A 57,347-nucleotide genomic window follows, 5' to 3' on the forward strand; every position below is an offset into this window, starting at 1 on the left:
ATTTTACAATTATGTAAAAATTCTGATAGTATACCCCCCTATAGTATCTGGAGGGCGTATGCCACATTCACCTGAAGATAAGAAACGCATTCTCACCCGTGTACGCCGTATACGCGGCCAGGTTGATGCGCTTGAGCGCGCGCTGGAGTCCGGTGAGCCGTGTCTGGCAATCCTGCAACAAATTGCCGCCGTGCGCGGTGCATCCAATGGCCTGATGGGCGAAATGGTTGAGATCCACCTGAAAGATGAACTGGTCAGCGGGGATACAACCCCAGACCAGCGTGCTGTGCGCATGGCTGAAATCGGCCATCTTCTGCGCGCTTATCTAAAATAACACCATCACCTCGCAATAATGGGAAGAGACAAATGAAATCACGTGCAGCAGTTGCATTCGGCCCCGGTCAGCCGTTAAAAATTGTCGAGATCGACGTCGCACCGCCAAAGAAAGGTGAAGTGCTGGTTAAAATTACCCACACAGGCGTGTGCCATACTGACGCTTTTACGCTCTCTGGCGACGATCCGGAAGGTGTGTTTCCGGCGGTACTCGGCCATGAAGGCGGGGGTATCGTGGTTGAAGTGGGTGAGGGCGTCACCAGTCTGAAACCGGGTGACCATGTCATCCCGCTGTACACGGCAGAATGTGGTGAGTGTAAGTTCTGTAAGTCTGGCAAAACTAACTTGTGTCAGGCCGTACGTGCTACCCAGGGCAAAGGCCTGATGCCGGATGGCACTACGCGTTTCTCATATAATGGCGAACCTATCTATCACTATATGGGTACCAGTACTTTCAGTGAATACACCGTTTGCGCAGAGATCTCGCTGGCGAAGGTTAACCCGCAAGCGCCGCTGGATAAAGTGTGTCTGCTGGGCTGTGGCGTAACCACCGGGATCGGGGCAGTACATAACACGGCGAAAGTGAAAGAAGGCGATACTGTGGCCATATTTGGCCTGGGCGGCATTGGTCTGGCGGTGATCCAGGGGGCAGTACAGGCGAAAGCTGGGCGTATTCTGGCGGTTGATACTAACCCGGAAAAATTCAAGCTGGCGGGTGAAATGGGCGCGACCGACTTCATCAACCCGAATGATTACGATAAACCGATTCAGGATGTGATTGTTGAGCTTACCGACGGTGGTGTGGACTTCAGCTTTGAATGCATTGGTAACGTCAATGTGATGCGTGCGGCGCTGGAATGCTGTCATAAAGGATGGGGTGAAAGCATCATCATTGGTGTGGCCGGTGCGGGACAGGAAATAAAAACCCGTCCGTTCCAACTGGTAACCGGACGCGTGTGGCGCGGGTCGGCATTTGGTGGTGTGAAAGGGCGTACGCAGCTGCCTGGAATGGTTGAAGATGCGATGAGCGGGAAAATCCAGTTGGACCCGTTTATTACCCATCGCTTACCGCTGGAGCAGATCAACGAAGCGTTTGATTTAATGCATCAGGGTAAGTCCATTCGTACCGTTATCCACTTTGGCGATAACTGATTCATTGGCCAGCGGAATTTACCGCTGGCACTTTCCTGAATTTCTTTGAATGATGTTGTGAAAGTGTGACGAATCTTGCGCTTTTCACGGTAAGCAAACTTTATGAATTGCCGATGACTATCTAATGGGCGTGTTTTCACGCATAAACCCTACAAGAGAGTCGACGGTCATGGACAATACAATATCGATGCAAGCCCAGAATAAACTGGGCTTTCTGCATCAAATCAGACTGGTTCCGCTGTTTTCCTCCATTCTCGGTGGCATCCTTCTGCTGTTTGCTTTGAGTTCCGGGCTGGCAAGCTATTTTCTTATGCAGGCCGATCGCGATCAGCGCGATGTGACCGATGAGATTCAGGTCAGGATGGGGTTATCTAACAGTTCTAATCATCTACGCACAGCCCGTATCAATATGATCCACGCCGGCGCAGCGAGTCGCATTGCCGAAATGGACGATATGAAGGCCAATATTGCAGAAGCGGAAAAACGCATTAAGCAATCTCAGGATGGTTTCACTGCCTATATGTCTCGCGTGGTGAAAACGTCGGAGGACGAAGCCTTAGACGCTGAACTGAGCGCCAGTTTCAAAGCATACATCGACGGTCTGCAGCCGATGCTGAAATATGCCAGAAACGGCATGTTTGAAGCGATTATCAACCATGAAAATGAGCACGCCAGGCCGCTGGATACGGCTTACAACAAGGTGCTGCTGAAGGCCATAGAAATTCGTACTGCAAGAGCCAACCAGCTCAGCGAGCAGGCCCACCATCGTACCCAAATCGGCATGGCCTTTATGCTGAGTGCATTTATTCTGGCACTGGTGCTAACCGTGATGACGTTTGTTGTCTTGCGTCGTACCGTGATTCATCCACTGTTGCGCGCGGCCCAGCGTATTGAGCAAATTTCTGTGGGCGATCTGACCATGCGGGATGAACCAACTGGGCGCAGTGAGATTGGTCGTCTGAGTCGCCATCTTCAGACGATGCAACATTCACTGGAGAAAACCGTAGGCACGGTACGTCAGGGGGCGGAAGAAATCTATCGCGGCACCAGTGAAATCTCGGCGGGTAATACGGATCTGTCATCACGTACCGAAGAACAGGCCGCGGCGATTGAACAAACGGCGGCCAGTATGGAAGAACTGACTGCTACGGTGAAACAAAACGCGGACAACGCACACCATGCCAGTAAACTGGCGGAAGATGCCTCCGGCAAAGCCAGTCGCGGTGGGCAGATGGTCTCTGGCGTGGTGAAAACCATGGGGAATATCTCGACCAGCTCGAAAAAAATCTCTGAAATTACCGCTGTCATCAACAGCATTGCCTTTCAGACCAATATTCTGGCGCTGAATGCGGCGGTGGAAGCGGCGCGAGCAGGAGAGCAAGGGCGTGGATTTGCCGTCGTCGCCAGCGAAGTTCGCACGTTGGCAAGCCGCAGCGCCCAGGCAGCGAAAGAGATTGAAGGATTGATCAGTGAGTCAGTGCGGTTGATTGACCAGGGGTCCGGTGAGGTTGTGGCTGCGGGTAATACCATGACGGATATTGTCGATGCGGTAAAACGTGTCACCGATATTATGCTGGAAATTGCAGCGGCCTCTGATGAACAGAGCCGGGGTATCGTGCAGGTAAGCCAGGCGATTTCAGAGATGGATAAAGTGACGCAGCAGAACGCCTCACTGGTCGAAGAAGCCTCGGCTGCAGCGGCCTCCCTGGAAGAACAGGCTGCGCGTTTAACTGAAGCCGTCGGCACGTTTCGTCTGCAGGGCGCAAGTGCGATAAAACGCGTTGCAGCCGTTGTTAATCCAGCACCTTCATCACCACGGTCAAGTGCGATAAATACGGAGAATTGGGAAACTTTCTGATAGGTCAGCAATCCGGTAATTCGGTACTCTGAATTACCGGGTGCCCCGCTTACTTATAGGTTGCGCTAATGATGCCAGATGCGGTGAACGCACCGGGGGTGTAGTCATCACAGGTGCCATTATTGCTGGCTGAGGTACAGGTGAGTAGCCCCGCCATCGGGATATCTTTCGCCGTCACGATGCTGCCAAAATTGATGGTGACAGAAGAGCTGGCGTCATTTGCCGACAAATATTTCCGAGGTGAACCATCCTCGTAAGAAACCGCCACACCCCGCCCCCCCGCCGCAGAGTTGCCGGTAGTGGTATTGGCCAGAATTGATAGCCCGGAATTATCATAAATAGCTTTGGTAGACTTCAGCTTTAGAGTCACACCTGAGGTATTGACACAGCCGGTATTACTTAACGTGAAACTTTTTCTCGGTTTGTCATTTCCCACATCGCCAAAGTCAATCGTTGAGGGGGATACCGATAAGTTACAGGTTGGCGTCTTGAATTTCACAGTGAAAGAGCTGCTACTCACGTTGATATTAAGCAGAGGGTTACCAGAGTCACCAGCACGAATCGTTCCTGACAACCCACCTGATGTGGGTGTCGCATCACCCACAGCCGTCACTATACCTCTCTGCCATATTTCAACATATATGTTCATGAGCATATACTCTTTAAGGTTCATATTTACATCCATCATTCGAGTCGCGGATGTAGAAGAGGGTAAATATACGCCGTCACTCCCCCCTGGCACATAGACGGTATAGTAAATGCCGGGAATCGTCGTAGGCCAAAACCCTCTGTTATAGGTATAAGTTGTGCCCTGTAGTGGTGCTCCATGGGTTGTCCAGGAATCAGACTGGGTCCCAGCATTACTAGATACCCAACCCCACCAGTCGGAACCATCATTACCTGAACTACAAGTTACCTTAGCGCTAACCCCCGTATTAATATCAGCCAGTTTTACATAAATGTCACTGTTGGGTGCAAAAACGGTATTATCTATATTAATGGCACCTACATTTATACTTATGTTGTAATTTTTATCCAGTGGACATTCCAGTGCCCAGGCAGGAAATGCGATAATTGCTTGTGCTAAAAAAAACAGTGGCAAAACGCTACGAACAATCATTTTATTCATATAAGCTAATCTGTCGTTCATTATTATTTATAACTCACGCTAATTTGTACCTGGCTTAATACACCGCCTGGTGTAACTGGTTTTGCGGCATTAACTCTTTGATATCGAGCTTTAAAGGTATAATCGGTATCGGTAGTGGTAGAACCAATATAGTTGGTGAAGTTGACGGCCGAGGTGTTGTCACTATTGAGGACATTAATATTTGCGCTGCTAAAAACCACCACCCCGACATTGTCTGCCGCCGTTGACGCCGTTACCTGCCCCGTAGGGCCGATATATTCATTAGGGAATATCTGGTTGCCGTTGAGTTGTGCTTTTTGCGGCTTAAAGCTCAGCACTAGCGTTTTGGCGACGGAACCGGAGTCGCAGCGTGCGCTTATCTTCAGGGACTTTGTAGCCACATTGCCCACCGTAGTGGCGGATAGATTCGCCCACGCGCCACCGCTGGCGAAAGCGCTTGCCTCCAGATCGCCTAAATCAACATCGGATGCACTGATATTACAGCTACCGCTAACCACCTCCGCGCTTATCGTGAGTACATTGGTGTTGGTCGTGACCGCTGCCCATAACGGCGTGGATATCAATAATAAGACTCCGGGTATATATTTCACGGTGGCTCCTACTGATAGGTCGTGGTGAATGTTAATGTCGCACTGTACATCCCCGAAGTCGTAGGGGTGCCAGGATAAGATGTTGGGCGTAGAAATAGGGATAACGGCAACTTGCCGTTGCTGCGCTCTGTGCTGCTCCAGATTATTTTTTCAGTATTGTTTACGCCGAGCGGCAACGGCGTATTGAGATTACTGGTACGATACAGCACGCCTGCAACGCCCACACGTCCACCTTTCATTTCTGTCGGATATCCACTCCATGAAGAACTGGCCTTTGGTAAGGTTTGCATCCAGTTCAACGTCTGCGCGGTTTTCGTTCCGGACTTCGTGATATAGCAATCACTGTATTCCAGAGAAAAATCTTTCCGAATATTGCTACCCTGTGCTTCTATTTCGGCCCATGTTAATACGCCAAAGTCGATGGTCTGGTTCACTGCTTTACTACTTCCGACCACAATATTAATGGTACAGGTTGTGGCGAGTAAGTTGGCCTTGAAATTCACCGTCACATCCACATCCGCGGCGAAAAGCGATGAGCTACATAACAATAAAGAGATAAGCATTCCACGGCGCATAAACTATTTCCCAGCTTCTGGCATCTGACACACTAAGGTATCCAGACGGATTGATTTACCTATCATTGCGGGTGCATCGGGGATTTGATAGGTTACATCGCAATAACTTGCCGCATCGCTTCCCCAAATAACCTTCAAACTGCCTCGTTGTTCGATACCGCGCAAAAAGGCGCGGCCTGCCTGACCCATTGCGCCAACGGATTCACCCTGTTCGTTAAGAATATTGGCCCCCAGAGGAATAAAGCTGTTATCGCTGCGCTTCAGAGTGACAAATACCGATTGCCCTTGCTGGGTGGCGAAGGTGACTTTCACCACGGCGCCATCACGCGGAACCACGGCAGCCGAGGTGTTTTTCACTTCAACGTCCGCCTTGATGGTGCTGAGATCCAGTCCGACGGTATTCTCAGCGTAAGGGGTCAGGCTGGTAGCGACGGCATATCCTGCGCTGTCAATCTCGCCATAACCATTGCTGGTGGTAGCGCCATCTGCGCCTTTCGCTTCAATAAGGGCGATGGCGCTTTGTGTGTTGACATTGCCCGGTAAGAGCGTCAATCCACCGCTGTGTAACAGCACACCGCCGTTATTGTTTAAGGAATACTGCTGGTTATGTTTTTTATCGACCGTAGCGGAAACGCTGGTTGCCCCATGCGCGCCGTTATAGGTGGAATACCCACTTATGGAATAGGTATCCTCTCCCTGGCTGGCCTGGTTAGCGGTGGTACTGAGGCTGTAGTTCCATCTATTATTGCTACTGTTGCCGCTGGCTGTACTGGTGAAACCGTTGTTGCCGCCAAAGTCGGTATTGGCGCTGAGGTTCAGACTGGAGAAGGCAGGTTGATCGTTCTGAGCATTACTGCCAAAAGGAATACTCAACCCAACGTACAGGCTGTCATCTTCATCGCCCCATTCGTTATAACTGCGCTGCAGCGAGATATTCCACGAGATGGAGCGGAAAGTATTGCTGTAGCCCAGCGAATATTGAGACGTTTTGTCTGAGTCACCCCAATAACTCGTCCAGGTACCGCTGAGATAAAATGCGCCGTAATCTTCGCCGTTAAGGGTAATGGGCTGATTGATGTTAGCCTGAAACTCATTTTTAGAATGGCTGTAGTTGCTGCGATACGCATCGTTAGGGTTAGTATCGTGATCGTCGCTATAGCTATCGATACTCTTTTGCAAAGAGATGGTGTCATTAAGTGAGAGATAGTCTTTGGTACTGTAACGATAGGCGCTAAAGCTGAAATTGGTTTGCGTTGCCTCCAGAACGTTACTGTAACTTAAACGATAGCTCTGCCCTTGCAGGACACCAATATCGTCAAGTGACGCACGAGAATGGGTAACATCGACTGCGATGGCGCCAAGACGGGTATTCATAGCAAGACCCAGCATCCCAGCCAGGTAGTCTTCTTCCATTGACTGTATGCCGCCATATAGCGTGAAAATATCGCTCAATCCATAATTACCGTTGGTGGTGAGCACCCACGGGGAATCATCGTCGCCGTCATCATCTAATGTCCCGGCGGCAAAATCCCAGTCGACTTCACCTTTAGTCATTAATTGCGCGACCGAAGCATACGGCACGGTAAACATGCGTTTTGAGCCATCAGCCTCTTCTACGGTAACGTCGAGGTCAGCGCCGTTGATGGCTAAATAATAATCCTTCAGGGCAAAAGGACCTGGGGGAACGGTGGTTTCATAGATGATGCGCGACTGCTGTCGTACGGTAATTTTAGCATTACTGTTAGCTATGCCGTTGATGACCGGGACGTATCGGCCATCATGGGGATCCATTCGTTTGTCGTTATAAAGGTGTACGCCTTTAATGCCGATACTATCCAGCACTTCGCTACGAGAGGTCACCTGGCCCAGTTCCATTTGCGCACGGATGGACGGTAAATCGCGTGCCAGATAGAGGTCGTAGTTGTCCCAGGTTGCGCTCTCGTCTTTTGTCCAGTTCAGCGCGCCGCTGGAGCGTAACCGCCATGCTCCCAGATTGAGACCGTAGCCAAGCCCCAGATAGCCACTGTCAGAGGTACTGCCCTCATTTTCACTGTGATAGCCGCTGAAACTCCAGTTCAGTATTGCTGCAGGTATACCGGCATCCCAACGTGCAGGATTAACATAACCCGCCGGGTGGCTGACGAGAAACAGCTGTGGAATGGTGAGCATCAGGATCTGCGAGTTGGGATCGTAACTCACGCTGGATGAGGGGTAATAGTCTGCCAGCATGTAGCATTGTGATTCACCTTCGTCTGCATTTTCCGTGGGGAGTTTGCTTACATCGACGTTCGCTTCGTCGAGCACTTCACGCGTCAGACAGGGAGACGCGTTCGGGGTGTGACTATCAATAAACTGGATCTTTGCAGTCTGCTGTTGCTCACCGTTAATCCATATAGAGACTGTATAAATACCCGGTTTCACCGGGTTGCCGCGCGCATATTGCGATACGTCGATTGTCGATTTTTTACCTGCGTTGCTGAAGATAAAGTCATCGTTGAATTCAATGTAGTTATCGTCAGCAAATCCTGTCTGACAAATAACTAACAATATCCATACAGAGGTAGCCATGCGGCGTTTTGACATCGACATTAGGGCAATCCTTGCGCGAATTTTACTATTTCCCTGTTGCGTCAACGTTACCACCGTAATCATTGACAGCAGTCCATGACACGGATTCAAAACGCGGGGTAGTGAGTGATTTCACTTCATAGCTTGCGCTGGAAAAGGGGGCGACCATATCGGGTTCAATGCTGTATTTTTTACCCCCAGAGATAATCTTCGCACCGACCAGCGAGACAAAGTAAGGGGAGTCATTTTTCGCCGTCGCCCAGATTTGTTTGCCCTTGTTTGCCAGACTCCATTTCAGATGTTGAATGGCCTCGTCAGGTGAACCGGGGAGGGTGGCCGGGCGGTAAAACACTTTGATACGCGTTTTAAGCGCAATTTGCAGTTGGTTTGATTTGGCTGCATCTTTGTTTTTTCCAGGGATTTCAAGCGCGTTAAACCAGTAAACACTTTCACGGTCGGAGGGCAAAGGCTGGCCATCCCAGTTTAAGCGTACGGTTAGTCCTTGTTTGGGGTCGACGCGGCTTACCGGCGGAGAAGCGATAAAAGGGATATCTAAGGTTTGTGGATCACCATCTTCATGGCCATCATCTAACCATGACTGTATTAATAGCGGTTGCTGGCCCTGGTTAACCATTTTAACTAATGCTTCTTTGGCATTAGAAAGATAAATAACACGAGTTGCATTAATTACCAGACTGGCGGTAGCCGAATAACTGAATGAAATGGCTGATGAAAACATAATCATCATGAATGCTTTTTTTGAAATCATATTATTCGTTTCTAATGTTAATGACTGCAACCCCAAATTGGTAAGGCTGCAGTAGGGTTGTTAAGTTTTTAAAAATTATTAAGGGTAGGTTGTTGTAAAGGTGGTGTTTGCTTTAACTTGTCCAACTTGTGGGGTGCCGGAGCCTGAATAGATATAGCCAACGGAATAGTCAAATACTGCCCCGTTATCGGCATCATAATCGGCTTCAGACTGCGGCGTTGCAGAGTTGAAATCGATGATAGTATTCGTATTGGTGTCTTCTACCTGGAAGCCAGCATCTTTATCACCCGCAGCAACAGTGTTTAACAACGCGTTGGTTGTGCTATTAAAATTGCCTGTTGTTGAGAATTGCCCTTTTACTTTACCGCCAGTCGGTGCCGTTGCGCAGTTTTTAACGGTAATCTGGAAGTTGGTTTTCATCACTGAATTCGTGACGGCTGCTTGCATTACTTGAACAGTGACATCACGAAGCTGAACTTCTTTTGATGCGGAAACGCCATCAATGCTAACATCACAGGTTGATGCTGTAATGTTCCCCACAAAATCGATGTTTGCTGCGTCAGAACCAGCCGCCTGTACCTGAAAAGTTACACCTGCGACCAGAGCCGCTGCTACACTTAAATAAGTAAAAGATTTCATGTTATTTTCCTTAATAACAGGTTAAATGAAGTAAGGATTATATGACTCTGGTTTATAGTTGAACAGTAGATGAGGAAGGGTGGTTATTTTTTTGAGAATTTATTTGGGGAGAGTTAGTAACAGATTAGCGTATGTATGCCGTACAATATATTAAATTAATATTTCCTATTTCTTTATGAATTTTAAAAGGAAATTTTCAGAACTGCGGATTATGCTGGGGGATGTCATCAGATATTTTTCGCTGAAAACACCACCTAAAGTAAGCATTGCTTAATTTACTTGTAAGAAAATGTGCGGCGTATTGGATGTGTTTCGCAAATGTTTTACTGCACTTTTACGTAGGCAGGACTTGTCGGTAACGACAGGTCTGCCTAAATAATCAAAATGGTACGGTTTTGCGTATTGCGGCAATAAGGATCTGCGCAGCAGAGGAAAGTTGAACGTCTACACGGGTAAGAATGCCAATAGGTTCACCCGCCCCGTGGGTGGGAATCGGCAATGATACCAGCGTTGCCTGGCGTAAATCTTCCCGCACTGCGCCTGAAGGCACAAACCAAACATAGTCGTAATCCACCGTCAGTTGCCGGGAAAGCGATGCTGACAGCGTTTCGATACATCCAGAGGGCATTTTACAGCCCTGGCTTTGCAGCAAGGCTTCCGCGTGCTGTCGTGGGGCGGTCCCTTTGGGGGACACCACGACAGGCCATTCCATTACCCGACTCAGTGTGATGGTCTCTTGCAACAGCGGGTGATTAGGTCGCACAACCAGCTTGAGCGATTCGAGAAATAACAGTTCGTAGTTCAGACCAACCATCAATTCCGGATCGGCCATACGGCCAATACCGAGGTCGATCTCCCCGGATTTTAAGCCAGCCAGAATCATGGGATTACTCATGGTGGCAACCTGCAACGTTGTTTCCATTTGCTGCTTGTGATACTGACCAATTACTGCAGGCAGAATACCCAATGCAGCTGTTGGCAAGGCACCAATACGAACAACATCAGTCTGCGACTCTTCACGATGATTTAATGCCTGGCCGGCAGTGTTGAGTGCATCAAGCACTCTTACCGCATGGGTAAGAAACTGTTCGCCGGGCAAGGTTAACTGTGCACCAAGACGACCGCGTTCAAAGAGTCGGGTTCCGGTCAGTTGCTCCAGTTCGTTCAGCGTTTTGGAGAGGGCTGGTTGACTCAGGTTAAGGGTTTCGGCCGCGCGCCCCAACGTTCCCTGTTGAGCAACGGCGACAAAAGTATGAAGATGGCGCAAGCGAATGCGCTGATTGAACAGAACATTTTTTTCCATAAGCGATGTTAAAAACAGAGCCGTATCGGTGACAAGTGAAGTTGTTTGTTTTTGATAACTTGATAGCAAAATATTATTAACATTTAACGCCTTTTACTTACAACTGATTTATTTTGCTTATGTTTTGTACAGCGTGACCGCGTGGTGTGATCATGGAAGGGAATGTAGCCAGTCGTTATACTCTGACAATTGTTCGCTTTTTCATCATTCATCATCACAGGGCACTGACCAATGATCCATGTAATAGGGCACCTTAACCCCGATAGCGATGCCATTTGCACCGCGGCAATGACAGCTCGCTGGCTTACGTTACGAGGCCAGCAGGCGACGGCATGGCGTGCGGGGGAACCTAACCGTGAAACGCAATTTATCTTTGCGCATGCAGGATTGGACATGCCCGAACGACTCACGTTTCCGCTGACCGATCTGGATGTTTGGGTGGTAGATTTCACCGAACCGACACAAGGACCAGAATCGCTGTCTGAGAGCAATGTCGTCGGTATCATCGACCATCATCGACTCGGCGGATTAGTGACACGTCTTCCTCCGGAGGTTTGGGTTAAGCCTGTTGGCAGCAGTGCGACGCTGTTGTGGCAACTGATGACGGATGACGAGCGCAGCCAGGTGTCGTCTGCGGAGGCTGTTTTGCTACTGGGGGCCATTTTAAGTGACACTGTCACGCTTCATTCGCCTACTACCACGCCGGATGACAGCCAGGCGGTGGGGGCTCTGGCCCAAAAAACGGGTGTGGATCTGGACGCTTTCAGCCGTGATCTTCTGTCGGCCAAAACCAGCGTCGAAGGCATGAGTGCCCGTGAACTGCTGCATAAAGACATTAAAACGTTCACCATTCATGGGCATAAAGTCTGCGTGGCGCAACTTGAGCTGTATGCACTGCGCCAGGTTGACGGTGTGCTGGACGATCTCCGCGAGGAGATGACCCGTTATGCTGAGGAAAATCAAGCTGCTCTGGTGGTACTGATGCTGACGGACATCAATCTTGGCGATACCAGTCTGTGGTTCGCTGGCTCTGAGTTGTCAGAGTTACCGCAACCCTGCAAGGTCGAAGGCATGCTCAGTCGTAAAAAACAGATGCTGCCATGGCTGGAAAGCCATTTAAAAGCACGTCAGTAAGTTTCGGTTTACTGTCCTGGTGGGAGGGGGAATTTATGCGGGATCACAGTTTGTAAATTCTTCCCACCGGACTCAGCGGTGTTTTCTACACTCCAGGTAATATTCACTGGAGGCATGACATTATGGCGAACACCATCACGGCAGATGAGATTCGGGAACAATTTTCGCAGGCAATGTCAGCAATGTACCAGCAGGAAGTCCCGCAGTACGGCACGTTGCTGGAACTTGTCGCTGATGTGAATCTGGCGGTACTGGAAAATAATCCGACACTGCATGAAAAACTGGCCAATGCGGATGAACTGGCACGGCTCAATGTTGAACGCCATGGGGCTATCCGGGTCGGTACGGCGCAAGAGTTGTCTACACTGCGGCGGATGTTTGCCATTATGGGCATGTATCCGGTCAGCTATTATGATCTCTCCCAGGCGGGCGTCCCCGTCCATTCCACGGCGTTTCGCCCCATCGACGATGCCTCGCTTTCGCGCAACCCGTTTCGGGTATTTACGTCACTATTACGCCTCGAATTAATCGAGAACGTGGTGTTGCGCCAGCAGGCAGCGGACATCCTCGCAAAGCGTGATATTTTCACGCGTCGTTGTCACGAATTGCTGGATGAGTTTGATGCACAGGGCAGTTTCACACCCGCACAAGCCCAGGAGTTTGTGCATGAAGCACTGGAAACGTTCCGTTGGCATCAACACGCCACCGTAGATGAGCAAACGTATCATGCCTTGCATAACGAACATCGACTGATTGCCGATGTGGTCTGTTTTCCCGGTTGCCATATCAACCACCTGACGCCTCGTACGCTGGATATCGATCGGGTACAGTCGATGATGCCGGAGTGCGGTATTACACCGAAAATTCTCATTGAAGGCCCTCCACGGCGCGAGGTGCCCATCTTGCTGCGCCAGACCAGCTTTAAGGCGCTGGAAGAGCCGGTGTTGTTTGCCGGCGAAATGCGTGGAACACACACAGCGCGTTTTGGTGAAATCGAGCAACGTGGTGTGGCGCTGACGCCAAAGGGCCGGGCGTTGTACGACGAACTGTTGAGCAAAGCGGGGACGGGGAAAGATAACCTGACGCACCAACTGCATCTTCAGGACGTGTTTAAGGCGTTCCCGGACAGCGAGTTTCTGCTGCGCCAACAGGGACTGGCCTGGTTCCGTTATCGCCTGACGCCGTCGGGCGAAGCGCATCGCCAGGCTATTCGCCCGGATGACGATCCACAACCGCTCATTGAGCGGGGCTGGCTGGTTGCTCAGCCTATCACCTACGAAGATTTCTTGCCGGTGAGCGCTGCAGGGATTTTCCAGTCTAATCTGGGTAATGAAACACAGGCTCGCAGCCACGGTAATTCCAGCCGCGATGCCTTTGAACAGGCGCTGGGCTGCGCGGTATATGATGAGTTTGCGTTGTATCAGGAGGCAGAAGAGCGCAGTAAACGGCGGTGTGGTTTACTTTAACTGAATTTACACGGGATTCGGTCTGTTCTCATCGACATAAAATATTTTCGATTTTGTACAGATAATCGGCGACCAACAATTGGATTATTAATGAATTTTGTCTAGAGTGAGCGGTCAGAAATGTGCACTCTCTTGCCGCAGATTTTGACCGGCGCGGGACCATTTACACGACCAGAAGGACTCACTTTCAGGCATGAATCGCAGACGATTTATTAAAGGTTCAATGGCAGTGGCCGCCGTGTGCGGAACCAGTGGTATTGCATCACTCTTTTCCCGCGCCGCCTATGCGGCAGAGTCTGACATTGCAGACGGAAAAACCGTACGTTTTGATTTTTCCGTTCTGCAGTCGATGGCCCATGATTTAGCACAGAAGCCGTGGGGCGGTGCGCCGCGCGCATTGCCGGATACGCTGGCGAAACTGACGCCGCAGGCTTACAACAGTATTCAGTACGACGCAGAACAGTCACTGTGGAACAACGTTGAAAATCGTCAGCTTGACGCGCAGTTCTTCCATGTGGGAATGGGCTTCCGTCGCCGCGTACGCATGTTCTCGGTTGATGACAGTACGCATATGGCGCGTGAGATCCATTTCCGTCCGGAGCTTTTCAAGTACAACGATGCCGGTGTGGATACCAAACAACTGGAAGGGCAAACTGACCTCGGTTTTGCCGGTTTCCGCGTGTTCAAAGCGCCTGAACTGGCTCGTCGTGATGTAGTGTCCTTCCTGGGAGCCAGCTATTTTCGCGCCGTAGATGACACCTATCAGTACGGTTTGTCGGCGCGCGGTCTGGCGGTTGATACGTATACCGACAGCAAAGAAGAGTTTCCTGACTTCACCGCATTCTGGTTCGAAACGGTTAAACCAGGCGCCACTTCATTTACTGTTTATGCACTGCTCGATAGCCCAAGCGTGACCGGCGCGTTTAAGTTTGTGATCCACTGTGAGAAAACGCAGGTGATCATGGATGTGCAGAATCATGTCTATGCGCGTAAAGACATCAAGCAACTCGGCATTGCGCCGATGACCAGCATGTTCAGCTGTGGTAACAATGAACGCCGGATGTGTGACACCATTCACCCGCAAATTCATGACTCCGACCGTCTGGCTATGTGGCGAGGCAATGGTGAGTGGATCTGCCGTCCGCTGAATAACCCGCAAAAACTGCAGTTCAATGCCTACACCGATAACAACCCGCGAGGGTTCGGCTTACTGCAGCTCGATCGTGACTTCTCTCATTACCAGGACATCATGGGTTGGTACAACAAGCGGCCAAGCCTGTGGGTTGAACCACGAAACCAGTGGGGTAAGGGGACCATTGGTTTAATGGAGATCCCGACTACCGGTGAAACGTTGGATAACGTCGTCTGCTTCTGGCAGCCGGATAAAGCAATCAAAGCCGGTGACGATCTGGAATTCAAATATCGCCTGTACTGGAGCGCACAACCACCGGTACGTTCGCCGCTGGCCCGTGTGATGGCAACCCGCACCGGTATGGGTGGCTTCCCGGAAGGATGGGCTCCGGGCGAACATTATCCAGAAAAATGGGCACGTCGTTTTGCCGTTGATTTCGTGGGGGGGGACCTGAAAGCGGCAGCGCCGAAGGGAATTGAACCGGTCATTACGCTCTCCAGCGGCGAAGCGAAGCAGATTGAAATTCTCTACGTGGAGCCTATCGACGGCTACCGAATCCAGTTTGACTGGTATCCAACGTCTGATTCAACCGACCCGGTCGATATGCGCATGTTCCTGCGCTGCCAGGGCGATGCTATCAGTGAAACCTGGCTGTATCAGTACTTCCCGCCTGCACCGGATAAACGTCAGTACGTTGACGACCGTGAAATGCGTTAATTGCTCTTCTGATGGCTCTCCTTCCGGGGAGCCATTGCTGAAACCTCTACCGTAACAATCTGTACACTATTTACTCGATCCTGTTCGCATTTTTCCCTGACCTAACCGGGTAAGCTGATCATGTGTATTTCTTATACACATTCTTTACCACTAACAGGGAGAAAGTATGTTTCCAGAATACAGAGACCTTATTTCCCGACTGAAATCCGAGAATCCTCGTTTTCTGTCCTTATTCGAAAAACACAACAGCCTTGATCATGAGATTTCCAGACTGGAAGGTTCGGATGGTCGGGGATACAGTTTGGACATTGTTCGTCTTAAGAAACAGAAACTCCACCTGAAGGAAGATTTGCTCAAAATTTTGCAAAGAGAGAGTGTCAGTGAGAGCTAAATAGTACTGTGCTCACTGTGTACAAGGGCTTCCAGCGAGAAAAGGAAGCCCTTCCTGTTTCAGGCGTTAATCGACCATCACGCGTTTGTTTGTCGCCCCCCAGAGGATCGACATTTCAGTGAACAGCGCGCCGCTAATTTCTTCGACTTCTTCTGCGCTCACCTGCGCATTTCCCTGTTTTCCGAATAACACCACTTCATCGCCGGATGCAACCTGCGGTAGATCGGTCACATCAACAATCACGGTATTCATGGATGTTTTACCCAGCACAGGAACCCGCTGGCCGTGGATCAGTACGTGCCCCACGTTACTGAACACACGACGATATCCATCAGCATAACCCGTCGGAATATTGGCAAGAACGGAATTACGTTTAAGGGTATAGGTTCTGTCATACCCGACGGTATTTCCTTTGGGGTAATGGTTTACCGACGCGATTGCGGATTTAAACGTCATGACGCGTTTGTATTCGGTGCTGGCAATGGTATCGCCATAAAAAATACCGCCAACACGCACCATGTCGAGCCAGGATTCAGGAACGGTCAGGGTGGCGAACGTATTCGCGACATGCAGGGTGACATCTTCGCGCTTAAGCCCGGTAATATTGAGTACCTGGGCCGATTGCGTATTGAAACGGGCCAGATCGCGTTTCACCACCGCCGCATCTTCTTCCGGGAAATGCGACATGATGCCAACAATTTTCAGACCGGGTAACGCGGAAATAGCGCGGGCCTCTTCCAGACCTGACGCGGTGCTGACTTCCAGACCGTTTCGTGACATACCGCCAGAGTTCAGAGCGAGATGGATACGAATCGTTTTCCCTTTCTCCAGGGCAATTGCACTCAGTCGTTTAGCCATATCCAGATTACCAATCAGCTCTTCGGTATCAAAATCCGCCGCCTGGCGCATCTCTTTTTCCGTCGCGTTGCGAACGCGCATTAGCTGCGATGTATAACCTGACTGACGAACGGTGCTAATTTCCTCGTTGCTGGCGATGCCAATACACTGCACACCGTTTTGCATCATCACCGGCGTAACCAGTGAGAGATCGTGTCCATACGCATCGCCTTTAAGAATGGCGCACATCCGGGTTTTGTCTCCCAACAGTTGCTGAACTTTATGAATGTTATATTCCAGCGCGCTACGGGAAATTTCCAGCGTGGTATTATCCACAACCTGCTGTTTGTTTACGGCAAAGGGGACAGGACCCGCTTGCGTGGTGGGGACGGGTTGGTGACAGGCGGTAATCAGTAAAAGCGGAATAAGTGCTAAACGACCCAAAGGTGCTGCCATGCTTGCTCCTTAGCAATAGAATGAAAGTGTTGTTGTCATCATTACGGCCTATCCATGCATGGGATAACCGGACATCCAGAGTAACGACTTCCGCGCCAGAGATTGTTTCTAAGTGATTGCTGTTACAGCATAAAAATATGACATCCCTGGCGATAAACAGATTAATATCGGCTACTGCCAGTCAGAAATCCCCCGTTTACAATCGCAAAGGAGATAAACATGTCAGAAGTTATTACCGTCAGTGACACGCTGGAACTGCGGGCAGTGGAAGAACAACACGTCACGCCTTTGCATCAGTTGGTGCTCAAAAATAAAGTTTGGCTCCAGCGGTCGCTGAACTGGCCGCAGTTTGTCGAATCTGAGGACGATACGCGTAAGAATGTGCAGGGGAATATGATGTTGCACCAGCGTGGCTACGCCAAAATGTTCCTTATCTTCAAACAAGGTGAAGTGGTTGGTGTTATCTCGTTTAACCAAATAGAACCGTTGAACAAAGCGGCTTATATCGGCTACTGGTTGGATGAAGGTCATCAGGGACAGGGCATGATGTCCCGGTCGCTACAGGCATTGATTCATCATTATGCCCAGCGTGGCGAGATCCGTCGGTTCATTATTAAATGCCGCGTGGATAACCTGGAAAGCAACCAGGTGGCGCTGCGCAACGGTTTTCAGCTGGAAGGATGTTTAAAGCAGGCGGAGTTTCTCAATGATGGCTATCACGATGTGAATCTCTATGCCCGTATCATTGATAGCGTTTCAGAATAAACCGGCGAGGGGGGTGCGCGTAATACGCTGTTCGCCGTTGATAACTTTTGGCCCGCGCAGATGGATTGCATCGCCATCAAAGGCTTCAACGTGGGCCTGACCGGTTATCTCAATATGATGCTCGATCAGCACTTCCCCCAGAATACAGGCGTGACCTTCAATCAGGATGTGACCATCCAGCAAGAGTGGCCCGCCGCGTAATTTTGCATGCCCCCCGACCAGCACATGGTGTTTCAGGATACAGTTACCTTCAACCACGGCATGCTCAGCCACTTGTGAGCTATAGCGCAGGGTCGGTATCGCATCCTCATCGGTGCCAGCGATGATGCGGGCGTTACCGTATACCTTCGCACAATCGCAGATCCAAACGTTATTTTCCTCATTACCCTCGATGCGAGCACAATCAAAAACTTCGGCGCGGTGTTCAATAAAGGCGTAGTCAATGGTCGCATCGCCATAGATCTGCACCTGATGCACAATGCGTGAGTGGTTTACGGTTGCGCGATCATATATTTGTAGGGGTTGGTCACTTTCACGGGTTAACCCTTTGGCGGCGATGACTTCGGAGCCTCCCAGAACACGTGCATCACCCGACAGAATACACTCGCCACGTACAACAGAGTCCTGAATGGTGACGTTGTCACGTATTTGTGCGCCATGGCTAATTTCAGCCCGATCTATCCATACGGCACCGCCAATCTGTGCGCCTTCTCTGACCACGCTGGCCTGCGTAATACGGGCATTTCCTGAAATGGTTGCCCCCGCAAATGCCATCGCATTCTCATCGTAAATCCAGCAATTACCGCACTGCGCCAGTACGGCTTCATCATCAATCCAGCCTCCAGGCGTGCCAGCCGGAACATCATTAAAATCAATCAGTGCAATTATCTGGCGTAGTAATACGCTTCTTTTGTTGCCATTATCCTGATAACTGAAGGAGCGAGGCTCGTCGCTCAGACGGTATTTGGTCATAGCTCATTTCCGTGTTGCGCACCTTAGTTAAACGTAGCAAAGTTTTCCGTACTGGCTAAATCGCCATAATTTCCATAAAATGCATTTCAAATATACTTTAAAAAATAAACAAAATGAGTAATAACAAGCATAGTGATCGGGTCCTTAATCTTCCGGCCGGTTATTTTGGCATGGTACTGGGCACCATAGGCATGGGATTCGCCTGGCGATATGCCAGTCAGGTATGGTCGGTGAGCCACTGGATTGGCGATGGGTTAGTCATCCTGGCGATGGTTATTTGGGGTCTGTTAACGTTGGCTTTTCTGACCCGTTTAGTCCGTTTTCCCCAGAGTGTGCTGGCAGAAATTCGCCATCCGGTGATGAGCAGTTTTGTCAGCCTTTTTCCGGCAACAACCATGCTGGTCGCGATTGGTTTTGTTCCCTGGTACCGCCCGTTAGCCGTCGGGTTATTTAGCATTGGCGTGGTGATACAGCTATCGTACGCGGCCTGGCAAACGGCAGGCCTGTGGCGAGGTTCGCATCCCGAGGAGGCAACCACGCCGGGGTTGTATCTGCCAACCGTCGCCAATAACTTTATCAGCGCGATGGCCTGCGGTGCGCTCGGCTATAACGATGCCGGACTGGTATTTTTAGGGGCAGGGGTTTTCTCCTGGCTTAGCCTTGAACCGGTGATCCTGCAGCGTTTACGCAGTTCTGGTGAGTTGCCCGCGGTATTACGTACGTCGCTGGGTATTCAACTGGCACCCGCGTTAGTGGCCTGTAGCGCATGGCTTAGCGTCAACGGCGGAGAGGGCGATACGCTGGCGAAAATGCTGTTCGGCTATGGCCTGCTGCAGCTGCTGTTTATGCTTCGGCTGATGCCGTGGTATCTGTCCCAGCCGTTTAATGCGTCTTTCTGGAGCTTCTCGTTCGGCGTGTCGGCGCTGGCAACCACAGGGCTACATTTGGGACATGCCAGTGAATCGGGATTTTTCCATACGCTGTCGATTCCACTGTTTATTTTTACCAATTTTATCATTGCGTTATTACTGGTACGTACGTTTGCATTGCTGATGCAGGGGAAACTGCTCATCCGCACGGAGCGTGCTGCATTACTGAAATCTGAGGATAAATAATGACCCTTTGCGACGAAAACTACTTTACTGAAAAATACGATCTCACCCGGACCCATTCCGAGGTTGTTGAAGCGGCCAACATTGTCCCGCCAGGTAAAACACTGGATCTGGGCTGTGGCAATGGCCGTAACAGTCTGTATCTGGCGGCAAACGGCTATGACGTCACTGCGTGGGATAAAAATCCCATGAGCATCGCTAATCTTGAGCGCATCAAAGCGGCTGAAGGGTTGACCAATTTGCAGACGAACGTCGCAGATCTGAATGCACTCAGCTTTGATGGCGAATATGACTTTATTCTGTCTACCGTGGTGCTGATGTTCCTGGAAGCGAAAACGATCCCAGGGCTTATCGAAAATATGCAACGTTGCACGAAACCGGGTGGATATAATTTAATCGTAGCGGCAATGGATACCGATGATTTCCCGTGCACCGTCGGTTTCCCGTTTGCATTTAAAGCAGGTGAATTACGTCACTATTACAGTGGATGGGATCTGCTGAAATACAATGAAGACGTGGGTGAACTTCATCGTACAGATGAAAATGGCAACCGCATTAAACTGCGCTTTGCCACCATGCTGGCGCGTAAAACTGCCTGAACATCCCGTCTGGCTTAACTCTTTCTGCGTTCAGCATTTTTTTGTGCTGAGCGCAGAGAAAAAATTGTGCGGTCGTTACCATTTTTAGTACATCCAAAATGAAACTGTTTTGCTATCCTTTTTATGCATCATTGCGAAAACTAAAGGGATCGTTTCATGCGTACTCAAACTTTATTTAAAGTTGCAGTGCTTACTGGTCTGTTGGCATTATCGGGCTGTGCGTCAAAAGTGACGCAGCCGGATAAATATTCTGGGTTTTTAAAAAATTATTCTGACCTGAAGGAAACAAAATCAGCAACGGGACAACCGGTACTTCGTTGGGTTGACCCGAACTATAATGAATCCAAATATGACAGTATCGTGTATAACCCGATAACGTATTACCCGGTTCCTAAACCTACTACGCAGGTAGGACAGAAGGTTCTTGACCAACTGTTGAACTACACCAACACGCAGATGAAAACGGCCATCAGCAAGCGCAAACCTCTGGTGGCAACACCAGGGCCACGCAGTCTGATTTTCCGCGGGGCAATCACCGGTGTTGCGACCAGCAAAGAAGGTCTGCAATTCTATGAAGTGATCCCGGTTGCGCTGCTCGTTGCAGGAACACAAATGGCGACGGGTCACCGTACCATGGATACCCACCTTTATTTTGAGGGTGAGCTGATCGATCCGGCAACCAATAAACCTGTGATTAAAGTTGTGCGTCAGGGTGAAGGTAAAGACCTGAACAACGAAAGCACGCCAATGGCGTTCGAAACGTTGAAGAAAGTTGTTGATGACATGGCGACAGATGCCTCCATGTTTGATGTGAACAAAAAATAATAATGAAGAACGCACCATCTGCGGATGGTGCGTTTTTTTATGCCACTCGCCGACGGTACAACAGTTTTCCCATCAAGGCTTCCGGGCGTGCAAACATCACCAGATTTCCCAGCAAAATCAGCACTAAACCGGCAATCGCGTTAGCCTGCCAGACATACCCTTCATACAGCGTTGACAGCGTGAGCGCCACCAGAGGGAAAAGCAACGTACTGTAAGCGGCCTTACTCGGACCGATGCGTCCTACCAGTGTGAAATAAGCGCCAAAGGCAATTACAGAGCCAAAAATAGCCAGATACAACAGTGCGCTAAGGTAGCTAAACGTCCACTCCGGTGTGAAGTCATCACCGCGAACCAGTGCAATGGTGGCAATCAGCAAGGTACCGTACAGCATGGCCCAGCTGTTGGTGGTCATCACCTCCAGTCCTTTTTTCTGATGACGCAGGCTTATCATATTGCCCAGGGAAAAACCAAACGTTCCCAGAGCGCTTAAACCAATACCCAGCAGAAGCGAGTGATTCAGGCCGCTATTGACCAAATCCTGCCAGAACAGGGTGATGATACCCGTCAACCCCAGCGCCGCGGCGAAATAAAAGCGTAGCGGTGGTTTTTGACCAAAAAATACAAAACTATTCACCGCATTAAACAGCACGGCCATCGAGAAAATTACTGATTCCAGACCGGTGTTAATCCAGGCCGCTGCCGTGTAAAAACACCAGAAATTGAAGCAAAAAACACAGCCGCCCTGTAACAGACAAAACAGATGGTCGCGCCCGGAGAGCTTACGCAATTTGCCGCTGAACAGCAGGAGAAGGATCATCACCGAGCTGGCGACCGCAAAGCGCCAAAAGATAGAGACCGGAGCAGCAACGGGCCCTTGCTGCAGGTAAATGGCAATCCATGTCGTTCCCCATATCACGACCACCAGGCAGTACAACAATGCGTTCATACATCTCTCTCATTTTTGTATTTAAGCGCACAGAGTGGCATGACTGGCTGGGGTTGGCTTTCATCTGATTGCGGTCGACTTGCAAAATCTTGCGCTTTTTTCTCGCAAACATGAAAAGGAGGCTGTTAACAACATGTCGCTGATATAGACTGAAAGCCTGCTAACTTATTCTGAATGTGATGGTATGTCTCAGCCCTATGGCGCCTTTGAAAACTTACGCAAACATAATGCCGTGCTGCATGAATCGGTTGCGTTACATTCAGGTATCCAACTGGCGGCGTGGTCAAACAAACGCGACACCATTACCCAATATTGCGATCACCACACACTCAGCTTATATGTCGCGGATGGCTACGAGAGCTATCACAAGACGGCTGGGGGCTGGAAAAACGGCGGCGGCCCGGATCGCTTCTGCCTGATGCCGAAAGACAGCGAATCCAGTTGGGACATTCGTGACGATCTCTCCTTTGTACATCTTTATTGTACCGACGCGCATCTACGGGAAGTGGGTGAGAAAGTGTGGGACAAAAGCCCTTATAGCTTCACGCTGGACGAACACACGTTCGGCAGCGATCCGGGGATCACGGCGGTTTATCGCCAGTTTTTACTGGGTAATGACTGGCAGCAACCGGCTAATCACCTGACGCTCAGTGCGGCATCTTCGCTGTTACTGACGCACCTGATTCAGCATTACAGCAATGTTCAATGGCGGCCGCCGGTGGTAACTGGTGGGCTTGCGCCAGCGACATTGCGCAACGTGCTGGCCTATATTGACGCACATCTGGCCTACCCAATGACCCTCAGCGATTTGGCTGGCGAAGCGGCACTGAGCGATTTCCACTTTGCCAGAATGTTTCGCCAGTCGATGAATATGGCCCCGCATCAGTATGTTATGCAGCGTCGTATGGCGCTGGCGCAGCAACTGGTCTGTTATTCTTCACGTAGTTTGTCAGATATCGCAATGGCTTGCGGATTCAGTTCAGCAAGCCATTTTAGCAACCGGTTTAAGCAGGTGACGGGCAAGACGCCAACGCAATTACGTGCGTCGCGATAACCTCAGCACGGCATAACATATCCCTCCGGCGATTAATCCCCAGAACGCAGAACCGATCCCCAATAAAGTCAAACCACTGGCAGTAACCAGAAAGGTGACGATGGCAGCATCTCGCTCAGCTTCATGAAGCAATGCCTGATACAGACTACCGCTAATCGTACCGAGCAAGGCCAGCCCAGCCAGCATCTGGATCCAGCTTGCCGGCAAAGCGGCCATCAATCCGGTTACCGACCCACCAAACACCCCGGCCAGAAGGTAGAACATTCCGGCAGCGGCAGCGGCTAACCAGCGTCGCCGGGCATCCGGATGCGCATCCGGACTCTGGCAAATTGCAGCGGTGATGGCGGCAATACAGATGGAGTAGACGCCAAAGGGAGAAAACAGTAACGCCAGCAGCCCCGTGAAAATAATCAGCGGTGAAACGGGCAAGGAATAACCTGACGCTTTCATGGTGGCAATACCCGGGGCATTTTGTGACGCCATGGTGACCAGGAAGAACGGCACTGCGATGCTGATACTGTATGCAAGAGAAAAGTGAGGGGCGATGAATTCAGGCATCACCGGAGATAAATCAATGTCATTAGTGACAATGTCACCTTTTAGCAGTGCGATGGCAATACCCACCAGCATGGCAGCAATGACGGCGTATCTGGGGGCGACAACTTTTAGCACCAGCCACGCCAGCAGCATGCTGCCGCACAGGAGAAGTTCATTATTAAGGCTATTGAATGCCTGCAAACCAAAACGCAGTAGGATCCCGGCCAGCATTGCCGATGCCAGTGAGTGTGGGATTATCTGCATCAGACGTGCAAACAACCCCGTCACACCACACAGGACTATCAACGCGTTAGCAACAATAAAAACGCCGATAGCATCCTGAATGGTCACGCCTTGCAGACCCGTAACCAGCAGCGCAGCACCAGGCGTAGACCAGGCGGTCAGGATGGGAGCACGATACCACACTGACAATGCCAGCGTACTCGCGCCCATCGCGATTCCCAGTGCGGTCATCCAGCCAGCAATCTGCCCGGTTGTTGCGCCTGCGGCTATCGCCGCTTGCCAGATGATGGCTGCTGAGCTTGCATAGCCGACCAGCACGGCAACAAAACCAGATAAAACGGTGGGCAAAGGGATTGATAATGTGCGCATAGCGACTCCGCGTGCGTTATAACGGTCATTCACTGTAGCACTGTGCGTTATAGCGTACAAGTGATAAGCTGATGAACAGAAACAGGAGATAGAGGAAGGTGACAATGGACAATTTAACCCACTATCTGGCTACCACGCTCCGGACATTACGTCACCAGCGGGAATGGAGTCTGTCGCGTCTGGCAGAAGAAACGGGTGTATCTAAGGCCATGTTGGGACAGATAGAACGCAATGAATCCAGTCCAACAGTGGCGACGCTATGGAAAATTGCCACCGGACTGAACGTGCCGTTTTCGACGTTTATTTCACCACCAGAGTCAGCAGGCACAGCGACGTTTGATCCCCAACAGCAGGCAATGATAGTGACACCGCTGTTTCCATGGGACCCACAACTCTGCTTTGACCATTTTTCAATATTGCTGGCACCGGGGGCGTTGAGCGAATCTACCCCGCATGAAACCGGTGTGATTGAGCACGTAGTGGTGATTAGTGGCCTGCTGGATATGTGCATTGATGGGCAGTGGCGAACCATCAAATCAGGTGAGGGTGTCCGTTTTGCGGGGGATACTGCACATAGTTATCGTAACAGTGGCGAACAGACGGTTCACTTTCATTCCCTGATCCATTACCCACGCGGTTAATCGGGAAAACTATTCCGAAATGCCGCGCTTCTGACTACAATAGCCGCCATTTTTACCGCTTGTGGATGGTAACAACTGTATGCGCCAGCAACCTCATCACCTTGAATTGTTAAGCCCGGCTCGTGATACCGCCATTGCGCGCGAAGCCATTTTGCACGGCGCGGATGCCGTATACATTGGCGGCCCCGGTTTTGGTGCGCGTCACAACGCCAGTAACAGCCTGAAAGACATCGCTGAACTGGTGCCATTCGCTCATCGATATGGGGCGAAAATCTTTGTGACGTTAAACACGATTTTGCATGATGATGAGCTGGAACCTGCTCAGCGGTTAATTACCGATTTGTATCAGACGGGTGTTGATGCGCTGATTGTGCAGGATATGGGGATTATGGAACTGGATATCCCGCCGATTGAACTGCATGCCAGTACCCAGTGTGATATTCGCAGCGTTGAGAAGGCGAAGTTTCTTTCTGACGTCGGATTCACGCAGATTGTACTGGCGCGCGAACTGAGTCTTGAGCAGATTCATGCGATTCATCAGGCGACGGACGCGACGATCGAGTTTTTCATCCACGGTGCGTTATGCGTTGCTTATTCAGGCCAGTGTTATATCTCTCATGCGCAAACCGGGCGCAGCGCTAACCGCGGCGACTGTTCACAAGCCTGCCGACTACCGTATACCCTGAAAGACGATCAGGGCCGGGTGGTGTCGTATGAAAAACACCTGCTGTCGATGAAAGATAATGATCAGACCGCCAACCTCGGTGCATTGATTGATGCCGGAGTACGTTCCTTCAAAATTGAAGGGCGCTACAAAGACATGAGCTATGTGAAGAACATCACTGCACATTATCGGCAGATGCTGGATGCCATCATCGAAGAACGCGGCGATCTGGCACGTTCATCCGCAGGTCGCACTGAGCATTTCTTCACACCATCTACAGAGAAAACGTTCCACCGCGGCAGCACTGACTATTTTGTCAATGCCCGTAAAGGCGACATCGGCGCATTCGACTCACCTAAATTCATTGGCTTGCCAGTGGGTGAGGTACTGAAGGTGGCGAAGGATTATCTTGATGTCGAGGTGACGGAGCCACTGGCAAACGGGGATGGCCTGAACGTATTGATTAAGCGTGATGTGGTTGGATTCCGTGCCAATACTGTAGAAAAAACGGGGAATAACCGTTATCGGGTATGGCCGAATGAAATGCCATCGGACCTGCACAAAGTGCGGCCGCACCATCCGCTCAATCGCAATCTCGATCATAACTGGCAGCAAGCGTTAACCAAGACATCCAGCGAACGCCGTGTCGCGGTTGATATTGAATTAGGTGGCTGGCAGGAACAGTTGATCCTGACGTTGACCAGTGAAGACGGCGTGAGTATCACCCATACGCTGGATGGCCAGTTTGAAGAAGCGAACCATGCCGAAAAAGCGTTGAGTAATTTGCAGGATGGTCTGGCAAAACTTGGACAGACGCTGTACTACGCCCGTGATATTCAGGTGAATCTGCCGGGGGCGCTGTTTGTTCCGAATGGTCAACTCAACCAACTTCGCCGCGAAGCCATCGACATGCTGGATACCGCGCGTCTGGAAAACTACCAGCGTGGCAGTCGTAAGCCCGTTGCCCAGCCGGCACCGGTCTATCCGCAGACGCATTTGAGTTTTCTGGCAAACGTCTATAACCATAAAGCGCGTGAGTTTTACCACCGTTATGGTGTCCAGTTGATTGATGCAGCATATGAAGCGCATGAAGAAAAGGGCGATGTTCCGGTGATGATTACCAAGCATTGCCTGCGTTTTGCATTCAATCTGTGTCCGAAACAGGCAAAAGGGAATATCAAAAGCTGGAAAGCCACACCGATGCAATTGGTAAATGGTGATGAAGTGTTGACGCTGAAATTTGATTGCCGACCGTGCGAAATGCACGTTATCGGCAAGATGAAACACCACATTCTGAAAATGCCGTTGCCGGGCAGCGTAGTGGCTTCTGTCAGCCCTGATGAGCTGATGAAAACACTGCCGAAGCGGAAAGGCTAACTCAGGTGTGTATCTGGCTTGCGTGATTTTTGCCAGTGATGGTGTTCGCGTAGATCGGCGGCGGATTCTTCCGCCGTCACTCTTAGCTCATCGCTGTCTGCCGTGTGGCGTAACAAATGATCGGCATCCTGTACCTGAAGATATTCATGTCCCTGATGAGTAGCGAAAAGCTGGCCGGAGAAAAGCGCGCTGGCCAGCAATAACACCGTTAACCCTTTCTTAAACATCATGCACCCTCTGGCACGTTAGCTGTGGACGTAGCGATAATTTCGCCGGGTGACTATTCAATAATTTAATTGCCGTAAAGGCAATCGTCCGTTGCATAAAATCGAGAGTTATTGCGCGTTTGTTTAATAAGTGAGGGCGGTGAGTTCGCCGGGAAGTGCAGGCGCCGCCCGGCTTTTATTCATGTTTATCAGGATTTAAAGCCTGCCGCGGTCATCAGCAGGCGAAAGAACATACCGACGGCGGCCAGCGCTAATACGCTTCCCCCCCACAGGATCACCAACCACATCAGACGTTTCCAGATTGATTGTTCCATCAATGATACCCCTCACCATGTTGAACTTTGCCGCGAAAGACGTAGTAGCTCCAGAAGGTGTACACCAGAATGATTGGGATAATCAGTAGCGCTCCCACCAACATAAAGCCCTGGCTTTGCGTCGGCGCCGCGGCCTGCCAAAGGGTAATAGACGGCGGAATAATATGTGGCCAGATACTGATCCCCAGACCGCTGAAACCGAGGAAAATTAAACCCAGCGTCAATATAAATGGCAGGGCATGACTATGTTGCTGACCCAGAGAACGCCACAGCCACAGGCTGATGAGTGCGACCAGCAGCGGAACCGGCATCAGGAACCACAGATTTGGCAGGCTAAACCAACGATCGGCAATCGCACTGTGTGCCAGTGGTGTCCACAAACTGATAATGACAATGACGACCAGCAGCGCCAGCAGCAGTTTTTTTGCCACATTGCGCATTTTATCCTGTAGCGGGTTTTCGCTTTTCATTACCAGCCATGTTGCGCCAAGCAGCGCGTAGGCCACGACCAGCCCCAGCCCGCAAAACAGCGTGAAAGGCGTTAGCCAGTCAAACGGTCCACCGCTGTAGCTGCGGCCAGTAACGGAAAATCCATTGAGGACCGCACCCACGACTACCCCTTGGGTAAACGTGGCAAGAATTGAACCGCCCAGAAAGGCTTTATCCCAGAACGGTCGGTGTGCAGGCGTGGCTTTGAAACGAAACTCAAAGGCAACGCCGCGAAAAATCAGGCCAATCAGCATCAGGGTGAGTGGGATCGTCAGCGCATCGACAATCACCGCATAGGCCAGAGGAAATGCGCCAAATAATCCTGCGCCGCCCAGTACCAGCCAGGTTTCATTCCCATCCCATACTGGTGCGACGCTGTTGACCATCACGTCGCGGTCATCAGCATCCTGAATGGCGGGGAATAAGATGCCGATCCCAAGATCAAAGCCGTCCATCACGATATACATCAGCGTGGCGAACACGATAATAACAAACCAGATAACTGATAAATCAATACCCATTAGCGATGAGCCTCAGCTTGAGAATCGAGGACCGCAGCGGAAAGCGGCCGTGCCGGTGTGCCAGTTGGCGGAAGGGTCGGGTCATCTTCCTGTGGCCCTTTACGGATCAGGCGAATCATGTAGCTATAGCCCACACCGAAGACCGAACTGTAAACCACAAAGAAGGCCAGCAGACTGATGCTCATATGCAAATCACCATGTGCGGAAACCGCGTCCGCTGTGCGTTGCAAACCGTAAACTACCCACGGCTGACGACCAACTTCAGTGGTGACCCAACCGGCCAGAATAGCGATCAGACCAGACGGCCCCATCCACAGCGCGAAACGCAGGAAGGGACGTGAGGTATACAGGCGTTGCTTGTAACGTAACCACAAGGCGAATGTGCCCAACAGGATCATCAGCATGCCAAGCCCCGCCATGATGCGGAACGACCAAAACACCATGGTGGAATTGGGCCGGTCTTCTTTAGGAAACTCTTTTAGCGCCGGGACCTGTTTATCCAGGCTGTGAGTCAGAATTAGACTTCCCAGCGCCGGAATTTCCAGCCCATAGCGGGTACGCTCTTGCTCCATATCTGGCCAACCGAACAGTAGCAACGGAGTGGGTTCGCCGGGCGGGTTTTCCCAGTGCCCCTCGATGGCGGCAATTTTGGCAGGCTGATGCTTAAGCGTATTCAACCCGTGCATATCGCCAATCAACGCCTGCAACGGGGCGACGATTAACGTCATCCACAGCGCCATAGAAAACATGGCGCGAATAGCCGGGGTGTTATTCCCGCGTAATAAATGCCATGCCCCTGACGCTGCGACAAACAGCGCGCTGCTCAGGAAGGCGGCGACCGACATATGCAGCAGGCGATAAGGGAATGACGGGTTGAAAATAACGGCAAACCAGTCCACAGGAACGACCTGTCCATTGACGATTTCATAGCCCTGTGGGGTCTGCATCCAACTGTTGGAGGCCAGTATCCAGAAGGTCGAAATAATTGTCCCCAGCGCAACCATGCAAGTCGCGAAGAAGTGCAGGCCTGGCCCCACACGGTTCCAGCCAAACAGCATGACCCCGAGGAAACCTGCTTCGAGGAAGAAAGCGGTTAACACTTCATAGGTCAGTAGTGGCCCGGTGATGCTCCCGGCAAACTCGGAAAAACCGCTCCAGTTAGTACCGAACTGATAAGCCATCACCAGCCCGGACACGACGCCCATACCAAAGTTTACGGCGAAGATTTTGGACCAGAAATGATACAGCGAACGCCAGGTTGGATTTTTGGTTTTCAACCAGAGACCTTCCAGCACCGCCAGATAGCTGGCAAGACCGATAGTAATGGCCGGAAAAATGATGTGAAAGGATACCGTAAACGCGAACTGGATCCTCGCCAGGTGAAACGCGTCAAGACCGAACATGCTTAACTCCGCAGGCAAAATTGATTTGGCGCAATTCTAAGCCCCTGGCGGAATGTGGGGCAGAAACAGAACAGTTCTTTTTAACCATAACAGTTGTGCAGCTGTTATAGGTCGCACGATCTGATATGCAATCTGGTCACCGCATTTGAATTTTACTTCGACGATAATGAGTTTATCCCGTGGCCTGCGGTGATTGACGGTGCTGATTACTATGTGAACATCACCTGTTTATTCGCCTTAAAGCACACCCCGAAAATTGATTCTGTACAGATAGCTGCCCGGGCCTCAGGCAAAGATCTTTTGCCAACAATGTTGTAAAACTGTTAACTATAACAGTTCTGAAAAAATCGTTATTTATGTAGACTGATATATACAGAGGTTGTCACCGATACCGAATATCAGGATGAAAAATGAAGAAGTACCAGCGACTGGCGGAGCAAATTCGCGATCAAATCGCGTCTGGCGTATGGCAACCAGGCGATCGGTTGCCCTCTTTGCGTGAGCAGGTGGCAAGCAGCGGGATGAGTTTTATGACCGTGGGGCATGCCTACCAACTGCTGGAAAGTCAGGGGCGGATCATTGCCCGGCCACAGTCGGGTTATTATGTTGCTGCACGTCCCGAGCGCGAAGCCGCCGTGCCGCAGATACAGGTCATGCGCGATGAAGCCGTGGATATCAACACCTACATCTTTGACATGCTGCAGGCCAGTCGTGATGCATCAGTGATGCCGTTTGCATCCGCTTTCCCCGATCCGCGCTTATTTCCGCTTCAGCAGCTTAATCGTTCGCTGGCTCAGGTGAGTAAAACGGCTACCGCCATGAGTGTTATCGAAAACCTGCCGCCAGGAAATGATGAACTGCGTCATGCGATTGCCCGTCGATATGCACAACAGGGAATGACCCTTTCTCCGGATGAAATTGTAATCACCACCGGCGCGCTTGAAGCGCTTAACCTGAGCCTGCAGGCCGTCACTGAGCCGGGGGACTGGGTGATTGTCGAAAACCCGTGTTTTTACGGCGCATTGCAGGCTCTGGAGCGATTGCGCCTGAAGGCGTTGTCCGTTGCCACCGACGTTAAGGAAGGAATCGACCTTGTCGCACTGGAGCAGACGCTACAGGAGTACCCGGTCAAAGCCTGCTGGCTGATGACCAACAGCCAAAACCCACTGGGTTTTACGCTCAGCGCAGAGAAAAAAGCCCATCTGGTCGCATTATTGGAAAAATACAATGTGATGCTGATTGAGGATGATGTTTACAGCGAACTCTATTTTGGCCGGGAGAAACCGCTGCCGGCTAAAGCCTGGGATCGAGGGGACAGGGTGTTGCACTGTTCATCGTTCTCGAAATGTCTGGTCCCCGGCTTTCGCATCGGTTGGGTTGCTGCCGGGAAACATGCCCGTCGAATTCAGCGGCTCCAGTTGATGAGCACCTTATCCACCAGTTCCCCCATGCAGCTTGCGCTGGTGGACTACCTGTCGACCCGGCGTTATGACGCGCATTTGCGACGGCTGCGTCGTCAGCTGGCGGAACGCAAACAGCAGGCCTGGCAAACGTTGCTGCGTCATCTTCCGGCAGAGGTCAAAATACACCATAACGACAGCGGTTATTTTCTGTGGCTCGAACTGCCAGAACCGCTGGATGCGGGAGAGCTCAGCACCCAGGCACTGGCACACCACATCAGCATTGCGCCAGGTAAGATGTTTTCAACCTCAGGGACATGGTCACGTTTCTTTCGTTTTAATACCGCATGGCACTGGGGTGAACGCGAAGAACAGGCGGTTAAGCAGCTTGGAAAATTAATTCGCGAGATGATGAAATAAAACGGAATGTGCTATTCAATATAAAAGAATAGCGCATTCTTATTTTAGAAATAGTGAATGTTAAACCCTGATGTTATTTATATCAGGTGCCACCATACGAAATATCAATAGTTCTTCCAGGTGCCACCTTGGCACCTAACTCCTTGTCTATACTCCAGAAGATTAAATCACCTTGCTAAACACGTGGCGTAATGAGCGTTAGCTCACAACCTGATTAAATTTCCTTGCGCCAGCAGGAACGCTTTCAACACCCCGACTATTTTTAGGAAAGGACATATATTTACGGCAAGGCTGCCGCTCAATATTTTTTCGACAGGAGTAAGACGTTATGAGCAAGCAATTTGCCCTCAGTAGCTTGTGTGCACTCAGTATGACGCTGATGACAGCCCAGGCAGCCGAACCCCCAACATCATTAGATAAACCGGAAGGGCGCCTGGATATTATTGCCTGGCCGGGTTATATCGAACGTGGACAAACCGATAAACAATATGACTGGGTTTCACAGTTTGAGAAGGAAACCGGTTGTGCCGTCAATGTTAAAACAGCGGCCACATCAGACGAAATGGTGAGCCTGATGGCGAAAGGCGGCTATGACCTGGTGACGGCGTCTGGCGATGCTTCACTGCGCCTGATTATGGGCAAACGTGTCCAGCCTATAAATCCTGCGCTTATCCCAAACTGGAAAATTATCGATCCGCGTGTGGTCAAAGGAGAATGGTTTAACGTCGGGGGGAAAGTTTACGGCACTCCGTATCAATGGGGGCCCAACTTGCTGATGTATAACACCAAAATTTTCCCAACACCGCCAGATAGCTGGAACGTGGTGTTCGTCGAGCAAAAACTTGAAGACGGAAAAAGCAATAAAGGGCGAGTCCAGGCGTACGATGGTCCGATCTATATCGCCGATGCGGCGCTGTTCGTCAAAGCCACTCAGCCGCAGTTGGGTATCACCGATCCCTATCAGCTGACCGAGAAACAGTATCAGGCGGTCACCAAAGTCCTGAGCGATCAGCACGCACTGATCCATCGCTACTGGCATGACACCACTGTACAAATGAGTGACTTCAAAAACGAAGGTGTGGTGGCATCAAGCGCCTGGCCTTATCAGGCTAACGCCCTGAAAGCTGAAGGCCAGCCAATTGCCACGGTTTTCCCGAAAGAGGGCGTCACCGGTTGGGCTGACACCACCATGCTGCATAGCGAAGCGAAGCATCCTGTTTGTGCTTACAAATGGATGAACTGGTCATTAACCCCGAAAGTTCAGGGCGACGTCGCTGCCTGGTTTGGATCTCTGCCGGTAGTCCCTGAAGGTTGTAAAGCCAGCCCGCTGCTGGGCGAAAAAGGCTGTGAAACCAACGGCTATAGCTATTTTGACAAGATTGCTTTCTGGAAAACGCCAATCGCAGAAGGTGGAAAATTCGTTCCTTACAGTCGCTGGACGCAGGATTACATCGCCATTATGGGCGGTCGTTAATTCCGCTGGGGGTTTTATGACGTACGCAGTGGAGTTTCATAATGTCTCGCGTCTGTACGGGGATGTTCGTGCAGTTGATGGGGTAAGTATTGCAATTAATGATGGTGAGTTTTTCTCTATGCTGGGGCCATCCGGCTCCGGCAAAACGACCTGTCTGCGCATGATTGCAGGGTTTGAACAGCTTTCGGGCGGTTCAATTAAAATTTTTGGTAAGCAAGCCAGTGAATTACCGCCCTGGGAACGGGACGTCAATACGGTGTTTCAGGATTACGCACTATTCCCGCATATGTCGATTCTCGACAACGTGGCTTATGGGCTGATGGTGAAAGGCATTGATAAAAAGCAGCGGCATGCCAGGGCGCGAGAAGCGTTAGATAAGGTTGCGCTCGGCTTTGTCTATGAGCGCAAGCCATCACAACTCTCTGGTGGACAGCGTCAGCGTGTCGCGATTGCCCGTGCGTTGGTCAATGAGCCTCGCGTTTTACTGTTGGATGAGCCACTCGGTGCGTTGGATCTCAAGCTACGCGAACAGATGCAACTGGAGCTGAAAAAACTCCAGCAGTCACTCGGCATCACCTTTATCTTTGTCACCCACGATCAGGGTGAGGCGCTGTCGATGTCCGATCGTGTAGCGGTATTTAACAATGGTCGTATCGAGCAGGTGGATTCACCCCGCGAACTCTACATGCGTCCGCGCACGCCGTTTGTGGCGAGTTTTGTGGGGACGTCAAACGTCTTTGACGAAGCGATGTCGGCAAACGTCTGCGGGTTGCAGGGGATGTTCTCGCTGCGCCCGGAACATATTCGGTTAAATGATATGGGGGGCGAGGTTCAGGCTCGGGGGGTCATTCAGGCGGTGCAGTACCAGGGGGCGGCGACGCGTTTTGAGCTGAAACTTGCGGGCGGTGAAAAATTGCTGGTGAGCCAGGCGAACCTGACGGGAGAAATGCTGCCGTCGACGCTGTCGCCGGGTCAGCAGGTGATGGCATCGTGGTCACGCGATGTCATGGTTCCGCTGATAGAGGAGAGGTGAATGGCTATGAACGTCATACATTCGCCCGCACAGCCGACAAAGCTGAACCGTATCTCGGGGTTCTTCTGGCGTAATCCAGGGCTTGGGCTGTTTTTGCTGCTGCTCGGGCCGTTGATGTGGTTTGGCATCGTCTACTTTGGATCGTTGCTGACGCTGTTGTGGCAAGGTTTTTACACCTTCGACGATTTCACTATGTCGGTGACGCCAGACCTGACGCTGGCGAATCTGCAGGCGCTGTTTAATCCGGCCAATTACGACATCATTGTACGAACGTTGACAATGGCGGTGGCGGTGACGATTGCCAGCGCCATTCTGGCGTTCCCGATGGCATGGTATATGGCGCGCTATACCAGTGGCAAAATGAAAGCCTTTTTTTACATTGCCGTCATGTTGCCGATGTGGGCGAGCTATATCGTCAAAGCCTATGCGTGGACGCTGCTGTTAGCGAAAGACGGCGTGGCGCAGTGGTTTTTAACCCATCTCGGGCTGGAGCCACTGTTGACCGCTTTCCTCACTTTGCCTGCTGTCGGCGGTAATACGCTGTCAACATCGGGATTAGGGCGCTTTTTGGTTTTTGTCTACATCTGGCTCCCCTTTATGATCCTGCCGGTTCAGGCTGCTCTGGAACGGCTTCCACCCTCGCTTTTGCAGGCATCGGCTGATTTGGGTGCGCGCCCTCGTCAAACCTTCCGCTATGTGGTTTTCCCGCTGGCAATACCCGGTATAGCCGCAGGTTCTATCTTTACTTTCTCACTGACGCTCGGTGACTTTATTGTGCCGCAACTGGTGGGACCGCCGGGATATTTCATCGGCAACATGGTGTATTCGCAACAAGGGGCTATCGGCAATATGCCAATGGCGGCGGCATTCACTCTGGTGCCAATTGTCTTAATTGCACTGTATCTGGCGTTCGTGAAGCGTCTGGGAGCTTTCGATGCACTCTGAACGCGCACCCTGGTTACTCAAACTGGCAGCATGGGGAGGGGTTCTTTTTCTGCACTTTCCCATCCTCATCATTGGCACCTATGCTTTTAATACAGAGGAGGCTGCTTTTAGTTTTCCGCCGCAGGGACTGACACTGCGTTGGTTTAGCGTGGCGGCGCAGCGTAGCGATATCCTTGAATCAGTGACGTTGTCACTTAAAATCGCTGCGTTGTCGACAGCAATCGCTCTGGTACTGGGTACGCTGGCGGCGGCTGCACTATGGCGCAGGGATTTTTTCGGTAAAAGCGCAATATCGCTGTTGCTGCTGTTGCCGATTGCGCTGCCGGGCATTATTACCGGCCTGGCACTGCTGACGGCATTTAAGACCATCAACCTGGAGCCGGGTTTTCTCACGATCGTGGTGGGTCATGCGACGTTTTGCGTGGTGGTTGTCTTTAACAACGTCGTGGCGCGTTTTCGCCGCACCTCATGGAGTCTGGTTGAAGCGTCTATGGATCTTGGCGCCAACGGCTGGCAAACCTTTCGTTATGTCGTGCTGCCCAATCTGGCATCAGCACTGCTGGCGGGCGGTATGCTGGCGTTTGCCTTGTCGTTTGATGAAATCATCGTGACAACGTTCACCGCCGGACATGAAAGAACACTTCCTCTGTGGCTGCTCAATCAACTGGGCCGTCCACGAGATGTGCCTGTTACCAACGTTGTGGCATTGCTGGTAATGCTGGTAACAACATTGCCAATTTTAGGGGCCTGGTGGCTAACGCGTGAAGGCGACACCGTCGCCGGAAACGGTAAATAAACGACGATATGGGAAATTGCTATGCAACATCAATTACTGATTAACGGTGAGCTGGTCAGCGGTGAAGGTGAAAAGCAACCAGTTTATAACCCTGCCACTGGTGAACTTATTCTGGAGATTGCTGAGGCGTCAGCCATGCAGGTTGATGCCGCAGTGCGCGCGGCAGACAACGCGTTTGCCGCCTGGGGCCAAACCACGCCGAAAGTGCGTTCGGAGCTGTTGTTAAAGCTGGCGGATACCATTGCAGATAATGCACAGACCTTCGCGGAGCTGGAATCGCTCAACTGCGGTAAACCGCTACATTGTGTGCTTAATGATGAAATTCCGGCCATCGTGGATGTTTTCCGTTTCTTTGCGGGGGCAGCGCGCACCCTGCAAGGACAGGCCGCCGGGGAATATCTGGAAGGGCATACTTCCATGATTCGTCGCGATCCGTTAGGTGTGGTGGCTTCCATCGCGCCCTGGAACTATCCGCTCATGATGGCGGCATGGAAACTGGCTCCGGCACTGGCCGCCGGCAACTGTGTGGTGATTAAACCTTCAGAAATTACCCCGCTGACGGCGCTTAAATTGGCGGAATATGCGAAAGATATTTACCCGGCAGGCGTGATTAACGTTCTGTTTGGCCGTGGTAAAACGGTGGGCGATCCGCTGACCGGTCATGAAAAAGTACGCATGGTTTCACTGACCGGCTCAATTGTGACCGGGGAACATATTATCCAGCATACTGCGCCTTCGATTAAACGCACGCATATGGAGCTCGGTGGGAAAGCCCCGGTGATTATTTTTGATGATGCCGATCTTGATGCGGTGGTCAGTGGTGTACGGACCTTTGGGTACTACAACGCCGGACAGGATTGCACTGCTGCGTGTCGAATCTACGCGCAAAAAGGCATCTATGATGCGTTGGTCGAAAAACTCGGCGCCGCCGTTGCCAGCCTGAAAATTGGCGCACCGAATGATGAAACGACAGAACTAGGACCGTTAAGCTCACAGGCGCATCTTGACAGGGTAGTAAAAGCGGTTGATGACGCGAAAGCGCTCGGACACATCAAGGTCATCGCCGGCGGCAAAAAAGTGGAGGGTTCAGGTTACTATTTTGCGCCAACGTTGCTGGCGGGCGCGAAACAGGAAGATGCTATTGTGCAGCGCGAGGTCTTTGGTCCGGTGGTCAGTGTTACCGTCTTTGATGATGAAGATCAGGTCCTGGCGTGGGCCAATGATTCGAAGTATGGACTGGCATCGTCAGTCTGGACGCGGGATGTTGGTCGCGCGCACCGACTGAGCGCCCGGCTGCAGTATGGCTGTACCTGGGTCAACACCCACTTCACTCTGGTGAGTGAAATGCCGCATGGGGGACAAAAACAATCAGGCTATGGCAAGGACATGTCGGTCTACGGACTGGAAGATTACACGGTGATTCGCCATGTCATGATCAAGCATGAGTAATATCTTAAACCGTTGACGGTAAAAGGGGCACGGATAGCTAAATATCGACAAACGTGTCTCTATACTATGCGCGCCACTGGCCTCGTCGCCATCGGACGGCGGTAAGTTGGAAATATCCGCGAGGTCAGGCTAATTTGCACATAATCAGGCCCCGGCACAATGTCGGGGCCTGATTATTTAGGTGATTGTTCTAACGACGGCACAGGCTACATAGCCAGGCGATGAACGCACAGACAGTCAGAACCAGTCCCAGTTGCTGCACGATACCCGCTAACCCTAACATCATTCCCAATAACAGGTAGTAGCATAATCCGAACAGAGCCCCCGCGGCCCCGGCCTGTTCACGATAGTGATGCAGAGCCTGACTCAGCACATTGGGGATCGCGATGCCATAGGCAACAACAACCCCGACCACAGGCAGCAGAATCCAGACTGAATGCTGTAGCCACCATGCTGCGAGACCAGACAGCAGCGCTAAAGCACAGGCATGGCGCATCAGATATTCCGATGACAAACCGATCATTAACAGCTTGCGATTCAGCAGGCTGCCTGAGAGTGACGCGAGGGCAAGCAAGAATCCCGTCCATCCAAATGCTCTGGAACTCCATCCTAACTGTCCGAAAAGAAACGGGGCCAGGCTGTAATAGCTGAATAGCATGGTATTCAACAGTGCAACCAGCATGGCATTTTTCCACAGTGTACTGTCCCTGACCATGCGGGAGACCAGTCCCGTTAATTGTGGTCGGCGCGTCGTCTCCGGCCGTGTTTCCGGCAATAAGGCTGCGGTTAGCATTAGCAACAGTATCGCCAGCAATACCAGCGCAGTAAAAACGCCCGTATGACCGTATAGACTGACTAACCAACCTCCGCTCACCAGACCAAAAACCGGGCTGATTGCCAGTGCTGCGCCCATAATGGAAAAAATGCGGGACAGTGTTGTTGATTCATAACTGTCCCTCAACATAGTCTGCACCACCACAGACCCGGCGGCCGCGCCAATGGCTGATACCATACGGGCCAGCAGCAAGATGCTGAAATCAGTGGCAATAACCGCCATTACGGAACCCGTCCCGTAACAGAGGAGTCCAGCCATCATTGCCCTGCGCCGTCCAATGCAGTCGCTAAGCCAGCCCCACAGTGCAACCCCCACGGCAAAGGCGACAAAATAAACGGAAAGTGTTTGAGCCGCACGTTCACTGCTTATTTGAAAAAACGTGGCGATATTTGGCAATGCCGGGCTGTAAATGGTTTCCACCAGTTGTGGAAACATAATCAGTAATGTGAGAAGCCATAAAGGCGGTCGATGAGTCATATTCATAACAATATCCAGAGAAACAAAAAACTTGGGGGGATTATTGCTGAATAGAAAATGTCTAATTACCATTATCAGGACTTTATATATCAAATATCGGACAGATGATGAAAATTGCGCCTGATGATGTCTTCGACCCGGATGGTTTTAAGGAAACAGTCGTCGGTATTGCCTCTGATATGGGCGTACATGATTCAGGTCGGCACAGTCATCTTCGCCATCAGTTACTCTTTTCGGCGGCGGGGTGCATCACCATTGAACTGGAAAATACCCTGTGTCTTCTTCCGCCTCGCCGTGCGGTCTGGATCCCCGCGGGTACGGTTCACCGGGCCATCATGCGAGGGGTGATGGCTTATCGGTCATTATATTTTTCAACCATTCTGCCGACGTTATCCGCCTTGCCACTACAGGTTGTCGAAGTTAACCCGCTCTTTTTTGAAGTCATAGAACGGATGGCATTCTGGCCCTGGCAGATGACAGAAACGCAGCAGGCCAGCCTCATCACTGTTTTTTGTGAAGAAATCAGGGCTGCACGTCGTGAAAACTGGACGTTGCAGTTTCCCTCTGATGTTCGCCTGGATCGGTGGCTGGAAGGGGTTCGAATGGGGGCGTTACCGCCCCGACTGAATCAGTTGTCCCGCCAGGTCGGTGCTTGCGAACGAACAATCAGCCGCATTTTTATCAGAGATACAGGGATGAACTATCAGACCTGGCGGCAGCAATTCAGGTTGTTAAAAGCGATGGAGATGTTGGCGGAGGGGGACTCAGTCAGCCAGGTGGCGCAACAGCTGGAATTTGTTAGCGACAGTGCTTTCATCGTGTTTTTTCGGCAGCTAACAGGTACAACACCGACCCGCTATCACGGGGGAATAATGCCGCAGAAGGATTAGGGGTATTACATATTAAGGATAATTTACCGGGCAGTGGCGGAGTGGGAAGATCGTTTACTAATGGCAGAGAGAAGATTTTCTCTCTGCCAGCAGGCGCTGCAATTCATCAAAAAGAGTCACATCAAGCAAACCAGCCGAACCTTACGGATATCAGGCTGAAAAGTCCTACAGCAGCAAATATATTTATCAGCACCACAGTCTTACTGGAAACATTCATTTTTGCCACCTTTCGTTTTAACCCCTTTGGGTATAGTACGGCTTATAACTATCCGCAATAGTACGAAATCTGAACATATTGAAAGTGGGTTGTTTTTCAGGCGTTTTTCTTAAAAAAATGAATAAAACTTGATGTGGGTCATGAAAGAGAGCATATTGCGCGCGATTTTCCCTTCTGGCCTGGATGCCCTAAATGTCTCTGTACCAAAAAATGTTGATTTTTTATGCGGTAATGGCCGCTATTGCGGCAATCATCACCTGGTTTCTGTCGCGTGATAAAAAACGTATTCGCTTTCTGAGCGCGGTATTAGTCGGGGCGACATGGCCGATGAGCTTTCCTGTCGCACTCCTGTTTTCTCTTTTCTGATGTCGCTGTCAATGCCGTATCAGGGGGTCAACAGAGCGACTAAGCGCAGTCTGTCGTCATTGGTTACGTCCAGAGGATGCTGGTATCCCACGTTTTCATTTGCACGAGTGTACAAAGCAACCAGCCAGTCGTAAACGTGTCGGCTTGCACCGTGCTGCGGCTGCTCATCCAACTGAGTCAGACGCGACATCGGTTGTTGTACTGGCGCACTGAAAATAGCCGCGCCCTTGAGGACTCTGCTGGCAGGGCGTTGATCCTCTGCAACGTTGGCGTAGCCAAGCCAGGTAATAAAATCACCGATATCGGCGTGTAACTGTGCCCCGCAGACGTTCTCTCGCTGCATAATCTGCTGAAGCCGCTGAGGCATCTCGAGCCGATAGCTGGTAGTGATAAGAATATCGGCTACCTGTCTAAGCGTTCGCGGATCAAGCCGCAATCGGCGCGCATTATTGTCATCACGACACCACTGACGCACATGGTTGATCCACATTTTGTGCGCCTGATACCCGGTCTCTTTGCTTTCGGATGAGTGCAATGGCTCCCGGGCATCGGCAAACAGGTCAATCTCTTCATTAAAGAGTCCACTGACTTGTTCTTCGCGTGGCTGCTGGATACGCAGCAACGACTCAAAGCAGCGCATCGGTGGTAGTAGCCCCTCCAGAAGTTCACCATGCTTTGCTGCCTGGGCCTGAAGCTGGCGGATCACTGTCTCGCTGGAGTCTGGCACGCTTTCGTTGTCGTTAAGCCAACTCATCAGCGTTTCCCGAACATGCTGTTGATGCTGTTCATGCAGGGACGTTAGCCGAGACTGGCGTTGTTGCGCTGATGTCGCCTGCGACAACCATTCAGTAAGGCGCAACAAGCTGTGTTTATCCAGTGCCTGCAATGTCCCCCAGCGCAACCCGGGCTTGCCCATTAATTGCTGCACGGCCTCATCAAGGTTTTGCTGTGTGCTAAAACGAGCATCTTGTGGCGTAATGGCCCACACAACCCCCGGTAATGCCGCATCATGTACGGGTTGGGTATCGTTGGCCCAGCTCATTAATTTGCGCGTGATGGCCGGTGTCTGCGAGCGTGAAGACACTGCGTTGCAGATCAGCAGGACATCGGGTTGCAGATGCTGGCGGTATTGTTCCAGCATCCAGCCTAATTTGGCCCGCCACAGCGGGTTGGGGTGAGCATCAGGTGCGAGGGGGATATCGAGCAGGTCGACGTTTTCCAAAACGGAGTCTTCAACAGTCAGCACCAGTTCACGCGTCAGCAGCGCCAGCGATTCCAGCGACAGACTGACCGCGTTAAGCAACTGATGGTTTTCAACAGGATGAACCACCACATCGCTTTGCGCGTCGTTCCCGGTTAATGCGACCTGGGTCAGGAAGCTTTCGGCAGGCAAGCCAAAATGATCGACCAGCAAACTCAGCGGTGCGGCTAGCTCGTGTGCCTGTCCGGTTTGTTGCAAAGTGTGCGCTAATGCCAGCCATTGCTGCGTTAACTCTGGTTGTTCTCCCCACAACAGCGCCCAGGCGTGAGCGCGGGTGGTCAGATCCAGTGCCGGCAGCAACGTAGCAAACTGATGCCATAGCGCATCATCAATTTGCTGCTGGTTCGCAGGAACACAAGAGCGCCAGAAACGGCCGATGGCGGCGACGTCATGTGCCGTGACGCCCTGAACCGGATGACGCTGACGCAGCGTTTGCCATTTTTCTAACCGGGCTTCAATAATCGATTTTTCAACCTGGCGGCTGTCGGGCATTGCGCAAAACTGCGTGATAAACAGCTGCACCAGTTCCGCTTCACTCAGTAAGCGCAGACGCAGAGGCCACTCGCTATCAACGGGATTATCTTCACGCGTAAAGCGGATCGCCATATTGGTCGGCGCATGGCCCGGATTGATATGCGAAAAGTAATCAAAGCTGCGATCCGGTGTAGCAATATTCAATTTCCCACTGGTGTCGCTGCACAGTGCGGACAACAGATGTGCTTTTGCTGGCTGCGAATGACCGTACAGCCCCACACAGCCACGCGATGAAAACGCCGTGTGCAGCGCAGACTCAGTAACCGCGGCGATGGTGAGCTGAGCGAGCAGAGAATCCGCTTCATCATCAAGACGCGCTGCACGCTGGCGTGTGTCATTCACCCATTCGATGGCGGCTTGTGCTGTGTTAAACATCTTACTCATTTCAGGTACACACTCCCGCTATCAATCCAGTAATGGCTGCCGCTATGGCGACGATCTGCCAGTGTATTCAGTTTTAACGTTAGGGCATTGGCGGCAACGGGCGTGCCATCCTGTAGCCAGGCATCACTGAGAACGAAAAATTCCGGTCCCGTCTCTTTGCTACCGCCGCGCAGTTGCAGCCGTACATTTAGTACACCGTCACCGGCAATTGTTTTTGCCAGCTCAGCAGAATTGATGCTCAGTGTATACAGCGGAGTGGCTGGCCAGCGGCTGTTTGCTAACTGGCGAAAGCCCAGTGTCACGTTACCGCGCAGCGGGAAGTGCAAACGGGTATCCAGTTTTGCTCCAGGTTTATCCAGATCGATGTCGTGATACCAGATATTTTCATCGCGCAACGTATTGACCGTATTATCCAGTACACCGAGGTAACGGACCGTCGAGTACGCGCCGATATCCGCAGCTTTAAAGTTAAAGCGCGGCAGGCGTAAATCCAACGCCAGGCTACACAGCATCGCACCAACGGCAGCGGTAGATTTTGGATTGCCGATACGCCCTTGCTGGCTGAACGGATACCACTCATGTACGCGATAGCTGTCCATCCAGATCATGCGGTTGACCGGAACGGGTTGCAGATGGCGGATTAGCGCCTGAACCCCCGGCAAACAGGCGGGTCTGCCAGTGACTAACAAAATATCGCAACGATAGTGGGAAATCGCTTCACAAACGGCGTGCAGAGGGGATGTCAGGGTAAATTGCCCTGCCAGCAGCGCTTCTTGCAACTGTCTGAACTGCACCTGCAACGGAACGCTCAGCACATCAAAAGCCGGTGAACCAGACGGTAATGCATGATCGATAGCCTGTTGGATATAGTTCATCACATTGCGCGTTGGACGCTGTGAAAGCAGTTCGCCAAAGGTGGCGTGCAACCCCGCTACGGGATCGTTAATATCGCTTTGCTCCCAGGCACTTAGCATCGCATGACCCAGTGGCATAAAGAGTTGTAATGCGGTTTGTTGTCGCAAAATAGCCTGAGTATCGATGCGCCCGGAATCACCAAACAGTGTGGCCAGCAGGGCGGCGGCATCGGTCACGCCAGCCTGTTGTAAGCGGGTTTGCAGGGCGGGCAGTATGCAGCGTTGTATGACATCCAACAACATGTCATCCCCAGCGACTTTGAAGCCTTCACGAAACAGCAAATGCGGGGTGATTTTGACATTCGCCCCAACGCCGTCATCCAGTTGATAATGGACCACGGCCATATCCGTCGTGCCGCCGCCAATATCGATGGAGGCGACGCGCAGCGCACGACCTTTAACTTCACCGGGTTCTGGCTGACGGTCCGGACGGGCGAGGGCGTTGAAGAACGATTCTGTGTGCCCGTCATAGTGTGAAATCGCTTCGTTATACAGCCAAACCAACTGCCCGCAGCTGGCCTCATCCCACTCCATCTGGATCTCAGGTACGGGAACGATGCTTTTTTCTTGCTGTTTGCGGGTGGTAAAGTCTTCGTCCTGCGGGTGCCAGCCCATTGCTTTCCAGACCAGCGCAATGGCTTCAAACATACGCAGACGGAAGATCTCACGTTCCTGTTTTGGCATGGCTGACGGCAGAGTGAGTATCAGCGTACGCAATTGGCGTGGAGAGGCCGGGAAACCGAGACGCAGCCGTGTCGCTACGCTGTTAATTTGTCCCAGCGCCTGGGCCAGAATCTCGCACAACATATGCGTCATCAACGTACTGCGGCTGTATTGTGGTGAGAACACTGGCAGCCGATCATCTTGCGGCAGGCTGAACAGCGGCTGACCGTCATCGTTCATCAGATTCATCAGCGGGAAGGCGGTAGCCAGCGGCTCGCGCTGCGTTTTACTGTTCATCTGGCTAAAGCGCCAGTCGTGTAAAACGGGAGTTTCATCCCATAAGTACCGACGTGGGCTGGAGATCCCACTGCTGCCTTCCGTTCCCATACGCTGCATCGCCAGCTTACGGGCTTCATCCCCAACGCGGACAATCGACGGCCAGATAAATGCATCATCGCGACCGCTCTCAACGGAGAAATGTTGCTTTCCAAAGCGCGCCTCGGAAAACTCCAGTCGGCTGGTGAACAGGGGATCGTTGAGGAACTGTGGTTCGCTTAATGAACGCACCTGTAATTCGGCCGTCTGACGCAAACCGTCATTGGCATCGCCATGATCTTCAATCAACACGCCGCAGGTATGGGTATTGCCAATATCCAGAATCAGATCGACAGGAATCGCGGGTGTGCTGAGCGTATGGGTCACCAGCTTCACTTCCGGGACGGAAAGTTGTTCGCCTAGCAGGGTCAACAAATTCAGCCAGTGCGCCTGGTATTCAAAGTTTCGTAGCGCTTGTTGGATCTCCTGCTCTGAACGGTTTTCTTGCTGCGTGACGTGCTGCAAAAAGGACTCGCGTAGCCAGCCATCAATCCACGTCTGGTCGAGGAAATCTGCGATCTCATTATCGTGCCAGGCCAGCGCAAATCGCGTGCCATTCAGCAGATCGTTCTCATTTGGCGTCAATGCTGCCGGGGCTTCAGTCAACTGACTGTCCAGCGCCACCGTGACACGGTGAGTATTGCCGGCACTGTCCGGTTGTGCGAGTTTTCGCACCTGTACGCGCGCCCAGTTATCCGGGCCTTCAACAAATGTGCGGGGCGGGTTAAAACGCAGGAACGGCAGCGGCAACCAGACACCGTCAAGTACGTCCAGAGAATAATGCAGCGTCTGCGTGCTTTCCGGTTTCACGACTTCGGGTTGACCACCGGTATTGCCCGGCAGGGTATAGCGTCCCGACGCCAGATCGAAATCCAGACGCAGTAGGGGACCGTTTGCCGTTTTGCGAACAAAACGGCCGTGGTGCGCAGATTCCTGTGGTGTCAGCCCAAAATCCAGAAATTGCACACCGCTATTGGCGATGAGCGTTACGCTCTGTTTGTAATCACACAGATTCACCAACATAAAATCAGGCACCTATCTTTTTGATCGTCAAAGGGATATCCGCGTGTTCGTCATAACGCGCGGTACAAGCTGCGACGTCGTTTGTCCCTGCTTTACAGGTGATTTCGGGCATGGGGTATCGCGAACCGTCCGTGCAACGGGCATTCCCGCGACTCTTAATCATTAATTCGCCCGATTGATGCAAACCAGAGAAAATCTCGGCGCGACAAACGATATTGTCGCCATGCACCACGCGCGCAGTGCCTTTATTGGCCTGAATTTGATAACGCAGCGACGGGGCCTTACCACTGACCGGATCTTTTATATCGACCAGCACACGCCAGTTGCCGTTAAGAAAACGTGTTGTACCAGCCTTCATCTGGTTGGCATCCATTACCAACGCATCTTTCGGGATAGCGGCAATGACCACCGGTCCTTCTACGGGCTTCTCTTTTTTCACCGGTGGAATGACTTCAGCCCGATGCAGCGGCAGTGAAGGTGTTAGTTCAGGCAGGGGGGTACTGTCTCCCTTTGCAACGTCAATGGGGGCAACCGCAGGTGCGGGAGATTCTGCGTACTGTTTCCACAATAGCGGCCCTGCAATGGCGGCAATGACTGCCGCAGCAACGGGCAGGCTCCACAGCGGCAGGCGACGCGTGGGCTTACGCTGAACTGGCGGTGGCGCGATCTCTGGCTCACTCACGATGACCGGGGGGGAGGGTTCGGGATCAGCGGGTTTCGGTAGCTCAATAGCCGTTGTAAGCAGCGGGGTATCGGCCTCGGCGAAAGTGATTTCCGCCGGGATTTCTTCGGCTTCCGGCTCCGGTTCAGGTGCCACTACAACGGGTGGAACATCGGTATGACGCAGGCAATCGAGTACATCGTCACGGGTGTTTTCATTTAGATTGACGAAGCCCCAGAACGTAATGACGGGTTTGCCATCAACCAGGAACACGTGGTTCTCACCTGGAAACTGGATGGCTTTGTCGAGTAGTGAACCAAACAGTTGCAGGGAAGTTTTACCTGATTGCAGGCTTTTTCGACTCAGGGCCGCGGCATTCTCCAGCGTACTGGACAGATAGCGCAGAGCCCGAAAACGCGCATCTTCATCAGCGGCTTTCCACGCGACAGCCTTTCCTTCAATCGGGGAGTACCAGTCCACCCGATCGCCACTGTCGTTAACTTGTGGGATTGCCAGACAATCCGCCATCGCCTGTTGTTTACGCAGACGAAGCGTTTCACGAATTTGTAGTGCTGAATCAAACACGGCCTGACCACCGCCACCCACGGCCTGATAGTCATCCAAATTGCCGCTGCGCAAGAGAGTTTTTGCCACGTAATTGCCCCTTAGACTTCTTCACACATCTACTTTACGGGGAATAAAAGTAAGCAAACGTCGGAAGAGAGGCAAAAAGGGGCGAATTTTCATGGCATAGAGTATCGGGAAAAATCTTGACGTTTTGAAAAAGACTTAAGGTAAATTATTTCGCCTGCGATGATGAATTAATCAGCGAAAACCACCAGATTAGAATAACCTGATAGAGATTTGTTATTAGTGCGTCTTTGCCAGCTATGCTCTGATAGACGAGTAAATAATAAAAGAAGAAGGCTTATAACCATGATTGCAAGGAAAACGCTGCTCGCGCTGGCACTCAGCGCCGTCTTACCAACAGGCGCTGCCTATGCCGCCAGTACTGATACCATTGTTTACTGTTCTGAAGCATCGCCGGAATCATTTAACCCCCAAATTGCCAGTTCAGGTCCGTCGTTTGTCGCCAGTTCACAGGTGTTGTACAACCGATTGATCAACTTCGATCCGGTCAAAAATACCCCGGTCCCGTCTCTGGCAACGGAGTGGACAATTTCCCCCGACGGCAAGACCTACACATTTACCCTGCGTCAGGGCGTGAAGTTCAATAGTAATAAGTTCTTTAAACCTACCCGTGATTTCAATGCCGATGACGTCGTTTTCTCGGTATTACGCCAGAAAGATGCTGATCATCCGTACCATAAGGTTTCACAGGGTAGCTATGAATATTTCAACGATGTTGGCCTGGACAAACTGATTAAAGAGGTTAAGAAGGTTGATGATTATCATGTTCAGTTTGTCCTGAACGAGCCCAACGCCGCATTTCTTGCTGACTGGGGGATGGATTTTGCCTCTATTCTTTCGGCAGAATATGCCGATGAGATGCTGAAAAAAGGCACGCCGGAAAACGTCGATAACTGGCCGATTGGTACCGGGCCTTATGTCTTGCAACAGTACAAGCAGGATTCACAAATCCGCTATCTGGCAAACCCGAACTATTGGGATGGTGCGGTGCCAACGAAACATCTGATTTTCTCCATCACACCAAACGTACAGACGCGACTGGCGAAACTGCAAACCAACGAATGCCAGATTATTCCTGCGCCAGCACCGGTGCAGTTTGATGAAATCAAAAAGAACAAGGATCTGACGCTGCATTCGGTCGAAGCGTTGAATGTCGGTTATCTGGCGTTTAATACGGAGAAAAAGCCGTTTGATAACGTACTGGTGCGCCAGGCGCTGAACTATGCGACAGATAAAAAAGCCATTATTAACGCGGTCTTTTTAGGTTCCGGCACGGTGGCGAAATCGCCAATCCCGCCGAATATGATGGGCTTCAACAAAGACCTGAAAGATTATGATTACGACCCACAGAAAGCGAAAGAACTGCTGAAGAAAGCAGGGCTGGAAAACGGTTTTGAAGCGACATTGTGGTCTATGCCAGTACAGCGCCCCTATAACCCGAACTCTCGTCGTATTGCTGAGATGATTCAAAGCGACTGGGCAAAAGTCGGTGTGAAAGCGAAAATCGTCTCCTGGGAATGGGGGGAATATCTCTCCGGGATGCGTAAAGGCGAGCACGATACTGCGTTGTTTGGCTGGATGTCAGATAACGGTGATCCGGATAACTTTGCTGATGTTCTGCTGGGTTGCGACAGCATTAAAACCGGATCAAACGCCGCGCGCTGGTGTGATAAAGAGTATAATTCGCTGGTTCAAAAGGCGAAACTGGTGAGCAAACCGCAAGAGCGCGCCGCGCTTTACCAGCAGTCGCAGGAAATTTTCTATCAGCAGGCTCCGTGGATTGCGCTGGCGAATGGCAAAACCTTCTATGCTACACGCAGTAACGTCAGCGGATACAGCGTTAGCCTGATGGGCAGTGATTTTTCAAAAGCGAAATTAAATTAATACGTTAAGGAGGGAGTATGTCGCATCTGGATGAGGTCAGCGCACGTGTTGATGCCGCCATTGAAGACAGCGTCATTACGCATATGAATGAATTGCTGATTGAACTGAGCGATGATGTTGCGCTGAGCCGGGAAGATCGTTACACCCAGCAACAACGTTTGCGTACAGCAATCGCACATCATGGGCGGCAGCATAAAGAAGATATGGAAGCGCGTCGTGAGCAACTGACCAAAGGCGGCTCTATTCTTTGATTTTTCCTTGCCGGATGGCGGTGTTCACACCTTATCCGGCGTTCCGTAGGCCTGATAAGCGAAACGCTATCAGGCTTAAAACGAACGTCTTGCCACCAGCCAGGCACCCACTACCAGCAATATCGCACCGCATACCGGGCCTATTAGCGCGCGAAGCGGTACACCCTGGCTACGCAGAATATCCAGCACCAGACCGCCAATAAGCTGGCTGGCGACCAGCACCGCGATGGTGGTGGCGGCACCTACGTTTTGGTATCCGCTGATACTGGCAAAAACAAAGAACGATCCCAGTAAACCCGGGATCAATGTCCACCAGCGCACGCTGGAAACCAGTTCGCCAAACCCCGCCGCACCTTGTTTAAACCACAGTATGCTGACAAACAGGACGATCCCGACCAGTGAGTTAAGCAGCATAGCAATAAGGATTGTCGAAGACGTCTGGGTAATGCGCACCATCAACGTGTTTTGCACCACCAGACCAATACCTGCGGCAATCAGAAAGGAGAGGGTCAGCGTCTGATTCATCCACGCGCATCCGGTTCGCTGCGGTCATCTAACTGCAGCTGCATAAAAGTCAGATCCAGCCAACGACCAAATTTAGTCCCGACCTGGGGCATCTGCGCGGTAATATTGAACCCCAGCGTGCTATGCAGGTGGAGCGATGCCTGATTTTGCGACTCGATACCTGCCACCATGACATGCTTGCCACACGCGCGCGCTTCTTCAATGAGTCTGCTGAGCAGCTTGCGCCCCAGCCCTTTTCCCTGATGTTCCGGGTGCACGTACACTGAATGTTCGACGGTATGACGGAAACCATCAAAGTTGCGCCAGTCGCCAAAAGAGGCGTACCCCGTAACGACACCATTCTCTTCACTTACCAGCACCGGATACCCCATCAGTTGACGAGCTTCATACCAGGAGATGCGGTTTTCGGCATCGACCGTTTGATCGTTCCAGATTGCGGCCGTATGCAGTACGGCGTGATTGTAGATTTCTGCGATGGCGACGCAGTCGTCTTTGCTGGCAAATCGAATTGACATGTTGAACCTCAGGGCTTGTTCACTATAGTATTACAATATGAATACTATTGAAGACAGCATAAATCAACGGATCAGTGCAAGAATTCGCATTGAGCGTGAATCTCGCGGCTGGTCGCTGACGGAACTTGCCGAACGTGCAGGGGTGTCGCGGGCGATGATCCATAAAATAGAACGCGGAGAGAGCAGTCCAACGGCGACGCTACTGGGACGGCTTTCCGGTGCGTTTGGTATCAGCATGTCCACGCTGATTGCCCGGGCTGAAATGCAGGAGGGTAAACTGCTGCGTTTCGCCGACCAGCCGGTCTGGCACGATCCGCAAAGCCACTATTTGCGCCGCCACGTTTCTCCGCGCAGCGATCTGCCTATCGATCTGGTGCAAATCGAATTACCGGCGGGCAGTGATATCCCGATGCCCGCCTCTTCCTACGTGCAGGCCCGACAGCTTCTCTGGTTGCAGCAGGGAGAATTGGTGTTTGTGGAAGGTGATACACGCCACGAAATGAAAGCCGGGGATTGCCTGGAGCTGGGGCCGCCAAACGACTGTCGGTTTATCAATGAAACCGCACAGTCCTGCGTTTATCTGGTCGTGCGGTTAAACCATGCAGGCAATTAATGTGAAAGCATCACAGAGATAGCGCGTCTACTATTGATGGATTCATGCCAAAAGCAGAGGAGAACATCAATGGGTCAACAAATGCAACGCAATCGTCGCTGGGTTCTGGCGTCACGCCCGCATGGCGCACCGGTGCCCGGTAACTTCCGTCTTGAAGAAGAGGCCATCGCGACGCCCGGTGACGGAGAGGTACTACTGCGTAACGTCTACCTCTCACTCGATCCCTATATGCGTGGACGTATGAGCGACGAGCCGTCTTATTCGCCTCCGGTTGAGATTGGTGCCGTGATGGTGGGTGGCACGGTCAGTCGGGTCGTGGCATCGAATCATTCGGATTTTAAACCCGGTGAATGGGTGCTGAGCTATAGCGGCTGGCAGGACTTCGCCATCTCTAATGGTTCTGATTTGGTAAAGTTAGGCGATCACCCTGAGCATCCTTCCTGGGCGCTTGGTCTGCTGGGGATGCCGGGTTTTACGGCGTATATGGGGCTGCTGGATATTGGCCAGCCCAAAGCCGGTGAGACACTGGTTGTTGCTGCGGCAACCGGACCTGTTGGCGCAACCGTGGGTCAGATCGGCAAGCTGAAGGGCTGTCGGGTCGTTGGTGTGGCAGGTGGGGCTGAGAAATGCCGCCATGCTACCGACGTGTTGGGCTTTGATATTTGTCTCGATCACCATGCCCCCGATTTCGCACGCCAACTGGCACAAGCCTGTCCGCAGGGTATCGATATCTATTATGAAAACGTCGGCGGCAAAGTTTTTGACGCCGTTTTGCCGTTACTTAACACCTCCGCGCGTATTCCGCTGTGTGGCCTGGTGAGCGGTTATAACGCCACATCACTGCCGGCGGGCCCAGACCGTTTACCGCTGCTTATGGCCACGTTACTGAAAAAACGTATCCGCTTGCAGGGCTTTATCATTGGTCAGGATTATGGTCACCGCATTCATGAATTTCAGCGAGAAATGGGGCGCTGGGTTCAGGAAGGCAAGATCCACTATCGTGAGCAAGTCACTGAGGGGCTGGAAAATGCACCGGAGACCTTTATTGGTCTGCTGACCGGTAAAAACTTTGGCAAGGTCGTGATTCGTCTTGCTGAAGAGTGATACGAAGGGGTTAAAGGCGGTAACAGCCTGATGGCACTTCGCTTATCTGGCCTACACAGTACTCAAATGTAGGCCGGATTTGGCGTCAACGCCGCCATTCGGCACGGGGTATAGAGCCAATCTGTTTTGATATTGATTTCGCCGCAAGCGAGTATTCATGGAGAAAATAAGAAGGTTTTCACCGAAAGTGAATAAACACTCCACTTTGCGATAAATAATGATTACTATTCTCATTCTTAAAAAGGCAAAACCATGATTTTGCTCATTGAAGCTATGTGAAGCAGTAACAACTGAATTTATCAAAGGGAGTCGTCATGTCTTTACGTCATCTGTTTTCACCGCGCCTGCGTGGTTCTTTACTGTTAGGTTCACTGCTCGTTGCATCATCATTTAGCACGCAGGCTGCGGAAGAACTGCTGCGCAAAGGCGTAGGTAAAGGCGCCTACGAAATGGCGTACAGCCAGCAGGAAAACGCACTGTGGCTGGCCACCTCGCAGAGTCGTAAGCTGGATAAAGGTGGGATAGTTTACCGTCTTGATCCGGTGACGCTTGAAGTGACTCAGGTTATTCATAACGATCTCAAACCGTTTGGCGCGACCATCAATAACGCGACGCAAACGCTGTGGTTTGGTAATACCGTGAATAGCGCGGTGACGGCGATTGATGCGAAAACCGGTGAGGTGAAAGGGCGCCTGGTACTGGATGCGCGTAAACGTTCTGAAGACGCCCGTCCGCTGCAGCCTCGTGAACTGGTCGCCGATGACGCCACCAACAAGGTATATATCAGCGGAATTGGTAAGGATAGCGTGATTTGGGTCGTGGACGGTGAGACGGTTAAACTTCAGGACACTATTCCAAATACCGGTAAAATGAGCACTGCACTGGCCGTCGACAGCAAGGCTAAACGCCTGTATACCGCCAATGCCGATGGCGAATTCATTACCATTGATACCGCCACCAACAAAATTCTTAGCCGCAAAAAACTGCTGGACGATGGCAAAGAGCACTTCTTCATTAACCTGAGCCTGGATACGGCCGGTCATCGTGCGTTTGTCACTGACTCCAAAGCGGCGGAAGTGCTGGTTATCGATACCCGTAACGGCAATGTGCTGGCAAAAGTTGCCGCACCGGAATCTCTGGCCGTACTGTTCAACCCGACACGCAATGAAGCCTATGTAACCCACCGTCAGGCCGGTAAAGTCAGCGTGATCGACGCGAAAAGCTATAAAGTGGTTAAAACCTTCGATACCCCGACGTTCCCAAACAGCCTGGCGCTCTCTGCCGATGGCAAAACCCTGTACGTGAGTGTGAAACAGAAATCCACACGCGAGCAGGAAGCGACTCAACCAGACGATGTTATTCGTATCGCCCTGTAATTATTCGGAGGGGGCAACCCCTCCTGTCATTTCTCTATACCCCACGATACGCCTCGTTACACCCCATCGGTAGCCTGACAAACTTCAGAGACTTACACTACGCCCTCAACGGCTAACTGAATAACACAGGAATACCATGAAAAAGCCATTAATCTGTCTTTGTGCGGGCGTAATGCTGTTTACGCTGGCTGGCTGTACCACCGATTACGTCATGACGACGAAAAGCGGACAAACTATTACCACCCAGGGCAAACCAAAACTGGATAAAGATACGGGAATGACCAGCTATACCGATCAGGACGGGAATGCGCGGGAAATTAACAGCAATGATGTTGCTCAGCTAATTGAAGCAAACTAAGTCGCTCAAATGGGTAGGTCAGAAATCTGACCTACCTTAAAGCGTTACGGCGCGGTACGGTGGATTTCCGCGACGCGTTTACGTACACCAAACCAGCCAGCGACCAGCAGAATGGCAATCAGCGGTAATGAGGCGATAGTGTAGGTCCCATTCGGATAGTCAAACGCCATCAGCACCAGCACAGCCAGTAAAAACAACAGTGTTAACCAGGACGTAAACGGCGCACCAGGCAGTTTGAAGTGAACGTCTGCCGCTTTGCCATCTTTAATGGCCCGGCGCAGACGCATCTGGCACACCATAATGAATGCCCACGATGCAATGATGCCCAGCGAGGCAAAGTTAAGCACGATCTCGAACACCTGCGAAGGCACCAGGTAGTTGAGAAAAACCCCGACGACGTACACGACAAGCGTGGCAAGTATCCCGGCATAAGGTACGTGTTGACGGCTCATTTTGGCCATAAATTTTGGCGCGGAACCGCCCATCGACATTGAGCGCAAAATACGACCGGTGCAGTACAACCCCGAGTTGAGGCTGGAAAGCGCAGCGGTAAGCACCACGATATTCATAATACTGCCAATATAGGGAACGCCGAGTTTGGAAAAGAAGGTAACAAACGGGCTTTGACCTGCCTGATAGGCATTCCACGGCAGCAGCATGACCAGCAACACCACTGAACCCACATAGAACAGGCCAATTCGCCAGATAACGCTGTTAATCGCTTTTGGTACCATCGTCTGCGGATCTTTGCACTCACCAGCCGCTGTGCCTACCAGTTCAATGGAGGCAAATGCAAAGACGACACCCTGGACCAGTACCAGCGCTGGCAGCAGGCCATGCGGGAAAAAACCACCATTATCGGTGATCAAATGAAAGCCCGTGGCGTTACCATCCAGCGGTTTTCCCGTGCCCAAAAAAACAGTCCCGACGACCAGGAAGATAACGATAGCCAGCACTTTGACCAGTGCAAACCAGAACTCCATCTCTGCAAACCACTTTACGCCGATCATGTTCATGGTGCCGACAATGGCCAACGCGCCGAGGGCAAACACCCATTGCGGTACATCACCAAATGCGCCCCAGTAGTGCATATACAAGGCTACGGCCGTGATATCCACGATTCCGGTCATCGCCCAGTTGATGAAGTACATCCAGCCAGCTACATAGGCTGCTTTCTCACCTAAAAATTCGCGGGCATAAGAGACAAAGCTGCCGCTGGAAGGGCGGTGTAAAACCAGTTCCCCGAGTGCCCGCAGAATGAAGAATGAAAAAATACCGCAGACCAGATAGACCAGTGCTAAAGCGGGTCCGGCCATTTGTAAACGTGCGCCAGCCCCTAAAAATAACCCGGTACCAATAGCACCGCCAATGGCGATCATTTGTACCTGCCGGTTACCCATCGCTTTGTGATACCCCTCTTCGTGAGCATTCAACCAGCGTCGTTTCGCCGCGTGTTGTTCCGCGGCTTGCGTGTTGTGTGTGTTCATTACGTTTCCTGTTAACCTGACTAATTTACAAAATCCTTTTTGCCGCAGCAGTTGCAGCGAAAACAGCGTTACCCTTCATTGTGTTACCGCGGGAAAACTGTCGGCCGAGCATCCTACATTCAATTGATAAGTGACGCAAAGCCTGGACACAGGGGAAGTGGTTTTTTTCTGCGGCCTGAATTGACGGGATGTGGACTCGATTCAGTAAAAATAGAGGCGGTGGGTAATGTGAAAGAAGGCGCTCATCCTGATCGTCAGCAGAATGAGCGCTGTTTGCCTTACGCCGACACGCCAAAGACCTGTACGGCCTGTTGCAATCGCGATGAGCGCTGCGTTAAATCGGCAGTCGCGTCAGTGACACGCTCCACCATCTCGGCATTATTGTGTGTCATGGTACCGACACGCGAAATGGAATCATTAATCAGATCCAGCGCCTGAGTTTGCTCCCGCGTTGCCAGACTAATGTCTTTAATCATCATCGACATCTGTAACACATCGCTGATCATCCCGGTGAGATGCGTCTCCGTCTGTTCAACCATTTTTACGCCGGTATTGACGTTAGCGACGTTCTTCTCAATAAGCTGTTTGATCTCTTTTGCCGCTGATGCAGAGTGTTGCGCAAGATTGCGCACCTCCGCGGCCACGACGGCAAAACCGCGCCCGGATTCTCCGGCACGTGCCGCCTCAACAGCCGCGTTGAGCGCCAGAATATTTGTCTGGAAGGCGATGCTATCAATTACGCCAATGATGTCGACAATCTGACCATTATCACGAGAGATCGCCTGCATCATGGCGATAGTTTGTTTCATAATATCGCCGCCTTCAGCGGCATTGGTGCTGGTTTTATCGGCCATCGTCATGGTGTGAGCGGCCGTTTCTGCAGTTTGCTGCACTGCACTACCAATTTCTTCGATGGCGGCAGCGGTTTGCTGAAGGTCTGCGGATGTTTCTTCAGAACGTGTATGTAACGCGATACCTTCTTTTGAAACGCGTTGGCTGATGGCCCGAATTCCGGATATTTGCGTACTGACATCATCAACCAGTGAATTTAGATTAAGTCCGGATTGATTAACCAGTCGCATTAACATGCCAATTTCATCTACACGATTTAAATGGCAGTTATCGGGTTTTCGTCCGGATACGACTTTCTTCATTTGAGTCAATAGTGTATTAACTGGCTGACAAATTTGGCACTTAAGGTAAATGGCGAATAACAGAAATAACGCCAGTAAACCGCCGGATTGAATAAAGTGATTTACGGGGGTGAAGATTAATAACAAAGAGAGCAGGGCAACGACTCCCAAAGCATAATTGACGCGTTGACTAATGCTCAACCATTTAAACATTGAAGTCCATGCCAATATGCCACGGCGAATGATAATACCCTTAAAAAGACGGAAGCCGCTAAGTTGTTGATTATTTATTTTTTCATACAGTTGCTCACTCTGAGATATTTCGTCTCGCGAAGGAACAGTACGCACTGAGATGTAACCCGTTAACTTTTCATTGTGCCAAACGGGCGTGACGTTGGCGCGTACCCAGTAGTGGTCACCGTTTTGACGCCGGTTTTTCACCATTCCCGTCCAGCTGTCACCCTGCTGCAACGTGTACCACATGTCAGCAAACGCGGCTGGCGGCATATCCGGATGGCGAATAATATTATGCGGTTCACCCATTAATTGACTTTCGTTAAAACCACTGGCATCGATAAACGCGGAGTTTGCATAGGTAATATGACTCTCTTTATCTGTTGTCGATAGCAGCGTCGTTTTGCCGTTAAGTGTGTGCTCAATTTGTGTAACGGGCATGTTACTTTTCATAAAGGCCCCATGATGGTATGTATAATTCATACAAAGATCCCCGTAATAATTCCAGGGGATATTAAAAAGCTGTTTTAAACCATTTTAATAAGAAACGCTGCATTCTCTACTAATCATCAGTTCTGTGAAAGTATTTAAAATAAAAAAATTAATGCGCGGAACCCATGTCTCTTTCATAAAAATGAAACAATCAATACAAGCGCATAACACAAACAGGTGTTTAGTCTGACTTAAATTAAATTCAATACTGAACACGCATGCAAAAATAAATCAAACGGAAAAGGATGTTGCCGTCTCCCCGGTATCAATAAAAAACCTATTATATTTTGTAGTATGCAAATACAAGCCATTTTTTCTGCATAGTGCCGCGTTAAAAACCGGAAGTTTGACTCCTGTTGGTATGAACGTTATCCCTGATCGCTGCGGGGTTGGTTATCTGTTTTTTAGCTGAGCAAATGTGAATTAAATGTTTCTATATGGTTATTTGATAATTTAATAATACTGACATGTTAACAAAT

At 51.2% G+C, this 57,347-nt stretch carries 52 protein-coding genes; 28 read left to right on the forward strand and 24 right to left on the reverse strand.

Going from position 1 to position 57,347, the window contains the following annotated elements; genetic code table 11:
• Positions 1-58 precede the first annotated feature (58 nt).
• The 3 genes from NNO08_RS12355 (at position 59) to NNO08_RS12365 (ending at position 3,343) form a co-directional block, all read left to right on the forward strand.
• On the forward strand, positions 59-334 hold the full coding sequence (locus NNO08_RS12355; RefSeq protein WP_012132328.1) for a metal/formaldehyde-sensitive transcriptional repressor: 276 nt from the start codon (positions 59-61) through the stop codon (positions 332-334).
• Positions 335-366: 32 nt separating this feature from the next.
• A complete protein-coding gene (locus NNO08_RS12360) occupies positions 367-1,485 on the forward strand; it encodes an S-(hydroxymethyl)glutathione dehydrogenase/class III alcohol dehydrogenase (RefSeq protein WP_271456816.1) in 1,119 nt (372 codons plus the stop codon).
• Positions 1,486-1,654: 169 nt separating this feature from the next.
• Positions 1,655-3,343: a methyl-accepting chemotaxis protein gene (locus NNO08_RS12365; RefSeq protein ID WP_271456817.1), complete on the forward strand. Its 1,689-nt coding sequence runs from the start codon at positions 1,655-1,657 to the stop codon at positions 3,341-3,343.
• Positions 3,344-3,392: 49 nt separating this feature from the next.
• Here NNO08_RS12365 and NNO08_RS12370 read toward each other — a convergent pair whose 3' ends face one another.
• The 7 genes from NNO08_RS12370 to NNO08_RS12400 form a co-directional block, all read right to left on the reverse strand.
• The gene (locus NNO08_RS12370; RefSeq protein WP_271456818.1) at positions 3,393-4,472 is read right to left on the reverse strand and encodes a pilus assembly protein FimA; all 1,080 of its coding nucleotides are present in this window, start codon (positions 4,470-4,472) and stop codon (positions 3,393-3,395) included.
• Between the two features lie 23 nt (positions 4,473-4,495).
• Positions 4,496-5,083: a fimbrial protein StaF gene (locus NNO08_RS12375; RefSeq protein WP_271456819.1), complete on the reverse strand. Its 588-nt coding sequence runs from the start codon at positions 5,081-5,083 to the stop codon at positions 4,496-4,498.
• Positions 5,084-5,091: 8 nt separating this feature from the next.
• Entirely contained in the window at positions 5,092-5,658 is a 567-nt protein-coding gene (locus NNO08_RS12380) for a fimbrial protein (protein ID WP_271456820.1), read from the reverse strand.
• Between the two features lie 3 nt (positions 5,659-5,661).
• Positions 5,662-8,247, reverse strand: coding sequence for an outer membrane usher protein (locus NNO08_RS12385; protein ID WP_271456821.1), 2,586 nt, complete (start codon positions 8,245-8,247; stop codon positions 5,662-5,664).
• Between the two features lie 25 nt (positions 8,248-8,272).
• A complete protein-coding gene (locus NNO08_RS12390; protein WP_271456822.1) occupies positions 8,273-8,974 on the reverse strand; it encodes a fimbria/pilus periplasmic chaperone in 702 nt (233 codons plus the stop codon).
• Between the two features lie 99 nt (positions 8,975-9,073).
• Entirely contained in the window at positions 9,074-9,634 is a 561-nt protein-coding gene (locus NNO08_RS12395) for a fimbrial protein (RefSeq protein ID WP_271456823.1), read from the reverse strand.
• 379 nt (positions 9,635-10,013) lie between these two features.
• A complete protein-coding gene (locus NNO08_RS12400) occupies positions 10,014-10,937 on the reverse strand; it encodes a LysR substrate-binding domain-containing protein (RefSeq protein ID WP_271456824.1) in 924 nt (307 codons plus the stop codon).
• Positions 10,938-11,168: 231 nt separating this feature from the next.
• On the opposite strand from NNO08_RS12400, the gene NNO08_RS12405 reads away from it, so the two are divergent.
• The 4 genes from NNO08_RS12405 to NNO08_RS12420 all read left to right on the forward strand — a co-directional run bounded on the left by NNO08_RS12405 (position 11,169) and on the right by NNO08_RS12420 (position 15,777).
• Positions 11,169-12,071: a manganese-dependent inorganic pyrophosphatase gene (locus NNO08_RS12405; protein ID WP_271456825.1), complete on the forward strand. Its 903-nt coding sequence runs from the start codon at positions 11,169-11,171 to the stop codon at positions 12,069-12,071.
• A gap of 122 nt (positions 12,072-12,193) precedes the next feature.
• Positions 12,194-13,537, forward strand: coding sequence for a 2-oxoadipate dioxygenase/decarboxylase HglS (hglS, locus tag NNO08_RS12410; RefSeq protein ID WP_271456826.1), 1,344 nt, complete (start codon positions 12,194-12,196; stop codon positions 13,535-13,537).
• A gap of 193 nt (positions 13,538-13,730) precedes the next feature.
• Complete coding sequence (locus NNO08_RS12415) at positions 13,731-15,386, forward strand: glucan biosynthesis protein D (protein ID WP_137381794.1); 1,656 nt, start codon at positions 13,731-13,733, stop codon at positions 15,384-15,386.
• 166 nt (positions 15,387-15,552) lie between these two features.
• A complete protein-coding gene (locus NNO08_RS12420) occupies positions 15,553-15,777 on the forward strand; it encodes a YdcH family protein (protein WP_003020276.1) in 225 nt (74 codons plus the stop codon).
• A 66-nt stretch (positions 15,778-15,843) separates the two neighbouring features.
• On the opposite strand, the gene alr is transcribed toward NNO08_RS12420, so the two are convergent.
• Positions 15,844-17,070: an alanine racemase gene (gene alr / locus NNO08_RS12425; RefSeq protein WP_271456827.1), complete on the reverse strand. Its 1,227-nt coding sequence runs from the start codon at positions 17,068-17,070 to the stop codon at positions 15,844-15,846.
• A 219-nt stretch (positions 17,071-17,289) separates the two neighbouring features.
• Between alr and rimL the strand changes: the two genes are divergently transcribed.
• Complete coding sequence (gene rimL, locus NNO08_RS12430) at positions 17,290-17,835, forward strand: 50S ribosomal protein L7/L12-serine acetyltransferase (RefSeq protein WP_271456828.1); 546 nt, start codon at positions 17,290-17,292, stop codon at positions 17,833-17,835.
• On the opposite strand, the gene ydcK is transcribed toward rimL, so the two are convergent.
• Entirely contained in the window at positions 17,827-18,807 is a 981-nt protein-coding gene (gene ydcK, locus NNO08_RS12435; protein ID WP_271456829.1) for a YdcK family protein, read from the reverse strand. The two genes, rimL and ydcK, sit on opposite strands and share 9 nt — an antisense overlap.
• A gap of 113 nt (positions 18,808-18,920) precedes the next feature.
• Between ydcK and tehA the strand changes: the two genes are divergently transcribed.
• The 3 genes from tehA to NNO08_RS12450 all read left to right on the forward strand — a co-directional run bounded on the left by tehA (position 18,921) and on the right by NNO08_RS12450 (position 21,343).
• Positions 18,921-19,922: a dicarboxylate transporter/tellurite-resistance protein TehA gene (gene tehA / locus NNO08_RS12440; protein ID WP_271454712.1), complete on the forward strand. Its 1,002-nt coding sequence runs from the start codon at positions 18,921-18,923 to the stop codon at positions 19,920-19,922.
• Positions 19,922-20,518: a tellurite resistance methyltransferase TehB gene (tehB, locus tag NNO08_RS12445; RefSeq protein ID WP_271456830.1), complete on the forward strand. Its 597-nt coding sequence runs from the start codon at positions 19,922-19,924 to the stop codon at positions 20,516-20,518. Before tehA ends, tehB begins: the two co-directional genes overlap by 1 nt.
• A 156-nt stretch (positions 20,519-20,674) precedes the next feature.
• The gene (locus NNO08_RS12450) at positions 20,675-21,343 is read left to right on the forward strand and encodes a DUF3313 domain-containing protein (protein ID WP_137381800.1); all 669 of its coding nucleotides are present in this window, start codon (positions 20,675-20,677) and stop codon (positions 21,341-21,343) included.
• A 37-nt stretch (positions 21,344-21,380) separates the two neighbouring features.
• On the opposite strand, the gene NNO08_RS12455 is transcribed toward NNO08_RS12450, so the two are convergent.
• Positions 21,381-22,289, reverse strand: a complete 909-nt coding sequence (locus NNO08_RS12455) for a DMT family transporter (RefSeq protein ID WP_271456831.1) — start codon at positions 22,287-22,289, stop codon at positions 21,381-21,383.
• Between the two features lie 184 nt (positions 22,290-22,473).
• Between NNO08_RS12455 and NNO08_RS12460 the strand changes: the two genes are divergently transcribed.
• A complete protein-coding gene (locus NNO08_RS12460) occupies positions 22,474-23,343 on the forward strand; it encodes a helix-turn-helix domain-containing protein (protein WP_271456832.1) in 870 nt (289 codons plus the stop codon).
• Here the strand turns inward: NNO08_RS12460 and NNO08_RS12465 are convergent.
• Positions 23,326-24,492: a benzoate/H(+) symporter BenE family transporter gene (locus NNO08_RS12465; RefSeq protein WP_271456833.1), complete on the reverse strand. Its 1,167-nt coding sequence runs from the start codon at positions 24,490-24,492 to the stop codon at positions 23,326-23,328. The genes NNO08_RS12460 and NNO08_RS12465 overlap by 18 nt on opposite strands.
• Before the next feature lie 104 nt (positions 24,493-24,596).
• On the opposite strand from NNO08_RS12465, the gene NNO08_RS12470 reads away from it, so the two are divergent.
• Both NNO08_RS12470 and NNO08_RS12475 read left to right on the forward strand, forming a co-directional pair.
• Complete coding sequence (locus tag NNO08_RS12470) at positions 24,597-25,133, forward strand: helix-turn-helix domain-containing protein (protein WP_271454708.1); 537 nt, start codon at positions 24,597-24,599, stop codon at positions 25,131-25,133.
• Between the two features lie 79 nt (positions 25,134-25,212).
• Positions 25,213-27,174 carry a peptidase U32 family protein gene (locus NNO08_RS12475; RefSeq protein WP_271456834.1) on the forward strand — a complete coding sequence of 654 codons (1,962 nt, stop codon included), beginning with the start codon at positions 25,213-25,215 and terminating at the stop codon, positions 27,172-27,174.
• Here NNO08_RS12475 and NNO08_RS12480 read toward each other — a convergent pair.
• From NNO08_RS12480 to NNO08_RS12495, 4 genes are all read right to left on the reverse strand, one after another.
• Entirely contained in the window at positions 27,171-27,401 is a 231-nt protein-coding gene (locus NNO08_RS12480; RefSeq protein ID WP_005126741.1) for a DUF2554 family protein, read from the reverse strand. The two genes, NNO08_RS12475 and NNO08_RS12480, sit on opposite strands and share 4 nt — an antisense overlap.
• A gap of 188 nt (positions 27,402-27,589) precedes the next feature.
• Entirely contained in the window at positions 27,590-27,715 is a 126-nt protein-coding gene (locus NNO08_RS12485; RefSeq protein WP_124021191.1) for a DUF2474 domain-containing protein, read from the reverse strand.
• Positions 27,715-28,725: a cytochrome d ubiquinol oxidase subunit II gene (gene cydB, locus NNO08_RS12490; protein ID WP_271456835.1), complete on the reverse strand. Its 1,011-nt coding sequence runs from the start codon at positions 28,723-28,725 to the stop codon at positions 27,715-27,717. Before cydB ends, NNO08_RS12485 begins: the two co-directional genes overlap by 1 nt.
• Complete coding sequence (locus NNO08_RS12495) at positions 28,725-30,128, reverse strand: cytochrome ubiquinol oxidase subunit I (RefSeq protein ID WP_271456836.1); 1,404 nt, start codon at positions 30,126-30,128, stop codon at positions 28,725-28,727. Before NNO08_RS12495 ends, cydB begins: the two co-directional genes overlap by 1 nt.
• A 410-nt stretch (positions 30,129-30,538) precedes the next feature.
• Between NNO08_RS12495 and NNO08_RS12500 the strand changes: the two genes are divergently transcribed.
• From NNO08_RS12500 to patD, 6 genes are all read left to right on the forward strand, one after another.
• A complete protein-coding gene (locus NNO08_RS12500) occupies positions 30,539-31,948 on the forward strand; it encodes an aminotransferase-like domain-containing protein (RefSeq protein ID WP_271456837.1) in 1,410 nt (469 codons plus the stop codon).
• A 328-nt stretch (positions 31,949-32,276) separates the two neighbouring features.
• Positions 32,277-33,422 carry a putative ABC transporter substrate-binding protein YdcS gene (gene ydcS, locus NNO08_RS12505; RefSeq protein ID WP_271456838.1) on the forward strand — a complete coding sequence of 382 codons (1,146 nt, stop codon included), beginning with the start codon at positions 32,277-32,279 and terminating at the stop codon, positions 33,420-33,422.
• 16 nt (positions 33,423-33,438) lie between these two features.
• Positions 33,439-34,455, forward strand: a complete 1,017-nt coding sequence (locus NNO08_RS12510; protein ID WP_271454706.1) for an ABC transporter ATP-binding protein — start codon at positions 33,439-33,441, stop codon at positions 34,453-34,455.
• Entirely contained in the window at positions 34,456-35,400 is a 945-nt protein-coding gene (locus NNO08_RS12515; RefSeq protein WP_005126750.1) for an ABC transporter permease, read from the forward strand.
• Positions 35,390-36,196 carry an ABC transporter permease gene (locus NNO08_RS12520; protein ID WP_005126751.1) on the forward strand — a complete coding sequence of 269 codons (807 nt, stop codon included), beginning with the start codon at positions 35,390-35,392 and terminating at the stop codon, positions 36,194-36,196. The genes NNO08_RS12515 and NNO08_RS12520 overlap by 11 nt, the downstream gene beginning before the upstream one ends.
• 21 nt (positions 36,197-36,217) lie before the next feature.
• On the forward strand, positions 36,218-37,645 hold the full coding sequence (gene patD, locus NNO08_RS12525) for an aminobutyraldehyde dehydrogenase (protein ID WP_271456839.1): 1,428 nt from the start codon (positions 36,218-36,220) through the stop codon (positions 37,643-37,645).
• A 190-nt stretch (positions 37,646-37,835) separates the two neighbouring features.
• On the opposite strand, the gene NNO08_RS12530 is transcribed toward patD, so the two are convergent.
• Complete coding sequence (locus tag NNO08_RS12530; protein ID WP_271456840.1) at positions 37,836-38,963, reverse strand: multidrug effflux MFS transporter; 1,128 nt, start codon at positions 38,961-38,963, stop codon at positions 37,836-37,838.
• Between the two features lie 101 nt (positions 38,964-39,064).
• Between NNO08_RS12530 and NNO08_RS12535 the strand changes: the two genes are divergently transcribed.
• Complete coding sequence (locus tag NNO08_RS12535; protein ID WP_271456857.1) at positions 39,065-39,847, forward strand: AraC family transcriptional regulator; 783 nt, start codon at positions 39,065-39,067, stop codon at positions 39,845-39,847.
• Between the two features lie 121 nt (positions 39,848-39,968).
• Here the strand turns inward: NNO08_RS12535 and yncL are convergent, their stop codons facing one another.
• Positions 39,969-40,064, reverse strand: a complete 96-nt coding sequence (yncL, locus tag NNO08_RS12540) for a stress response membrane protein YncL (RefSeq protein ID WP_071828932.1) — start codon at positions 40,062-40,064, stop codon at positions 39,969-39,971.
• A 192-nt stretch (positions 40,065-40,256) separates the two neighbouring features.
• Here yncL and NNO08_RS12545 point away from each other — a divergent pair, with 192 nt between their 5' ends.
• Positions 40,257-40,430 carry a GhoT/OrtT family toxin gene (locus tag NNO08_RS12545; RefSeq protein ID WP_137381813.1) on the forward strand — a complete coding sequence of 58 codons (174 nt, stop codon included), beginning with the start codon at positions 40,257-40,259 and terminating at the stop codon, positions 40,428-40,430.
• Positions 40,431-40,449: 19 nt separating this feature from the next.
• Here the strand turns inward: NNO08_RS12545 and NNO08_RS12550 are convergent, their stop codons facing one another.
• The 3 genes from NNO08_RS12550 to NNO08_RS12560 are packed head-to-tail and all read right to left on the reverse strand — an operon-like array spanning position 40,450 to position 46,899.
• The gene (locus tag NNO08_RS12550; protein ID WP_271456841.1) at positions 40,450-42,609 is read right to left on the reverse strand and encodes a virulence factor SrfC family protein; all 2,160 of its coding nucleotides are present in this window, start codon (positions 42,607-42,609) and stop codon (positions 40,450-40,452) included.
• The gene (locus NNO08_RS12555; protein WP_271456842.1) at positions 42,606-45,584 is read right to left on the reverse strand and encodes a virulence factor SrfB; all 2,979 of its coding nucleotides are present in this window, start codon (positions 45,582-45,584) and stop codon (positions 42,606-42,608) included. The genes NNO08_RS12550 and NNO08_RS12555 overlap by 4 nt, the downstream gene beginning before the upstream one ends.
• Positions 45,585-45,588: 4 nt before the next feature.
• On the reverse strand, positions 45,589-46,899 hold the full coding sequence (locus NNO08_RS12560; RefSeq protein ID WP_271456843.1) for an SrfA family protein: 1,311 nt from the start codon (positions 46,897-46,899) through the stop codon (positions 45,589-45,591).
• 282 nt (positions 46,900-47,181) lie between these two features.
• Between NNO08_RS12560 and NNO08_RS12565 the strand changes: the two genes are divergently transcribed.
• Together NNO08_RS12565 and NNO08_RS12570 are read left to right on the forward strand one after the other, a co-directional pair.
• Positions 47,182-48,780, forward strand: a complete 1,599-nt coding sequence (locus tag NNO08_RS12565) for an ABC transporter substrate-binding protein (RefSeq protein WP_271448818.1) — start codon at positions 47,182-47,184, stop codon at positions 48,778-48,780.
• Positions 48,781-48,797: 17 nt separating this feature from the next.
• Positions 48,798-49,031: a YdcY family protein gene (locus NNO08_RS12570; RefSeq protein WP_005126760.1), complete on the forward strand. Its 234-nt coding sequence runs from the start codon at positions 48,798-48,800 to the stop codon at positions 49,029-49,031.
• Between the two features lie 75 nt (positions 49,032-49,106).
• Here NNO08_RS12570 and NNO08_RS12575 read toward each other — a convergent pair whose 3' ends face one another.
• Entirely contained in the window at positions 49,107-49,556 is a 450-nt protein-coding gene (locus tag NNO08_RS12575) for a DMT family transporter (protein WP_271456844.1), read from the reverse strand.
• The gene (locus tag NNO08_RS12580) at positions 49,553-50,071 is read right to left on the reverse strand and encodes a GNAT family N-acetyltransferase (protein WP_271456845.1); all 519 of its coding nucleotides are present in this window, start codon (positions 50,069-50,071) and stop codon (positions 49,553-49,555) included. The genes NNO08_RS12575 and NNO08_RS12580 overlap by 4 nt, the downstream gene beginning before the upstream one ends.
• 37 nt (positions 50,072-50,108) lie before the next feature.
• Here NNO08_RS12580 and NNO08_RS12585 point away from each other — a divergent pair, with 37 nt between their 5' ends.
• The 4 genes from NNO08_RS12585 (at position 50,109) to NNO08_RS12600 (ending at position 53,522) form a co-directional block, all read left to right on the forward strand.
• Positions 50,109-50,684 carry a helix-turn-helix domain-containing protein gene (locus NNO08_RS12585; RefSeq protein ID WP_048211614.1) on the forward strand — a complete coding sequence of 192 codons (576 nt, stop codon included), beginning with the start codon at positions 50,109-50,111 and terminating at the stop codon, positions 50,682-50,684.
• A 69-nt stretch (positions 50,685-50,753) separates the two neighbouring features.
• The gene (locus NNO08_RS12590) at positions 50,754-51,788 is read left to right on the forward strand and encodes an NADP-dependent oxidoreductase (RefSeq protein ID WP_271441625.1); all 1,035 of its coding nucleotides are present in this window, start codon (positions 50,754-50,756) and stop codon (positions 51,786-51,788) included.
• A 314-nt stretch (positions 51,789-52,102) separates the two neighbouring features.
• Entirely contained in the window at positions 52,103-53,164 is a 1,062-nt protein-coding gene (gene yncE / locus NNO08_RS12595; protein ID WP_271456846.1) for a 7-bladed beta-propeller protein YncE, read from the forward strand.
• A gap of 136 nt (positions 53,165-53,300) precedes the next feature.
• Positions 53,301-53,522, forward strand: coding sequence for a YgdI/YgdR family lipoprotein (locus NNO08_RS12600; RefSeq protein WP_043016274.1), 222 nt, complete (start codon positions 53,301-53,303; stop codon positions 53,520-53,522).
• 44 nt (positions 53,523-53,566) lie between these two features.
• Here NNO08_RS12600 and ansP read toward each other — a convergent pair whose 3' ends face one another.
• Positions 53,567-55,009: an L-asparagine permease gene (ansP, locus tag NNO08_RS12605; RefSeq protein ID WP_121584666.1), complete on the reverse strand. Its 1,443-nt coding sequence runs from the start codon at positions 55,007-55,009 to the stop codon at positions 53,567-53,569.
• 278 nt (positions 55,010-55,287) lie between these two features.
• Complete coding sequence (locus NNO08_RS12610) at positions 55,288-56,829, reverse strand: methyl-accepting chemotaxis protein (RefSeq protein ID WP_271456847.1); 1,542 nt, start codon at positions 56,827-56,829, stop codon at positions 55,288-55,290.
• Positions 56,830-57,347: the final 518 nt, after the last annotated feature.

Source organism: Citrobacter sp. Igbk 17 (assembly GCF_028069775.1).
Lineage (GTDB): Bacteria > Pseudomonadota > Gammaproteobacteria > Enterobacterales > Enterobacteriaceae > Citrobacter.

What these genes read in the sequence shown, in the direction of transcription:
- NNO08_RS12550 (WP_271456841.1), bottom strand. Translation starts at nt 42,609, where the DNA reads ATGAGTAAGATGTTTAACACAGCACAAGCCGCCATCGAATGGGTGAAT.
- NNO08_RS12405 (WP_271456825.1), top strand. Translation starts at nt 11,169, where the DNA reads ATGATCCATGTAATAGGGCACCTTAACCCCGATAGCGATGCCATTTGC.
- NNO08_RS12450 (WP_137381800.1), top strand. Translation starts at nt 20,675, where the DNA reads ATGCGTACTCAAACTTTATTTAAAGTTGCAGTGCTTACTGGTCTGTTG.
- NNO08_RS12610 (WP_271456847.1), bottom strand. Translation starts at nt 56,829, where the DNA reads ATGAAAAGTAACATGCCCGTTACACAAATTGAGCACACACTTAACGGC.
- patD (WP_271456839.1), top strand. Translation starts at nt 36,218, where the DNA reads ATGCAACATCAATTACTGATTAACGGTGAGCTGGTCAGCGGTGAAGGT.
- NNO08_RS12545 (WP_137381813.1), top strand. Translation starts at nt 40,257, where the DNA reads ATGTCTCTGTACCAAAAAATGTTGATTTTTTATGCGGTAATGGCCGCT.
- NNO08_RS12470 (WP_271454708.1), top strand. Translation starts at nt 24,597, where the DNA reads ATGGACAATTTAACCCACTATCTGGCTACCACGCTCCGGACATTACGT.
- NNO08_RS12420 (WP_003020276.1), top strand. Translation starts at nt 15,553, where the DNA reads ATGTTTCCAGAATACAGAGACCTTATTTCCCGACTGAAATCCGAGAAT.
- hglS (WP_271456826.1), top strand. Translation starts at nt 12,194, where the DNA reads ATGGCGAACACCATCACGGCAGATGAGATTCGGGAACAATTTTCGCAG.
- NNO08_RS12370 (WP_271456818.1), bottom strand. Translation starts at nt 4,472, where the DNA reads ATGAATAAAATGATTGTTCGTAGCGTTTTGCCACTGTTTTTTTTAGCA.
- ydcK (WP_271456829.1), bottom strand. Translation starts at nt 18,807, where the DNA reads ATGACCAAATACCGTCTGAGCGACGAGCCTCGCTCCTTCAGTTATCAG.
- NNO08_RS12395 (WP_271456823.1), bottom strand. Translation starts at nt 9,634, where the DNA reads ATGAAATCTTTTACTTATTTAAGTGTAGCAGCGGCTCTGGTCGCAGGT.
- NNO08_RS12500 (WP_271456837.1), top strand. Translation starts at nt 30,539, where the DNA reads ATGAAGAAGTACCAGCGACTGGCGGAGCAAATTCGCGATCAAATCGCG.
- NNO08_RS12510 (WP_271454706.1), top strand. Translation starts at nt 33,439, where the DNA reads ATGACGTACGCAGTGGAGTTTCATAATGTCTCGCGTCTGTACGGGGAT.
- NNO08_RS12585 (WP_048211614.1), top strand. Translation starts at nt 50,109, where the DNA reads ATGAATACTATTGAAGACAGCATAAATCAACGGATCAGTGCAAGAATT.
- NNO08_RS12600 (WP_043016274.1), top strand. Translation starts at nt 53,301, where the DNA reads ATGAAAAAGCCATTAATCTGTCTTTGTGCGGGCGTAATGCTGTTTACG.
- NNO08_RS12400 (WP_271456824.1), bottom strand. Translation starts at nt 10,937, where the DNA reads ATGGAAAAAAATGTTCTGTTCAATCAGCGCATTCGCTTGCGCCATCTT.
- NNO08_RS12570 (WP_005126760.1), top strand. Translation starts at nt 48,798, where the DNA reads ATGTCGCATCTGGATGAGGTCAGCGCACGTGTTGATGCCGCCATTGAA.
- NNO08_RS12555 (WP_271456842.1), bottom strand. Translation starts at nt 45,584, where the DNA reads ATGTTGGTGAATCTGTGTGATTACAAACAGAGCGTAACGCTCATCGCC.
- NNO08_RS12590 (WP_271441625.1), top strand. Translation starts at nt 50,754, where the DNA reads ATGGGTCAACAAATGCAACGCAATCGTCGCTGGGTTCTGGCGTCACGC.
- alr (WP_271456827.1), bottom strand. Translation starts at nt 17,070, where the DNA reads ATGGCAGCACCTTTGGGTCGTTTAGCACTTATTCCGCTTTTACTGATT.
- rimL (WP_271456828.1), top strand. Translation starts at nt 17,290, where the DNA reads ATGTCAGAAGTTATTACCGTCAGTGACACGCTGGAACTGCGGGCAGTG.
- NNO08_RS12360 (WP_271456816.1), top strand. Translation starts at nt 367, where the DNA reads ATGAAATCACGTGCAGCAGTTGCATTCGGCCCCGGTCAGCCGTTAAAA.
- tehA (WP_271454712.1), top strand. Translation starts at nt 18,921, where the DNA reads ATGAGTAATAACAAGCATAGTGATCGGGTCCTTAATCTTCCGGCCGGT.
- NNO08_RS12365 (WP_271456817.1), top strand. Translation starts at nt 1,655, where the DNA reads ATGGACAATACAATATCGATGCAAGCCCAGAATAAACTGGGCTTTCTG.
- NNO08_RS12390 (WP_271456822.1), bottom strand. Translation starts at nt 8,974, where the DNA reads ATGATGATTATGTTTTCATCAGCCATTTCATTCAGTTATTCGGCTACC.
- NNO08_RS12580 (WP_271456845.1), bottom strand. Translation starts at nt 50,071, where the DNA reads ATGTCAATTCGATTTGCCAGCAAAGACGACTGCGTCGCCATCGCAGAA.
- ansP (WP_121584666.1), bottom strand. Translation starts at nt 55,009, where the DNA reads ATGAACACACACAACACGCAAGCCGCGGAACAACACGCGGCGAAACGA.
- NNO08_RS12380 (WP_271456820.1), bottom strand. Translation starts at nt 5,658, where the DNA reads ATGCGCCGTGGAATGCTTATCTCTTTATTGTTATGTAGCTCATCGCTT.
- NNO08_RS12520 (WP_005126751.1), top strand. Translation starts at nt 35,390, where the DNA reads ATGCACTCTGAACGCGCACCCTGGTTACTCAAACTGGCAGCATGGGGA.
- tehB (WP_271456830.1), top strand. Translation starts at nt 19,922, where the DNA reads ATGACCCTTTGCGACGAAAACTACTTTACTGAAAAATACGATCTCACC.
- NNO08_RS12355 (WP_012132328.1), top strand. Translation starts at nt 59, where the DNA reads ATGCCACATTCACCTGAAGATAAGAAACGCATTCTCACCCGTGTACGC.
- NNO08_RS12495 (WP_271456836.1), bottom strand. Translation starts at nt 30,128, where the DNA reads ATGTTCGGTCTTGACGCGTTTCACCTGGCGAGGATCCAGTTCGCGTTT.
- yncE (WP_271456846.1), top strand. Translation starts at nt 52,103, where the DNA reads ATGTCTTTACGTCATCTGTTTTCACCGCGCCTGCGTGGTTCTTTACTG.
- NNO08_RS12415 (WP_137381794.1), top strand. Translation starts at nt 13,731, where the DNA reads ATGAATCGCAGACGATTTATTAAAGGTTCAATGGCAGTGGCCGCCGTG.
- NNO08_RS12385 (WP_271456821.1), bottom strand. Translation starts at nt 8,247, where the DNA reads ATGTCGATGTCAAAACGCCGCATGGCTACCTCTGTATGGATATTGTTA.
- NNO08_RS12575 (WP_271456844.1), bottom strand. Translation starts at nt 49,556, where the DNA reads ATGAATCAGACGCTGACCCTCTCCTTTCTGATTGCCGCAGGTATTGGT.
- NNO08_RS12565 (WP_271448818.1), top strand. Translation starts at nt 47,182, where the DNA reads ATGATTGCAAGGAAAACGCTGCTCGCGCTGGCACTCAGCGCCGTCTTA.
- NNO08_RS12515 (WP_005126750.1), top strand. Translation starts at nt 34,456, where the DNA reads ATGGCTATGAACGTCATACATTCGCCCGCACAGCCGACAAAGCTGAAC.
- NNO08_RS12460 (WP_271456832.1), top strand. Translation starts at nt 22,474, where the DNA reads ATGTCTCAGCCCTATGGCGCCTTTGAAAACTTACGCAAACATAATGCC.
- NNO08_RS12535 (WP_271456857.1), top strand. Translation starts at nt 39,065, where the DNA reads ATGAAAATTGCGCCTGATGATGTCTTCGACCCGGATGGTTTTAAGGAA.
- NNO08_RS12475 (WP_271456834.1), top strand. Translation starts at nt 25,213, where the DNA reads ATGCGCCAGCAACCTCATCACCTTGAATTGTTAAGCCCGGCTCGTGAT.
- NNO08_RS12485 (WP_124021191.1), bottom strand. Translation starts at nt 27,715, where the DNA reads ATGGAACAATCAATCTGGAAACGTCTGATGTGGTTGGTGATCCTGTGG.
- NNO08_RS12480 (WP_005126741.1), bottom strand. Translation starts at nt 27,401, where the DNA reads ATGTTTAAGAAAGGGTTAACGGTGTTATTGCTGGCCAGCGCGCTTTTC.
- ydcS (WP_271456838.1), top strand. Translation starts at nt 32,277, where the DNA reads ATGAGCAAGCAATTTGCCCTCAGTAGCTTGTGTGCACTCAGTATGACG.
- NNO08_RS12465 (WP_271456833.1), bottom strand. Translation starts at nt 24,492, where the DNA reads ATGCGCACATTATCAATCCCTTTGCCCACCGTTTTATCTGGTTTTGTT.
- NNO08_RS12455 (WP_271456831.1), bottom strand. Translation starts at nt 22,289, where the DNA reads ATGAACGCATTGTTGTACTGCCTGGTGGTCGTGATATGGGGAACGACA.
- NNO08_RS12530 (WP_271456840.1), bottom strand. Translation starts at nt 38,963, where the DNA reads ATGAATATGACTCATCGACCGCCTTTATGGCTTCTCACATTACTGATT.
- cydB (WP_271456835.1), bottom strand. Translation starts at nt 28,725, where the DNA reads ATGGGTATTGATTTATCAGTTATCTGGTTTGTTATTATCGTGTTCGCC.
- yncL (WP_071828932.1), bottom strand. Translation starts at nt 40,064, where the DNA reads ATGAATGTTTCCAGTAAGACTGTGGTGCTGATAAATATATTTGCTGCT.